General features: G+C 72.3%; 51 protein-coding genes and 1 pseudogene. 31 read left to right on the forward strand and 21 right to left on the reverse strand.

The window, feature by feature from the left end; genetic code table 11:
* The first annotated feature begins 184 nt into the window (after positions 1-184).
* The 4 genes from ACWDVW_RS12565 to ACWDVW_RS12580 all read left to right on the forward strand — a co-directional run bounded on the left by ACWDVW_RS12565 (position 185) and on the right by ACWDVW_RS12580 (position 2695).
* Positions 185-1153, forward strand: coding sequence for a hypothetical protein (locus ACWDVW_RS12565; RefSeq protein WP_449947454.1), 969 nt, complete (start codon positions 185-187; stop codon positions 1151-1153).
* A gap of 62 nt (positions 1154-1215) precedes the next feature.
* The gene (locus ACWDVW_RS12570) at positions 1216-1653 is read left to right on the forward strand and encodes a nitroreductase family deazaflavin-dependent oxidoreductase (protein WP_449947457.1); all 438 of its coding nucleotides are present in this window, start codon (positions 1216-1218) and stop codon (positions 1651-1653) included.
* A 104-nt stretch (positions 1654-1757) separates the two neighbouring features.
* The gene (locus tag ACWDVW_RS12575) at positions 1758-2087 is read left to right on the forward strand and encodes a hypothetical protein (protein WP_396740221.1); all 330 of its coding nucleotides are present in this window, start codon (positions 1758-1760) and stop codon (positions 2085-2087) included.
* A 326-nt stretch (positions 2088-2413) separates the two neighbouring features.
* Positions 2414-2695 (forward strand): adhesin, encoded by a 282-nt coding sequence (locus ACWDVW_RS12580; protein ID WP_396740220.1) that lies wholly within the window; start codon positions 2414-2416, stop codon positions 2693-2695.
* Positions 2696-2698: 3 nt separating this feature from the next.
* Here the strand turns inward: ACWDVW_RS12580 and ACWDVW_RS12585 are convergent, their stop codons facing one another.
* The 4 genes from ACWDVW_RS12585 to ACWDVW_RS12600 all read right to left on the reverse strand — a co-directional run bounded on the left by ACWDVW_RS12585 (position 2699) and on the right by ACWDVW_RS12600 (position 6555).
* Positions 2699-3772: a beta family protein gene (locus tag ACWDVW_RS12585; RefSeq protein ID WP_449947459.1), complete on the reverse strand. Its 1074-nt coding sequence runs from the start codon at positions 3770-3772 to the stop codon at positions 2699-2701.
* Positions 3773-3949: 177 nt separating this feature from the next.
* Positions 3950-4495, reverse strand: a complete 546-nt coding sequence (locus ACWDVW_RS12590) for a PepSY domain-containing protein (RefSeq protein WP_449947462.1) — start codon at positions 4493-4495, stop codon at positions 3950-3952.
* Positions 4496-4576: 81 nt separating this feature from the next.
* A complete protein-coding gene (locus ACWDVW_RS12595) occupies positions 4577-5863 on the reverse strand; it encodes a sensor histidine kinase (protein ID WP_449947465.1) in 1287 nt (428 codons plus the stop codon).
* Positions 5860-6555 (reverse strand): response regulator transcription factor, encoded by a 696-nt coding sequence (locus tag ACWDVW_RS12600; protein WP_396740213.1) that lies wholly within the window; start codon positions 6553-6555, stop codon positions 5860-5862. Before ACWDVW_RS12600 ends, ACWDVW_RS12595 begins: the two co-directional genes overlap by 4 nt.
* A 103-nt stretch (positions 6556-6658) precedes the next feature.
* Here ACWDVW_RS12600 and ACWDVW_RS12605 point away from each other — a divergent pair, with 103 nt between their 5' ends.
* The 4 genes from ACWDVW_RS12605 to ACWDVW_RS12620 all read left to right on the forward strand — a co-directional run bounded on the left by ACWDVW_RS12605 (position 6659) and on the right by ACWDVW_RS12620 (position 10313).
* The gene (locus ACWDVW_RS12605; protein ID WP_449947469.1) at positions 6659-7159 is read left to right on the forward strand and encodes a septum formation initiator; all 501 of its coding nucleotides are present in this window, start codon (positions 6659-6661) and stop codon (positions 7157-7159) included.
* A gap of 208 nt (positions 7160-7367) precedes the next feature.
* On the forward strand, positions 7368-7775 hold the full coding sequence (locus ACWDVW_RS12610) for a hypothetical protein (protein ID WP_449947472.1): 408 nt from the start codon (positions 7368-7370) through the stop codon (positions 7773-7775).
* A gap of 282 nt (positions 7776-8057) precedes the next feature.
* Positions 8058-8450, forward strand: coding sequence for a cupin domain-containing protein (locus ACWDVW_RS12615; RefSeq protein ID WP_117228987.1), 393 nt, complete (start codon positions 8058-8060; stop codon positions 8448-8450).
* Positions 8451-8516: 66 nt separating this feature from the next.
* The gene (locus tag ACWDVW_RS12620) at positions 8517-10313 is read left to right on the forward strand and encodes a glycoside hydrolase family 15 protein (protein ID WP_449947474.1); all 1797 of its coding nucleotides are present in this window, start codon (positions 8517-8519) and stop codon (positions 10311-10313) included.
* 12 nt (positions 10314-10325) lie between these two features.
* Here the strand turns inward: ACWDVW_RS12620 and ACWDVW_RS12625 are convergent, their stop codons facing one another.
* Positions 10326-11519 (reverse strand): threonine synthase, encoded by a 1194-nt coding sequence (locus tag ACWDVW_RS12625; RefSeq protein ID WP_449947477.1) that lies wholly within the window; start codon positions 11517-11519, stop codon positions 10326-10328.
* Positions 11520-11530: 11 nt separating this feature from the next.
* A complete protein-coding gene (locus tag ACWDVW_RS12630) occupies positions 11531-12574 on the reverse strand; it encodes a DNA polymerase ligase N-terminal domain-containing protein (RefSeq protein WP_449947479.1) in 1044 nt (347 codons plus the stop codon).
* Positions 12575-12652: 78 nt separating this feature from the next.
* Here ACWDVW_RS12630 and ACWDVW_RS12635 point away from each other — a divergent pair, with 78 nt between their 5' ends.
* Complete coding sequence (locus ACWDVW_RS12635) at positions 12653-13438, forward strand: aldo/keto reductase (protein ID WP_449947482.1); 786 nt, start codon at positions 12653-12655, stop codon at positions 13436-13438.
* Between the two features lie 59 nt (positions 13439-13497).
* Here the strand turns inward: ACWDVW_RS12635 and ACWDVW_RS12640 are convergent, their stop codons facing one another.
* Both ACWDVW_RS12640 and ACWDVW_RS12645 read right to left on the reverse strand, forming a co-directional pair.
* Positions 13498-14007, reverse strand: coding sequence for a GNAT family N-acetyltransferase (locus ACWDVW_RS12640; RefSeq protein WP_449947485.1), 510 nt, complete (start codon positions 14005-14007; stop codon positions 13498-13500).
* Positions 14008-14094: 87 nt separating this feature from the next.
* A complete protein-coding gene (locus ACWDVW_RS12645) occupies positions 14095-15228 on the reverse strand; it encodes a GH12 family glycosyl hydrolase domain-containing protein (RefSeq protein WP_449947488.1) in 1134 nt (377 codons plus the stop codon).
* A gap of 361 nt (positions 15229-15589) precedes the next feature.
* Here ACWDVW_RS12645 and ACWDVW_RS12650 point away from each other — a divergent pair, with 361 nt between their 5' ends.
* Positions 15590-16696: an FAD-dependent monooxygenase gene (locus ACWDVW_RS12650; protein ID WP_449947767.1), complete on the forward strand. Its 1107-nt coding sequence runs from the start codon at positions 15590-15592 to the stop codon at positions 16694-16696.
* Between the two features lie 117 nt (positions 16697-16813).
* On the forward strand, positions 16814-18571 hold the full coding sequence (gene ctaD / locus ACWDVW_RS12655; protein WP_449947491.1) for an aa3-type cytochrome oxidase subunit I: 1758 nt from the start codon (positions 16814-16816) through the stop codon (positions 18569-18571).
* A gap of 1120 nt (positions 18572-19691) precedes the next feature.
* On the opposite strand, the pseudogene ACWDVW_RS12660 reads toward ctaD, so the two are convergent.
* From ACWDVW_RS12660 to ACWDVW_RS12675, 4 genes and pseudogenes are all read right to left on the reverse strand, one after another.
* Positions 19692-20900: pseudogene (locus tag ACWDVW_RS12660) on the reverse strand (MFS transporter); the annotation flags it as partial.
* Between the two features lie 71 nt (positions 20901-20971).
* Positions 20972-21553 carry an isochorismatase family protein gene (locus tag ACWDVW_RS12665; RefSeq protein ID WP_396740193.1) on the reverse strand — a complete coding sequence of 194 codons (582 nt, stop codon included), beginning with the start codon at positions 21551-21553 and terminating at the stop codon, positions 20972-20974.
* A 13-nt stretch (positions 21554-21566) separates the two neighbouring features.
* Positions 21567-22853: a nicotinate phosphoribosyltransferase gene (locus ACWDVW_RS12670; protein WP_449947494.1), complete on the reverse strand. Its 1287-nt coding sequence runs from the start codon at positions 22851-22853 to the stop codon at positions 21567-21569.
* A gap of 16 nt (positions 22854-22869) precedes the next feature.
* The gene (locus ACWDVW_RS12675) at positions 22870-25551 is read right to left on the reverse strand and encodes a LuxR C-terminal-related transcriptional regulator (RefSeq protein ID WP_449947497.1); all 2682 of its coding nucleotides are present in this window, start codon (positions 25549-25551) and stop codon (positions 22870-22872) included.
* Positions 25552-25751: 200 nt separating this feature from the next.
* On the opposite strand from ACWDVW_RS12675, the gene ACWDVW_RS12680 reads away from it, so the two are divergent.
* From ACWDVW_RS12680 to rdgB, 10 genes are all read left to right on the forward strand, one after another.
* Positions 25752-27248: a hypothetical protein gene (locus ACWDVW_RS12680; protein WP_449947500.1), complete on the forward strand. Its 1497-nt coding sequence runs from the start codon at positions 25752-25754 to the stop codon at positions 27246-27248.
* Between the two features lie 157 nt (positions 27249-27405).
* A complete protein-coding gene (gene clpS, locus ACWDVW_RS12685; RefSeq protein WP_131052082.1) occupies positions 27406-27696 on the forward strand; it encodes an ATP-dependent Clp protease adapter ClpS in 291 nt (96 codons plus the stop codon).
* A gap of 2 nt (positions 27697-27698) precedes the next feature.
* On the forward strand, positions 27699-28202 hold the full coding sequence (locus ACWDVW_RS12690) for a DUF2017 domain-containing protein (RefSeq protein ID WP_449947770.1): 504 nt from the start codon (positions 27699-27701) through the stop codon (positions 28200-28202).
* 54 nt (positions 28203-28256) lie between these two features.
* Positions 28257-28745 carry a Mov34/MPN/PAD-1 family protein gene (locus ACWDVW_RS12695; RefSeq protein WP_093401918.1) on the forward strand — a complete coding sequence of 163 codons (489 nt, stop codon included), beginning with the start codon at positions 28257-28259 and terminating at the stop codon, positions 28743-28745.
* Positions 28746-28808: 63 nt separating this feature from the next.
* Complete coding sequence (locus ACWDVW_RS12700) at positions 28809-29213, forward strand: MoaD family protein (RefSeq protein ID WP_449947504.1); 405 nt, start codon at positions 28809-28811, stop codon at positions 29211-29213.
* A 10-nt stretch (positions 29214-29223) separates the two neighbouring features.
* Positions 29224-30189, forward strand: coding sequence for a PLP-dependent cysteine synthase family protein (locus ACWDVW_RS12705; protein WP_449947507.1), 966 nt, complete (start codon positions 29224-29226; stop codon positions 30187-30189).
* 260 nt (positions 30190-30449) lie between these two features.
* The gene (locus tag ACWDVW_RS12710; protein ID WP_449947509.1) at positions 30450-31196 is read left to right on the forward strand and encodes an MBL fold metallo-hydrolase; all 747 of its coding nucleotides are present in this window, start codon (positions 30450-30452) and stop codon (positions 31194-31196) included.
* Between the two features lie 276 nt (positions 31197-31472).
* Positions 31473-31919, forward strand: a complete 447-nt coding sequence (locus ACWDVW_RS12715; protein WP_449947512.1) for a hypothetical protein — start codon at positions 31473-31475, stop codon at positions 31917-31919.
* A 56-nt stretch (positions 31920-31975) separates the two neighbouring features.
* Complete coding sequence (gene rph, locus ACWDVW_RS12720; RefSeq protein WP_449947514.1) at positions 31976-32701, forward strand: ribonuclease PH; 726 nt, start codon at positions 31976-31978, stop codon at positions 32699-32701.
* Positions 32702-32728: 27 nt separating this feature from the next.
* Positions 32729-33346, forward strand: a complete 618-nt coding sequence (gene rdgB / locus ACWDVW_RS12725; protein ID WP_350693380.1) for an RdgB/HAM1 family non-canonical purine NTP pyrophosphatase — start codon at positions 32729-32731, stop codon at positions 33344-33346.
* An 18-nt stretch (positions 33347-33364) separates the two neighbouring features.
* On the opposite strand, the gene hutH is transcribed toward rdgB, so the two are convergent.
* From hutH to ACWDVW_RS12755, 6 genes are read right to left on the reverse strand one after another with little or no spacing between them, the layout of a single operon-like run.
* The gene (gene hutH, locus ACWDVW_RS12730) at positions 33365-34900 is read right to left on the reverse strand and encodes a histidine ammonia-lyase (RefSeq protein ID WP_449947518.1); all 1536 of its coding nucleotides are present in this window, start codon (positions 34898-34900) and stop codon (positions 33365-33367) included.
* Entirely contained in the window at positions 34897-36078 is a 1182-nt protein-coding gene (gene hutI, locus ACWDVW_RS12735) for an imidazolonepropionase (protein WP_449947773.1), read from the reverse strand. Before hutI ends, hutH begins: the two co-directional genes overlap by 4 nt.
* Positions 36079-36085: 7 nt before the next feature.
* Entirely contained in the window at positions 36086-37450 is a 1365-nt protein-coding gene (locus ACWDVW_RS12740; RefSeq protein WP_449947521.1) for a formimidoylglutamate deiminase, read from the reverse strand.
* Positions 37450-38694, reverse strand: coding sequence for an allantoate amidohydrolase (locus ACWDVW_RS12745; protein WP_449947524.1), 1245 nt, complete (start codon positions 38692-38694; stop codon positions 37450-37452). The genes ACWDVW_RS12740 and ACWDVW_RS12745 overlap by 1 nt, the downstream gene beginning before the upstream one ends.
* 11 nt (positions 38695-38705) lie before the next feature.
* The gene (gene hutU, locus ACWDVW_RS12750; RefSeq protein ID WP_449947528.1) at positions 38706-40379 is read right to left on the reverse strand and encodes a urocanate hydratase; all 1674 of its coding nucleotides are present in this window, start codon (positions 40377-40379) and stop codon (positions 38706-38708) included.
* A gap of 13 nt (positions 40380-40392) precedes the next feature.
* Complete coding sequence (locus tag ACWDVW_RS12755; protein ID WP_350693387.1) at positions 40393-41241, reverse strand: MurR/RpiR family transcriptional regulator; 849 nt, start codon at positions 41239-41241, stop codon at positions 40393-40395.
* Positions 41242-41405: 164 nt separating this feature from the next.
* Between ACWDVW_RS12755 and ACWDVW_RS12760 the strand changes: the two genes are divergently transcribed.
* Positions 41406-43349, forward strand: coding sequence for a trypsin-like peptidase domain-containing protein (locus tag ACWDVW_RS12760; protein ID WP_449947531.1), 1944 nt, complete (start codon positions 41406-41408; stop codon positions 43347-43349).
* A gap of 25 nt (positions 43350-43374) precedes the next feature.
* Here the strand turns inward: ACWDVW_RS12760 and ACWDVW_RS12765 are convergent, their stop codons facing one another.
* Positions 43375-44217, reverse strand: a complete 843-nt coding sequence (locus ACWDVW_RS12765; RefSeq protein WP_449947534.1) for a glycosyltransferase — start codon at positions 44215-44217, stop codon at positions 43375-43377.
* Positions 44218-44540: 323 nt separating this feature from the next.
* Between ACWDVW_RS12765 and ACWDVW_RS12770 the strand changes: the two genes are divergently transcribed.
* The 6 genes from ACWDVW_RS12770 (at position 44541) to ACWDVW_RS12795 (ending at position 52238) form a co-directional block, all read left to right on the forward strand.
* Entirely contained in the window at positions 44541-45971 is a 1431-nt protein-coding gene (locus ACWDVW_RS12770; protein WP_449947537.1) for a hypothetical protein, read from the forward strand.
* 95 nt (positions 45972-46066) lie between these two features.
* Positions 46067-46864 (forward strand): glycosyltransferase, encoded by a 798-nt coding sequence (locus ACWDVW_RS12775; RefSeq protein WP_449947540.1) that lies wholly within the window; start codon positions 46067-46069, stop codon positions 46862-46864.
* Positions 46854-48233: a lipopolysaccharide biosynthesis protein gene (locus ACWDVW_RS12780; RefSeq protein WP_449947542.1), complete on the forward strand. Its 1380-nt coding sequence runs from the start codon at positions 46854-46856 to the stop codon at positions 48231-48233. Before ACWDVW_RS12775 ends, ACWDVW_RS12780 begins: the two co-directional genes overlap by 11 nt.
* Positions 48223-49389 (forward strand): polysaccharide pyruvyl transferase family protein, encoded by a 1167-nt coding sequence (locus ACWDVW_RS12785; RefSeq protein ID WP_449947545.1) that lies wholly within the window; start codon positions 48223-48225, stop codon positions 49387-49389. Before ACWDVW_RS12780 ends, ACWDVW_RS12785 begins: the two co-directional genes overlap by 11 nt.
* The gene (locus tag ACWDVW_RS12790) at positions 49386-50600 is read left to right on the forward strand and encodes an endo-1,4-beta-xylanase (RefSeq protein ID WP_449947548.1); all 1215 of its coding nucleotides are present in this window, start codon (positions 49386-49388) and stop codon (positions 50598-50600) included. Before ACWDVW_RS12785 ends, ACWDVW_RS12790 begins: the two co-directional genes overlap by 4 nt.
* 180 nt (positions 50601-50780) lie before the next feature.
* Positions 50781-52238, forward strand: a complete 1458-nt coding sequence (locus ACWDVW_RS12795) for a sugar transferase (RefSeq protein WP_449947776.1) — start codon at positions 50781-50783, stop codon at positions 52236-52238.
* Positions 52239-52290: 52 nt separating this feature from the next.
* On the opposite strand, the gene ACWDVW_RS12800 is transcribed toward ACWDVW_RS12795, so the two are convergent.
* Positions 52291-53358 (reverse strand): LCP family protein, encoded by a 1068-nt coding sequence (locus tag ACWDVW_RS12800; RefSeq protein WP_449947551.1) that lies wholly within the window; start codon positions 53356-53358, stop codon positions 52291-52293.
* Between the two features lie 114 nt (positions 53359-53472).
* Here ACWDVW_RS12800 and ACWDVW_RS12805 point away from each other — a divergent pair, with 114 nt between their 5' ends.
* The 3 genes from ACWDVW_RS12805 to ACWDVW_RS12815 all read left to right on the forward strand — a co-directional run bounded on the left by ACWDVW_RS12805 (position 53473) and on the right by ACWDVW_RS12815 (position 56226).
* The gene (locus tag ACWDVW_RS12805; RefSeq protein ID WP_449947553.1) at positions 53473-54306 is read left to right on the forward strand and encodes an O-methyltransferase; all 834 of its coding nucleotides are present in this window, start codon (positions 53473-53475) and stop codon (positions 54304-54306) included.
* A 4-nt stretch (positions 54307-54310) separates the two neighbouring features.
* Positions 54311-55129 carry an MOSC domain-containing protein gene (locus ACWDVW_RS12810; RefSeq protein ID WP_396740153.1) on the forward strand — a complete coding sequence of 273 codons (819 nt, stop codon included), beginning with the start codon at positions 54311-54313 and terminating at the stop codon, positions 55127-55129.
* A gap of 89 nt (positions 55130-55218) precedes the next feature.
* On the forward strand, positions 55219-56226 hold the full coding sequence (locus ACWDVW_RS12815) for an expansin EXLX1 family cellulose-binding protein (protein WP_449947556.1): 1008 nt from the start codon (positions 55219-55221) through the stop codon (positions 56224-56226).
* Between the two features lie 21 nt (positions 56227-56247).
* Here ACWDVW_RS12815 and ACWDVW_RS12820 read toward each other — a convergent pair whose 3' ends face one another.
* Positions 56248-56781, reverse strand: a complete 534-nt coding sequence (locus tag ACWDVW_RS12820) for an N-acetyltransferase family protein (protein ID WP_449947779.1) — start codon at positions 56779-56781, stop codon at positions 56248-56250.
* Between the last annotated feature and the right edge of the window lie 65 nt (positions 56782-56846).

The following is a 56846-nucleotide window of genomic DNA, read 5'->3' on the forward strand; positions in this document are numbered from 1 at the left end:
ATACAACACCGGTATCCAGGCCCGACTCCGCCTTGCCGGACCGCCGCCTGGACCTCGCCGCGACACCGCCAACGTTCCTGGACACCGCACTAGCGCGTCGGGGGTCGGTGATGCGAATGTGAGTCGGCCCCGCGTCCGGGTCGAGCGTGCCGGCGCGAGTCCGGTCCGGCAGAAGTGGAGAGTCGTGGCGGAGGAGAAGCCCGCGCGGCCGGTCGATCCGGCGTCACACCGCACCCGGTCGGGCCGCCGCCGTGCGGAGTCGGCCCGGTCGTCGACACCGGCACCGACCTCGCCGCCGTCGGCGCAGGGGGCGACCCGGGCCGCCGCCCGCCGACTCGCCCGCGCCCGGCGGCGTCGACGTACCACGGTGGAGGCCGTCGCCGCCCTCGCCGGCCTGCTGGCCCTCGTCGGTTACGTCAACTGGTGGTCGGAACCGGCGCCGGACGACCAGCCGGACCCGGACGGCCTGCCGGCGGTGGTCGGACGACCGGCACTGCCCAGCGGCAGCGCCACCGCCGACGCCGTGCCGGGCCTGCGCCCTCGGGAACGCAGCCCGAGCCCCTCGCCGAGCGCCAGCGTGGTGTCCACCCCCGACTCGCCGACCGCGCCACCCACGCTCGTGGTCAGCCGGTCCGACATCCCGGGGACGGTGGACCTGACCGAGGCGGGCCGCCGCGACTGGCTGCACTGGGGCCTCGACGGCGCCACCAGCCCGACACGCAAGCGCGACGGCTCCGCCGACCTGCGGGACCTGGGTGGCCGGGGCGACCGGGACACCTGGGACGGCAACCAGGAGCTGTTCCGGTGGCGCGACGGCGCGCCGGTGGACTCGGCCGGGGACGTCGCGGACGGGGTCTACACCTGCGGTGCCGGCAACGGCTTCCGGCTCGCCGTCGTGTCCGACGGGCAGCCGCGCACCGCCACCGTCTACCTCGGCGTCTGGATGGCCCGGGGTCGACTCGACGTGCGGGTGGGCGACGACGGGCCACGCCAGACGCTGCGCCTGGAGGAGCGGCACACCAGCCTCTCCTCGGGTGTGACGGTCCGCTTCCAGGCGCCGCAGGGCACCCGCGTACTGCTCACCTGGACGGTGGAGGAGGCGTTCACGCCGCACTGCGGCAACGTCGGTCTGCAGGCCGTCGCACTGCGCTGACCTGCCGGCGGCCCGGCTCTCCAGTAGCGTGGTCGGTGACCGATCATGATCGAGGAGGACCGATGACCTCGGGCGAGAAGGTAATGGACAGCCCCACCGACTGGGTGGCCGAACACATCGACCGGTACGTCGAGACCGACGGTGCCGAGGGGCACGAGTGGCAGCCGGGCGTGTTCACGCTGCTGCTGACCACCCGGGGGCGACGCAGCGGCGCACTCCGGCGGACCGCGTTGATCTACGGCCGGCACGGCGACGCGTACGTGGTGGTCGCCTCCCAGGGCGGCGCTCCCCAGCACCCGGCCTGGTATCTGAACCTGCTCGCGGACCCGGAGGCCCAGGTCCAGGTCGCGGCCGAGCGGTTCACCGCACGGGCCCGCACCGCCACGCCCGAGGAGAAGGCCCGGCTGTGGCCGGACATGGTCGCCGTCTGGCCGGCGTACGACGACTACCAGACCAAGACCGACCGGGACATCCCGGTGGTGGTGCTGGAACGCGTCTGACGGCAGCCGTACCCGCCGTCGGGCAGTTTGTCCGTCGGGCCGCCTCCACCGGACCGTACCGTCCTGCTGTCCGGGTTCGACTGTCCTGTGTGGAGGCCAGGCCGATGAGCAGTAGCAGTACCCTCCGTCCGTCCCCGCCCACCGGCGAGCCGGCCGGAACGGCGTTGCGGGAGATCCCGCTGCCGCCGTACGTGACCGCCGAGGATGCCCAGTTCGCCGTCCGTGCCGTCGTGGTGCACGCGCCCCGAAGATGGTCCGGGGGCACGGTCTGCCGCAACGACGCCAGTCCGCACCCGTGCCGGCTGCACCGCTGGGGCACCCGCGTCCTGGCGCTGCGCGGCCTGCGCGACTCCGAGATCGCCGCACTGATCGAACGTGGCGACCCCGCCGCGCTCGTCCCCGCGCCCAAGGTGCAAGGAAGGGCCCCCTGCTAACGCCTGGTGTATAGGAAGGGTCCCTTCCTTACATCAGGGGAACCTCGTGGGGTACCCGTTTCCGGGGCCGTCACACCTGACGGACCGATCGACTGCCGTCTACTTGACGGATCCCTCGGCAGCGGGCACCGTGGGCAGTGGAGGGGCCTTGAGCTGCCCCGATGCGGTGGTGGGCGACCGCTGCCCGGCGAGCCGCGCCGGGCGTGGTCGACCTCGAAGGCCGCCACATCCGTACCCGGTGTGCGGGCCGATTGCCGGTCCGCCCACGGACTGGCCGGCAGTGTGCCTCCGGCACCGGGAGTCGAGAACCCACGAGGAGTCCCACCATGCTCACGATGACCGACAACGCCGTCCTGGTGATCCGTGACCTCGCCAACCAGCAGGACGTGGCCGAGGGCGGTGGGGTACGCATCGCCGCGGACACCACCGCCGGTTCGCTCACCGTCGAGCTGGTCGCCGCACCGGTCGAGGGTGATCAGGTGGTGGACAACCAGGGTGCCCGGATCTTCCTCGACTCCGACGCCGCCGACCTGCTCGGTGACGCCGCGGTCGACGCGACCGTCGACGACGAGGGCGTGATCCAGTTCGGCTTCACCGACCAGCAGTAGCCCTCAGCCCGCGCGACGGTTCTCCCCGCCCCGGGGCCGCTGGGGCGGGACGCTGCCCGGGGGCCGGGCTCCACCACCGCTGGTACGCCCCAGCGTGGCCAGCACGTGTGCCAGGTGGTGCGAGGTGCTCCAGGCCACCCAGTTGGTCGCCGATCCGGCTCCGGCGACCCGACGCGCCCGGCGCACGATCTCGTGGTCGCCCCAGGAGAAGCCGGCACCCGTCGACGGCCAGTGCGGTGCCGACACCAGTTCGCGGCACAGGTCGGCGACCCGATCCTCCCCGCGCCGACCCCGACGCGACCACCGGTAGAGCCACCACACGTCGGCGTCGGTGTACCGGACCGTCGGCAACCGGTCGGTCGGCTCCGCGCCGGGTGCGGCGGAGGCGACACCGTAGTCGCCGAATCCCACCCCGAGGTCGGCCAGCCGCTGCCAGAGCAGCCAGTCCCAGCGGTCCAGCCGGACCGGTTCGTCGGTGGGCAGCCGGGCCAGCGCCGGTGGCATCCCGCCGGCCACCACGCTGACCGAGCGCCAGGCGTGCCGCCGGGCCCAGTCCCGCGCCCGGCGTACCCGGGGCTCGGTCGTGCGGACGTCCGCCGGACAGCACACGTCGCCGCAGTCGAGCACCAGGTCACACTGCTCGGGGGCCAGTCGCGCGTACCGCCAGATCCGTTCCACGGCGGTGGTGGCGGCGTCGGGTCCGGCCCGGTCCAGGCGGATCCGCAGCCGCACCACCGCCCGGCCGAAGTACGCCCGCGCGGTGACGCCGTGCGCCGCGAGCCGCTCCGCGTCGTCGGAGAGACCGATCACCGGCACCAGCGGTACGCCCCACCGCAGCGGCTCGGCGCCGGCCGGATCGGGCAGGGCGCCCACGTCGACGGCCGGTACCAACCCCGGCGGCAGCCGGTTCACGGCTTCCACGACGGATCTGTCGAGTTCGGACACGTGCAGGATCGGGGCGATCAGCGGGGCGAGGGCGTCGTCGAGGTGGCCGAGCGCGTCCAGCTCTCCCCGCCGCGCGGGGAGGACGGGACGGTAGACCGGTTCCGTCGCCCAGCCTGAGTGGGCGGGCACCATAATTAAATGTAGCCAGGTGATTACCCAGCTCACAGGGCATGCAGCCGGAAATTCGGCGGAACGCTGTCAGCTCCGCGACTGTCATCGCGGGGTGCCGGGGCACCGACAGCGCGACACCCCGGGCGGCAGGTGCCGCTCCGGGGTGTCGACGGCCGTCACCGGCCGACTGTCGACCGGTCAGTCGTCGTCCCGGTCGTCATCGTCGTCGTCGTCGCGGTCGTCGTCGTCATCGCCGTCGTACCGCTCCTGCTCGGCCTTGAGCACCTGGCCGGTCTCCCGGTCGACGTCGATCTCGTGCTCGACGTCGCCCTTGACGATCTCGACCTCCCAGACCGGGCGCTTGTTCTCCCGGTCGCGGTCGATCTCGGTGATCCGGCCGCCGCCCGCGTGCGCCAGGGCGATCTCGCCGGCCCGCTCGCGGCTGATCTCGTCGGTGGCGTCCGGCGAGCCGGTGCCGGCCGGCGGGGTGGCCGTGGTCGGGTCGGTCGGTGGGGCCACGCTGCTCGGGTCGGTCGGCGGGGCGACCGTGCCGGGGTCGGTCGGCGGCGTGACCGTGCCGGGAGCGGCCGGGGTGGTCTCCCCCGGCGCGCCGGTCGCCGCGGTCAGCGTGGTCTGCCGCGCGCGGTCGGTGTCGGCCGCCGTGACGCCCAGGAAGATCCCGGCCGCCGCGAGGACCGCCGCGGCGCCGCCGACCGACGCCAGGATCAGGGGGTTGCGCTTCATTGGTGCCACCTCTCCTCGGTTGATGCACACAGCATCGGTCGGGGCGGGATAGCGCCGCGCTGTCCGAACACTAAGGCCGGGTTAAGGTCGGCCGCTGGAGATCTTCGGCGTGCCCAGGTGGAGCATGACCTCGGCCCCGCCGCCGGGACGTTCGCCCAGTTCCAGCCGGCCGCCGCTGGCCTGGGCGGCCCGGCGGGCGATGTCCAGCCCCAGGCCGGTCGACCCGGCCTGGCTGGCCCCGCGACGGACCGACTCGGCGGCGATGCCGGGGCCCTCGTCGGCCACCGTCAGCACCACCTGGTCGCCGTCGGGCGCCAGCCGGACGGCGAAGGCGGTGCCGTCCGGGGTGTGCGCGAAGACGTTGCCGAGCAGCGCGTCCACCGCAGCCGCCAGCTCGTCGGCGGGGACACCGACCGGCAGCGGGCCGGGTGCCAGGTCGAGGTCGACCGCCCGGCCGGTGTCCTCGGCCAGCACCGACCAGAAGGCCACCCGGTCGGTCACCGTGGCCACCGCGTCGGTGACCACCGCGCCCTCGGCCGGGGTACGCCAGCGGGCCTGCCGGATCAGCCCGGTCACCGCCCGTTCCAGCCCGTCCACCGCACCGGCGATCCGGGCGGCGTCCTGCGGGTCGGCCAGCGACTCGGCCTCCAACCGCAGCGCGGTCAGCGGGGTCCGCAAGCGGTGGGACAGGTCGGCCACCTGCTCGCGTTCCTGCACCAGCAGTTCCTGGATCCGCCCGGCCAGATGGTTGAGGGCACCGCCCACCTCGCGCAGCTCCGCCGGCCCGGACGGCTCGACGCGCGCGTCGAGTTCGGCGTTGGCCAGCCGGTGCGACACCGCCGACAGCTCACCGATCGGGCGGACCAGGGTGCGGGCCAGCCGGTCGGCCACCGCGAGACCGATCAGCACCAGCAGCAGTCCGAGCAGGGAGAGCACCAGCCAGGCCCGGTCCACCCCGTGGGTCAGTTCGGCGTCGGACACGAAGGTGCGGATGACCGCGGTGCCGTCCGTACGGCCCTGGACCGCGATCACCACCTCGCGGCCCTCAGGCGTCTCGGCGGTCAGGCTCTGCCCCCGGGCGGCCAGCTCGACGGCGGGCGTACGGGGAGCCGGTGCGCCGAGTTGGTCGCCGTCGGGGAGGAAGACGCTGACCGGCCGGCCGGACTGGACGAGTTGGTCGACGGTCAGCCGGACGGTCTCGGAGTCGGCGGTGCCGACCACCGGGGCGAGACCCTGCACGTCGGCGGTGGCCCGTGCGGTCGCCCGGTCCTCGGCGGAGGTGCGCAGCAGCAGCGCCAGCGGCACCAGGAAGGCGATCACGATGAGCACGCTGACGGCGGTCACCAGCAGTGCCAGTCGCGCCCTCATCGCTGTGCCTCGGGCGAGACCAGCCGGACCCCCACCCCGCGTACGGTGTGCAGGTAACGCGGCTGCTGGGCGCTCTCGCCGAGTTTGCGGCGCAGCCAGGACAGGTGCACGTCGACCGTCTTGTCCGCCCCGCCGTACGGGATCTGCCACACCTCGGTGAGCAGTTCCCGCTTGGTCACCACCTCGCCGACCCGGGTGGCCAGGTGTCGCAGCAGGTCGAACTCGCGCGGCGTCAGCTCGACCGGCGCGCCGTCCAGGCTGACCTGCCGCGCCCGGGGGTCGATCCGCAGCCCGCCGACGACCACGGTCGGGTCCTCCTCGGCCGGTCCACCCGGCCCGCGTCGCAGCACCGCGCGGACCCGCGCGTCGAGTTGGGCGGCGGTGAACGGCTTGACCACGTAGTCGTCGGCCCCGGCGTCGAGGACCCGGACGATCTCCGTCTCGTCGTCGCGGGCGGTGGCGACGATGACCGGCACCGCGCTGACCGCGCGCAGCATCCGGAGCAGCTCGCGGCCGTCCAGGTCGGGCAGCCCGAGGTCGAGCACGACGAGGTCGGGGCGGTCGTCGAGCGCGTCGCGGAGCCCGGCCATCGCGGTCGACGCCGCCGCCACCGCGTGTCCCCGTTCGCGCAGCGCCCGCACCAGCGGGGTGCGGATGGTCAGGTCGTCCTCGATGAGCAGCAGGCGGGCCACAGCAGGCAGGGTATATCCGCCCGGGCGCGACGGCGGCGTCCGTTAACCCTCCCTTAGCCTTCCCCGAAGGTCGCCCCAACCCGCGATCAGGGATAGTCGGGTGATGGGACGTCGCACGCTCCTCGCCGTCGCCGGGTGGCTGGCCACCGCGGTGGTCGCCACGCTGATCGGAGTCGCCGCCATCCGGCTGGTGGGGGAGAGCCTCACCAGTACGCCGGGCGGTGTCCGCAGCCAGGAGGAGATCGCCCGCGAGTTGGCCGCGCCGCCCCGGACGACCGGACCGACGACCGGTACGCCGGGCCCGACCGGTTCGCCGGACCCGGCGGCCACGGCTCCGGTGAGCCCGACCGCCTCCGCGAGTCCCACTCCGGAGGCATCCCACCGGCGCAGCTTCTCCAACCAGGGCGGCAGCGTGGTGGCCGAGTGCGTGCCGGGCGGGGTGTGGCTGGCGTCCTGGTCGCCGAAGCAGGGTTACTCGGTCGAGGACGTGGACCGGGGCCCGGACGACGACGCCGAGGTGAAGTTCGTCGGCCCGAGCGGCGAGCACGAGCTGTCGGTGCGGTGCCAGGCCGGCGTACCGGTGCTGGACCTGGACGACGACTGACCACACCCCCGCTGCCGAGGCTCCACCGCAGGTCAGAGGCATGATCGACATCTCGACTGTCCGTGATCGGACAACCTGTCGTGTGGCTACCGACGGGGAACACGACATACGTTCGATGCACAAAGGGTGCTGATCGGTGCTGATCCTTCTTAGCCGCCCTAATCAACTCAACACGCCTCGGCCCCCCGGCCGGCTGGAGAGGAGAGCAATGTCCAGCGCGAGAGCCAGGAGCAGGCGGGCGGCCCAGCCGGAGCCGGGAGAGGAGATCACGGCCCGCGCCGACGCCGCGCACACCACCTGCGGCGGCGCCGGCATGCCGTCCACGTCGAGGGTGCTGTTCGCCGTGGTCAGCGCGAACGGCGTCCTGGTCCGGGGGATGGGCGCCGCGACGGCCGACCGGCTGAGCACCGGGATGTACCAGGTGGTCTTCGACCAGGACGTGACCGCGGCCGGGTGTGTCGGCACGGTGGGGCTGTCGGGCAGCGCGGGGCTGGCGCCGTCCGGTCAGATCGCCGTCGCCGGGCGTACCGGCATCCCGAACGCGGTCTTCGTGACCACCTTCGACAGCACCGGGGCCTCCGCCGACCGGCCGTTCCACCTGGCCGTCCTGGCGTAGCCGACCGTCCTGGCCTAACCGCACGGGCGGGCACCGACCGGGCCCCGGACACGAGCGCACGGCGCCGTTCGATCCCCGAGGACCCGAACGTCGCCGCGCTCAGCCGTCTCCCGCCACCGCAGCCCGTACGGCGGTACGTCGGCGGGGACCTGGCATGGCCGACCAGTGCCGGCTGGTCCTGTCGATCCCCGTTCGGCGTGCCGCCAAACCCTCATATCGTGCGCAATTCCACTATCTGCAAGTCCCGGCGTGGGGCGGGTCGTAACGGGGTATGTGCCGGGCATGGAGCACTTCACTATCGCCACGGTCGCCGAGAAGAGCCCGGACTTCCGGCGCGTGCTGTGGACCGGGAAGCACACCCAATTGGTGATCATGACGATCCCGGCGGGCGGTGAGATCGGCGAGGAGGTCCACGAGGACATCGACCAGATCCTCACCTTCGTCAGCGGCACCGGCGAGGCCCGGGTGGCCGGCGAGAAGCGCGAGGTCGTGCAGGGCGACCTCGTGGTGGTGCCGGCCGGGACGAAGCACAACTTCGTCAACACCGGACCGAACCCGCTGGTGCTCTACACCGTCTACGGGCCGCCGGAGCACGCCGACCAGGCGGTGCACAAGACCAAGGAGGAGGCCGACGCGGCCGAGGCCGCTGGCGAGGACGAGCCGCCGACCTCCTGACCCGTCCCGCCGGCCCGGGCGTCCGGGCCGGCGTGATGTGGTCGAGGATCCGGGTACGCGCACCGGATGGTGCAGCCGCCGATCTCCGACTACGCGTTCCTCTCCGACTGTCGATCGGGGGCGCTGGTCGGGCGGGACGGCTCCGTCGACTGGTGGTGCCCGAACAGGTTCGACTCACCCGCCGTCTTCGCGCGGCTGCTCGACTCCGACGGCGGTCACTGGCGGCTCGCGCCGGTCGCCGCCGGACGCGCCGGGCACCGGGTGCAGCGGGCGTACCGACCGGACACCCTGGTGCTGCGGACCGTGCACCAGACCCCGGAGGGCAGCGTCGCGGTCACCGACGCGCTCGCCGCCGAGGCCGGTGCCCGGGGCCACGAACTCGGCCTGCGGTCGCCGGCCGTGCTGCTGCGCGTCGTGGAAGGGCTCTCCGGCCGGGTACGGATGGCGCTCGACTTCCGGCCCCGCCCGGAGTACGGCCTGCTCACGCCCTACCTGCACGAGTTGGACGACGGCGGGGTGCGGGCCGTCGCCGGGCCGGCCGAGTTGACGCTGCGGTGTGCCGGGATGCGGCTCACGGCCGACCACGACCGGGTGCACCACGTCTTCGAGGTCGACGAGGGGCAGGTGCTCGGCTTCGAGGTCGCGTACGCCCCCGCCTACGGCGACCGGCCGCCCGCGTCGGACCCGGTCCGACGGCTGACGGACACCGTGCAGACCTGGCGCTCCTTCCGCGACACCCACCACTACGACGGCCGGTACCCGGACGTGGTCCGGCAGAGTGCGACGGTGCTCATCGGCCTCACGTACGCCCGCAGTGGTGCGGTCGTCGCGGCGCCCACCACGTCGTTGCCGGAACGGATCGGCGGCGACCGCAACTACGACTACCGCTTCTCCTGGCTGCGCGACTTCGCGATGACGATGCGCGCGCTCTGGGTGGCGGCCTGCCCCACCGAGGCGTCCCGCCTGTTCGACTGGGCGGCCCGCTCGATCGGCCGGATCGGTGCCGATCCGGTGCCGGTGCTGTTCGGTCTCGAAGGGGAGCGGGACGTCTCCGAGCACCGCTGCCCCGGCCTGGCCGGCTACGCGGGCAGCGCCCCGGTCCGCATCGGCAACGACGCCTGGCGGCAGCGCCAACTCGACGTGCCCGGCGAGATGGTGTCGGCGGTGTGGCGTCTGCGCGACTACCTCGGCGAGCCGTTCGGCACCGAGGTGCGGGAGATGGTGCTCGGCCTGACCGAACAGGTGGCCGCCACCTGGCACCTGCCGGACCGGGGCATGTGGGAGACCCGGGACGCCGACCGGCACTACGTGGCCTCGAAGGCGCTCTGCTGGGCGGCGATGGACAAGGCGGTACGCCTGGCACCGCACCTCGGCGAGCGGGCCGACCCCCGGCGCTGGGCGGGCGTCCGGGACGAGATCCGCGCCACCGTGCTCCGCGAGGGCTTCAGCCGGGAGCGGGGCGTCTTCACCGGCGCGTTCGGCTCACCCGACCTCGACGCCGCCGTGCTGTACCTGCCGGTGGTGGGCTTCCTACCGGCCACCGACCCCCGGATGCGCGCGACCATCGCCGCCGTCGAGCGGGAACTCGGTGGCGAGGGTGGCCTGATCCGCCGCTGGGACACCGACCCGGCCGGCTTCCTGCTCTGCTCGTTCTGGCTGGTGGAGTGCCTGGCGATGGCCGGCGAGCAGGAGCGGGCCGCCCGGCTGTTCACACGGGTGGCCGGGCACGCCAACGACGTCGGCCTGCTCAGCGAACAGATCGACCTGACCACCGGCGCGCAGCTCGGCAACACCCCGCAGGCGCTGTCGCACATCGGCCTGGTCAACGCCGCCTGGCGATTGACCGACCCGGCCGCCGAGTGACCGTACGGGTCGTCAGGCGGGCAGCAGCGGTACGCCGCTCACGTCCACCGTCTCCGGGTACTTCAGGCCCGCCCCGGTGTTGAGCACCACCACCCGCTCACCCGCGCGGATCCAGCCCCCGGCACGCAACCTGCGCACGGCGGTCAGGCAGGCCGCGCCCTCCGGGCAGAGCAGCAGCCCTTCACGCGCCGCGAAGTCCCGCAGGTCGGCGAGGATCTCGGCGTCGTCCACCGCGATCGCGGTCCCGGCGGTGGCCCGCAACGCGGCCAGGATCAACTCGTCGCCGAGCGGCGCCGGCACGGTGATGCCGAACGCCACCGTGTGCGCGTCCGCCCACGGCTGCGCCCGGTCCTCGCCGGCCGCGAACGCCCGCACGATCGGGGCGCAGCCGGTGGACTGCACCGCCACCAGCCGGGGCAGCTTGTCCTCGACCCAGCCCAGCTCGCGCAGCTCACCGAGCGCCTTGTGGATGCCGATCAGCCCCACTCCGCCGCCGGTCGGATAGACGATCACGTCGGGCACCTGCCACCCCAACTGCTCGACGATCTCGTACCCCATCGTCTTCTTGCCTTCGAGGCGGTACGGCTCGCGCAGCGTACCGGCGTCGAAGATCGAACCGCCCGAGGCCGCGACGAGCGCGGCGACCTGCCGCCCGGCGTCGCCGATCAGCCCGTCGACCAGGCGCAGGTCCGCCCCGGCGGCCACGCACTCGCGGCGGCAGATGGTCGGCGCGGACAGCGGCATGGCGATGGTCGCGCCCATCCCGGCGCGGGCCGCGTAGGTGGCCCAGGCGGCGCCCGCGTTGCCGTTGGTCGGCATGGCGATCCGCCGCACCCCCAGCTCCCGGGCCCGGCTCACCCCCACCGCCGCGCCACGTGCCTTGAACGAGCCGGTCGGGGTCAACCCCTCGTCCTTGACCAGCAAGTCGTCCACACCGATCTCCGCGCCGTACGCCAGGGCACGCAGCATCGGCGTCCAGCCCTCACCGAGCGTGGTGACGAACGCCGGGTCCGCCACCGGCAGCAGCTCCCGGTAACGCCACAGGTCGGCCGGGCGCAGCCCGAACCGTTCCGGCTCGACCGTCCGCCGCACCGCCGCCAGGTCGTAGCGGGCCAGCAGCGGCGAGCCGCACGCGCAGAGATTCTGCGGTACGCCGGCGTCGTGCTCGGTGCCGCAGCGCGGGCACTCCAGGTGGGTCAGGTGCACGAGAGGTCCCCTCAGCTCGCGTCGACGCTGCGCCACGCCGGGCTGCGTCGTCCGGGCTCGTAGCCGGAGTCCAGCCGCTTCGCCACGACCCCGGGCAACCCCTGCTCACGGGCGGTGCGCAGAGCCTCGGCGCCGGTGCCGGGGAACCACGGCGGAGTCTGCCAGTGCGGCCCGGCCAGCGCCAGACCGTCGAGCAACTCCCGGCGTTGCGGATAGGGCAGGTCGAGGCTGCTCACGCCCTCCAGCCAGAGCAGGTCGACCAGCAGATACTGGGCGTCGGCGGTGCTCCGGCCACCCCGGGCGGGTCGGACCCGGCCGGTCCTGTCGATGCGGACCAGGATGCCGTCGAGCACCGCCTCGGTCGGCGCCAGCGCCTCGGCCATCGCGCGCAGCCAGGGGTACCCGCCGGTGATCTCCGTACCGTCCTCGGCGAGCAGTCGTAACCGCCCGCCCGAGAGGTACGCCGTCGCGCGTACCCCGTCCCAGCGCAGCTCGTACCCCCAGTCGGCCTGGTCGGCGGGAAGCCGGCGGGCCGGTGTGGGGCGCATCGGCGCGACCTGCTCGGGCATGCTGGTCCAGCCGGGCGGCGGCGGGTCGGTGCGCCGCACCATCCAGTCCCGTCCGTCGCGACCACCGGCGGCGAACAGCACGTACCGCCCGGTGGTGCGCCGCCCGCGCAGCTCCACCACCACCTCGCGCTCCTGCCACTTCTCGCAGCGGTAGGTGCCCCGATCGTGAATGATCATGCGTCCGCCGCCGTACTCGCCCGCCGGGATCTCACCGGCGAAGTCCAGGTACTCCATCGGGTGGTCCTCGGTGTGCACGGCGAGATGGTTGCGGCCCGGCTCGCGGGGCAGCCCGCGCGGCACCGCCCAGGAGGCGAGCACCCCGTCGTGCTCCAGCCGCAGATCCCAGTGCAGGCTGCGGGCGTGATGCTGCTGGATGACGAAGCGGCCCCGGTCCGCGCCGACCCGGCCGGTCCGGGTCGCCGGCACCGGTTCCGGGGTACGCGCCGCATCGCGCTTGCGCCGGTACTCCTCCAGCCGGTCAGCCACGATGACATTCTCCGGCAAACCGGGCCGGCGTGCCCGGGTCCGGGAATGGCGGCGACGATCAGGGGTAGAACGGTCGGTATGGACCACGTTGACCAGCCCACCGCCGTCCTTCCCGGTGACGTCCGAATCCCCCTGCTCGGCTTCGGCACCTGGCAGGCCACCGGCGAGGCCGGCTACCAGGCCGTGCTCGCCGCGCTGGACGCGGGCTACCGGCACATCGACACCGCCACCATGTACGGCAACGAGGAGGAGGTCGGCCGGGCCGTCCGGGAGAGCGGGCTGCGTCGCGAGGACGTCTTCATCACCACCAAGCTGCCGCCCGACCAGGTCGGCCGGGAACGCGAGACGATCGAGGCGAGCCTGCGCGCGCTCGGCCTCGACTACGTCGACCTGTGGCTGCTGCACTGGCCGCCGAGCGATCCCGGCGACCTGATCCCCGCCTGGCGGGAGATGCTCGCCGCGCGGGACGAGAACCTGGCCCGCGCGGTCGGCGTCAGCAACTTCAGCACCCCGCAGATCGACGAGCTGATCCAGGCCACCGAGGAGAACCCGGCGGTCAACCAGATCAAGTGGGGCCCCCGGCTGTACGACCGGCAGCGGCACACCGAGCACCGCGACCGGGGAGTGGTGCTGGAGGGGTACAGCCCCTTCAAGACCAGCGACCTGTCGGACCCGGTGCTGACCCGGATCGCCGGCGCGCACAACGTCTCGCCCGCCCAGGTGGTGCTGCGCTGGCACCTCGACCACGAGATCGTCGCGATCCCCAAGTCGGTGACCCCGGACCGGATCCGGGCCAACGCCGACGTCTTCGGCTTCTCCCTGAACGCCGAGGAGATGCGCGACATCGACGCCCTCGGCTTGTGAAAGGAAGGGTCCCCTGCTAACGCCTCGTGCATAGCAGGGGACCCCTTTTAACATCAGGATCAGGGCGTGCCCGGGCTGCCGCGTTCCCAGCGGTGCAGCACGAGCCGGCGTCGTCCCTCGTCGACGACGACCGGCTCACCACCGGTCGGTCGATAACCCACCGCTCGGGCGGTGGCCGTACTCGCCGCGTTGTCCGCCTCGATCTCCAGGTACGTCGTGGGCAGGCCCGGGAGCGAGTCGGCGTACGCGGTCACCAGTCGCAGCGCCCGGGCGGCCAGTCGCTCGCCCCGATAGGGCGGCCCGACCGCGTACCCGATGCCGCCGGTGACCAGGTTGAGCATCACCTCACCCCGGGCCAGGTCGTCGGCGCCGGTGACGGCCAGGTACAGCCGTTCCGGCGAAGCGCGCGTCCTCGCCAGGTACGCCTCGGCCGCTGCCCGGTCGAACGGTGTGGCCACCGGCAGCCGGTGGGCCATCTCCGGATGATCGAAGATCACGACGAGCTGGGGCAGGTCGCGTTCCGCCCACGGGCGCAGCACGAGCCCGTCACTGTCGAGGCGTATCTGCACAGTCGGTCCTCCCGCCGGCCTGATGATGTTAGGAAGGGTCCCCTCCTATGCACGAGGCGTTAGGAGGGGACCCTTCCTTTCACGAAATCAGGAGCGGGTGCAGGTGGCGCCGTTGAGGGTGAAGTTGGTGGGGGAGGAGTACGACCCGCTCAGTGAGCCCTGGTAGCCGAAGCTGGCCGTGGCGCCGGGCGCGAGCGTGCCGTTCCAGTTGATGTTCCGGGCGGTCACCGAGGAGCCGCTCTGGCTCACCGTGGCGTTCCAGGAGCTGGTGATCTGCTGTCCGGAGGGCAGCGAGTACGCCAGCGTCCAGCCGTTGACGGTGCTCGACCCGGTGTTGGTGATCTGCACGTCGGCGGTGAAGCCGTTGTTCCACGAGTTGGCGGTGTACTTCACCGCGCACGCGCCGCTGCCCGAGGGCGGCGGGGTGGTCGGCGGGTTGGTGGTGGGCGGCGGGTTGTTGCCGCCGCCGTTGACCGAGGCCGAGAAGTTGGTCACGGCCAGGCCGGCGCCGCCCTGCCAGGGCTCGAAGCCAGCCTGGATGCTGGTCAGGTACCACGAGTTGGTGATCGCGCCCCGGTTGCGGGTGTCGTTGATGAAGGCCAGCAGGTTGAGGTTCGCGCTGCTGATCGCCGACGGCGACAGGTACGAGATGACGTTGTTGGAGCCGTTGCTGCCGCGCCAGACCTCCCAGTTCCGGCCGTCGATGTTCGCGTTGCCGACGGGGGAGCCGATGGGCTGGATGGAGCCCTGGCGGTTGAGCCAGATCATGATCTCCATCTGGTTCACGCCGTCGCGCTTGGGCGACGGGTCGAGCCAGATGTCGTACGAGGCGTTGTAGGTGGCCCCGCTGACGTACCGGTAGTTGATGCTGCTGCTCGCGCTGCTGATCTGGCTGACCTGGATCGGCAGGTTGGTGCCGGGGGAGCAGTTGGTGTAGTGGCAACCGACGAAGACCGACGGGTACGCGGTGGGAGCGCCATTGGTCGGGCTGCTGCCGTTCTGGGTTCTGATCTCGAAGCCGCTGCTGGTCACGTTGATGCACTGCTCGGCGGTGGTGCCCCAACGGTTGTTCTGCACCACGTAGCGGTTCTGGATCACCGTGCTGCCGTACTGCTCGCAGATCAGGGTGTCGGCGGAGGCGGTGCCGCCGAGGGCCACGGCGACGGTGGAGCCGGCGGCGAGCAGGCCGACGGCCGTGATGGCCCGCAGGATACGTCTCATGATGCTCCTTGCGCTGCGGCGTCAGGGACGCCGGGACGGTGTGCGAGTGGAGCGGTGGGAAGGTGCTCGCCGCCGGGGGTGGGTGGCTCCGGGAGCGCTCCCATGTGCTCATCGTCACATTTACATACATGAAACAACGGGCGCAACTGGCCGGGGTTATTGAGGTGAATTATGACGTGGGTCACGTACGCGCCGATCGGCCACCCGGAGATCCCCGGCCGGGCGGTGGCCAGCACCGACGGGAGGTGTCCCGACGCCGAGGGATGTCCGTCGTGGGCTAATTGCCTCTGGCGTGCACCGATTGCGCCGAGTAGTGTCTTGCCTCCAACGCGTGCCGACCCCTCCGGAGGCGTACAACCCCATGCGTGGCTCCCCCCTGCGCATTCTCGTCGTCGGCGCGGGCATCGCCGGTCTGGCCGTGGCCCGGGCGCTGCGCCTGGCGGGCTTCCGGCCCGACGTGACCGACAAGGCACCCCCGGGCGAACTCGCCGACGCCGGTCTCTACCTGCCGGGCAACGCCGCCCGCGCGCTGCGCCGCCTCGACCTCGACGACCCGGTACGCCCCTACGGGCAGGTCATCCACCGTCAGCGCTTCCTGGACGCAGGCGGCGTACCGCTGTGCGAGGTCGACCTCGACACACTCTGGGCCGGCGTCGGCGAGTGCCGTGCCATGCCCCGCGCCGACCTGCACCGGGTCCTGCTCAGCGGAGCCGGTGGCGCGGTCCGGCACGGTGCCGAGGTCCGCACCATCGACCTGCTGACCAACACCGTCGGCGTCACCTTCATCGACGGCACCCAGACCGAGTACGACCTGGTCATCGGCGCCGACGGTCCGCGTTCCTCGATCCGGGCGCTGGCCGCGCTCGGCGGACCGCCCCGCCCCGCCGGCCAGGTGGTCTATCGGGGCGTGGTGCGCGACGGGCCGGCGGTGCGGGACTGGACCGCGCTGCTCGGTCAGCGCAGCGGGATCCTGGTGGTGCCGATCGGCGCCGGCCGGCTGCACTGCTACGCGGACGAGGCCGGCTCCGCGCCGCCGGCCGACCCGAGGGCCCGGTTGCGTGAGCTGTTCGGCGACTACGGCGGCCCGGTGCCCGAAGTGCTCGACGCGCTCGGCACGGTGCACGCCAGCGTCACCGACGAGGTCGAACTCGGGCGCTGGCACCGGGGCCGGGTGCTGCTGGTCGGTGACGCCGCCCACGCCACCGCGCCGACGCTCTCGCAGGGTGCCGCGATGGCGCTGGAGGACGCGGTGGTGCTCGCCGAGTCGTTGCGCGCCGCCGGGAGCGTCGAGGCGGCGCTGACCGCGTACGAGAGCCGCCGCCGCCCGCGTACCCGGTGGGTGCGGGACCGGACCCGGGACCGCAACCGGACCCGCGACGTGCCGCCGGCGCTCCGCGACCCGCTGCTGCGCGGACGCGGCGACCGCATCTTCGGCGAGCATTACCGGTTGCTCCTCGGCCCGCTGTGATCCACGCCCGGTGACCCCACGCGGCGCTCTCACCTGCCGGGGACTATCCTCCTTGCGGATGACGGCCCGCAGAGACACGCGTGCCGAGCGGGACAACCCAGGAACCGGAGGCCACTCGTGACCACCGTCGCACCGAAGCCGGTCGTGACCCGGCCCTGGCCGGTCCGGGAGCCGGTCAAGGGGTCGGCCATCGCGCGGCTGTTGCGGTCCACGGACGCGAAGCAAATCGGGATCATGTACATGGTCACCGCGTTCGTGTTCTTCATGATCGGTGGTCTGATGGCCCTGATCATGCGGGCCGAGCTGGCCCGGCCCGGGCTGCAGTTCCTCTCGCCCGAGCAGTACAACCAGCTGTTCACGATGCACGGCACGATCATGTTGCTGTTCTTCGCGACGCCGATCGTGTTCGCCTTCGGCAACTACATCGTGCCGATCCAGATCGGTGCGCCGGACGTCTCGTTCCCGCGGCTGAACAGCTTCGCGTACTGGCTGTACCTGTTCGGTGGCACCATGGCCACCGCCGGTTTCCTGACCCCGGGTGGCGCGGCGGACTTCGGCTGGACGGCCTACACCCCGCTGAGCACCGTCGAACACGCCCCCGGCGTCGGCGCCAACATGTGGGTGGTCGGTCTGGCCATCTCCGGTCTGGGCACCATCCTCGGCGCGGTCAACCTGATCACCACGATCCTGACCCTGCGCGCGCCCGGCATGACCATGTTCCGGATGCCGATCTTCACCTGGAACATGCTGGTCACCAGCCTCCTGGTGATCCTGGTCTTCCCGCTGCTTGCCGCCGCGCTCTTCGCGCTCGCCGCCGACCGCATCCTCGGTGCCCACGTCTACAGCCCGGACACCGGCGGCCCGATGCTGTGGCAGCACCTGTTCTGGTTCTTCGGGCACCCCGAGGTGTACATCATCGCGCTGCCGTTCTTCGGCATCATCAGCGAGATCATCCCGGTCTTCTCCCGCAAGCCGATCTTCGGCTACAAGGGTCTGGTCGCCGCCACCATCGCGATCGCCGGCCTGTCGATGAGCGTCTGGGCGCACCACATGTTCGCCACCGGCCAGGTGCTGCTGCCCTTCTTCAGCTTCCTGAGCTACCTGATCGCCGTGCCGACCGGTATGAAGTTCTTCAACTGGATCGGCACCATGTGGCGCGGCCAGATCAGCTTCGAGACGCCGATGCTCTGGTCCGTCGGCTTCCTGGTCACCTTCCTCTTCGGTGGCCTGACCGGCGTGCTGCTGGCCGCCCCGCCGCTCGACTTCCACATGCACGACTCGTACTTCGTGGTGGCGCACTTCCACTACGTGCTCTTCGGCACGATCGTGTTCGCGGTCTTCGCCGGCATCTACTTCTGGTTCCCGAAGATGTTCGGCCGGATGCTGGACGAGCGGCTCGGCAAGATTCACTTCTGGCTGACCATGATCGGTTTCCACACCACGTTCCTGGTGCAGCACTGGCTCGGCAACGAGGGCATGCCCCGGCGGTACGCCGACTACCAGGCCATCGACGGCTTCACCACGCTGAACATGATCTCCACGATCGGCGCGTTCATCACCGGTATCTCCACGCTGCCGTTCATCTACAACTGCTGGAAGGCGTACAAGGCCGGTCCGGTGGTCGAGGTCGACGACCCGTGGGGCCACGGCAACTCGCTGGAGTGGGCGACCACCTCCCCGCCACCGCTGCGCAACTTCGACCGGATGCCCCGGATCCGCTCCGAGCGTCCCGCCTTCGACGCCAAGTTCCCCGAGCTGGCCGCCGGGCAGAGCCTTGCCGGCCCGCCCGAGGGTGGTTCCAAGCCGCTCACCAGCGAGTCCGACGGCGGTGCCAGCTACCAGGAGGACACCTCCAGCGACATCGATCGCCGCTGACACCACCGCACACACCACGACGGGCGCCACCCCACACCCGGGGTCGGCGCCCGTCGCCCTTTCTCCCCACGGGTCGCACGTCGTGTTGATCCCTGCCGTGGCCTGAGAGGGTGTTGATCGATGCGGGCGAGCCGGTGGCCGCGCAGATGTCTCGCGGGAGCTGACTCGGCCCCGGTGCCCGTCCGGGCAAGCCGACAGCGCCCGCAAGCTCCGCGCTGGCCTGCTAGCTCCGCGCTGGCCCGCCTTGCGTTGGCCCGCAAGCCCGCGCTGGCCCGCAAGCCCGCGCTGGCCCGCAAGCCCGCGCTGGCCCGCAAGCCCGCGCTGGCCCGCAAGCCCGCGCTGGCCCGCAAGCCCGCGCTGGCTCGCCTTGCACTCGCGCGCAAGTTCCGTGCTGGCCCGCAAGTTCCGCGCTGGCCTGCCTTGCGCTGCTCCGCGCTGGCTCGCCTTGCACTCGCCCGCAAGCTCCGCGCTCGGCGCTGGCCCGCCTTGTGCTGGCCCTCCTTTGGGCTGGCCTGCTCCGCCGGAAATGATCGGCGCTGCCGGGCCCCGCTGCTGTGAGGCAGCAACTTCATGGTTGTTGCTGTCTCAGCGCGAGACGAGGCAGCAACAACCATGAAGTTGTTGTCTCGGCTAGGGGCCCTCGGCCACGGGCCAGGGGCCGTCGGCTCGGTCAGGGCCAGTGCGAGGGGCAAGGGGTGACGGGCAAGGGCGGGGGGCGTGGGCCGCGAGGTCGGGGCGAGGGGTGGGGAGCCAGGGACGCGGCGGGTGCGGGGGTGACGCGGCGGCGGTGTCAGGAGGTGGTCGTGGAGAAGGCCGCTGCCGGTTCGTGGTCCGGGCCTGATCGGACCACGGCGATGGGCCTCGGTGCAGACCCGGCGACGGTGACCTGTGTACCGGTCACAGGCGCGACGGAGAACCCTGCTGGCGTCGTGTCGGCTGCGGCCGTGACGGCGACGGGCATGGTCGTGGCGTCGACGGGCTCGCGGAGGGGACTGGTCGTGGCGTCGGCGGGCATGGAGGCAGGTGTCGCGGGCATGGAGGCAGGCGTCGCGGGCACGAGGGGATTCGGCGTGGCGTCGGTTGCAGGCGTTGCGGGCGCGGGGAGGGGAGTCGTCGTGGTTGCGGCAGGGACCGTGGGCGGTGGGGTGTCGAGGGCGGCGCGGTCGGCGCGGCGGTGGCGTAGCTCGATCGGGAGGACCGCGAGGGCCACCAGGGTGCCGATCGCGCCGGTGACGACGAATCCCCACAGCGGGGTGGAGGCGTCGATGACCGCTCCGGCCAGTGGGGCGCCGACGGCGATGCCGACGGTGACGGCCGAGCCGTGCAGACCCATCGCCTCGCCGCGTACCCCGGCGGGGGCGAGGCGGCTCACCGCGTCGGAGGTGGCGGCGATGGTGGGCGCGCAGAGGGCTCCGGCCGGGATCAGGGCCAGGCAGAGCAGCCACCAGTGTGAGCCGCCCAGCCCGACGGGGATGGTGCACAGGCTCAGCGTGCCCAGCAACGCCACGGTGGAGAAGGAGCGGCGGGCGGCGCCGTACGCGAAGCCGCCGGCCAGCGACGCCACCGCCCAGACGGCGAGGACCACGCCGGTGAACCCGGCGTCGCCGTTCTCGCGCAGGACCGCGATGACCGCCACGTCGGTGCCACCGAGTACGAGGGTCGCCGCGGTGCTGACGGCGAAGACGGCGGTCAGTCGGGAGGTGAGCCACTGGCGTCGGGCGATCGTCGGCTGCGGACCGGCGGCTGCCTCACCGGCGCTGCGGACCGGCGGGTCGAGCAGCCACAGCGCGATACCGGCGGTGACGATTCCGGCGCCGACCAGGTAGAGCGTGAGGCGCGCGGAGATGGTGGTGACCCCGACCGTGGCGAGCGCCGGGCCGATCATGAACGACAGCTCGACGGACATCGAGTCGAGCGCGTACGCCGGGCGGCGCTTCTCCGGCGGCACCAGCGCGGCGACGGACTGCCGGATCACCGAGAAGATGGGCAGCGCGAGCAGGCCGGCCAGGAAGGCGGCCGGCAGCAGCAGTGGGTACGACAACTGTGGCGCGGTGGACCAGAAGACGGCTTCGGCGACGGTGGTGAGGACCAGGACGGGACGCAGCCCGTGGCGGTCCACCAGCCGGCCGAGCAGTGGGGCGCCGATCGCGGCACCGACGGTGATCGCGGCACCGGCCAGTCCGGCGGCGCCGTAGCCGCGCTCGAGATCCTGCACGACATAGAAGGTCAACGTGACCCCGGTCGCCGTCAGCGGGATACGGGCCAGCACCGCCACCAGCAGCAACGACCGGAGACCGGGCAGGGCGAGCGCCTCCCGGTAAGGCTTCATGTTCACGTCGGTCCGTACCTCCGCCGGACATCCTCGACGGAGGGTGGTGTTGACGCCAGCGAATTAGTGGGTCATGCGTCCCTGATCACAGGGGCACCGTGCACGGTGATCCCGGCACCGTCGAAGGCACGCAACGCGACGTCGGTGGTGTCCGGCGCGACGGCTGCGGTCAGGTCCAGCAGCACGGTGGTGGCGAAGCCCTCGCGGGCGGCGTCCAGGGCGGTCGCGCGGACGCAGTGGTCGGTGGCGATGCCGACCACGTCGACCCGGTCCACCCCGCGTCGACGCAGCCAGTCGGCCAGTCCCTCGCCGTCGGGGCCCTGCCCTTCGAAGCCGGAGTACGCGGCGGCGTACTCGCCCTTGTGGAAGACGGCCTCGATCCGGTCGGTGGCCAGCTCGGGGTGGAACTCGGAGCCCGGAGTGCCGACCACGCAGTGCCGGGGCCAGGTGCTGACGAAGTCGGGTGCGTCGGCGAAGTGGTTGCCCGGGTCGACGTGGTAGTCCTTCGTCGCCACCACGTGGTCCCAGCGGTCCGGCTCGCCGGCCAGCAGTCGGGAGATCCCGGCCGCGACACCGGCACCGCCCGCGACGGCCAGCGAACCGCCCTCGCAGAAGTCCTTCTGCACGTCGACGATGATCAGCGCGTTGCTCACCGACGCGCTCCTTTCACTCGGCGGGTACGACGGTGACCGGGATGGCCGGGTCGCCCGCGGAGAGCTTGAGGCCCTCCCACGGGATGGAGATCAGGCACTGGCGCAGGTGCTCGCGCGACTCGTCCAGCGTCGGCAGCTCCACCGGCTCGCCGTCGGCCACGTACGACCGTTGCAGCAGCCGGTCGTTGGGGCGGCGGTCCGGCACGCCCTGCGGGACGACGATCTCCTCGGTGGCGGTGCCGGTGGGCTTGTGTCGGCGGACCGCGACCTTGCGTCCGCCGATGGTGGCCTTGTGCTCGGAGCGCTTGACGACCGGGCGCCCCTCGACCTCGACCAGTTTGTAGACCAGGCCGGCGGTGGGCGCGCCGGAGCCGGTGACCACGGCGGTGCCGGCGCCGTACATGTCCACCGGCTCGGCGGCGAGCGAGGCGATGGCGTACTCGTCGAGGTCGCCGGAGACGATGATCTTCGTCTCGGTGGCACCGAGCGAGTCCAGCAGCTCGCGGGACTGCTGGGCGATCACCGCCAGATCGCCGGAGTCGATCCGGACCGCCCGCAGCTCCGGCCCGGCCACCTCGATCGCGTTCCGGATGCCCTGGCTGATGTCGTACGTGTCGACCAGCAGCGTGGTGTCCTTGCCCAGCGTGGCGACCTGCGAGGCGAAGGCGGCCCGCTCGTCGTCGTGCAGCAGGGTGAACGCGTGCGCGGCGGTGCCCGCGGTGGGGATGCCGTAGCGCTGGCCGGCGGCGAGGTTGGAGGTGAACCGGAACCCGGCCAGGTACGCGGCGCGGGCCGCGGCGACGGCGGCCTCCTCGTGCGCCCGCCGGGAGCCCATCTCGATCAGGGCCCGGCCCCGGGCGGCGGTCACCATCCGGGCTGCCGCGGCGGCCACCGCGCAGTCGTGGTTGAGCACCGACAGCACCAGCGTCTCCAGCACCACGCACTCGGCGAAGCCGCCGGAGACGGTGAGGATGGGGGAGCCGGGGAAGAAGAGGTCGCCCTCGGGGTAGCCGTCGATGTCGCCGGTGAACCGGTAGTCGGCGAGCCAGGCGGCGCCCTGCTCGTCGACCACGCCGGTGCGGCGCAGGAAGTCCAGGTCGGCCTGGTCGAAGCGGAACTCGCGGAGCATCTCCACCAGCCGGGTGGTGCCGGCGACCACGCCGTACCGGCGGCCGATCGGCAGCCGCCGACTGAACACCTCGAAGACGCAGCGGCGGTCCGCCGTGCCGTCGCGCAGGGCGGCACTGACCATGGTCAGCTCGTAGTGGTCCGTCAGCAGGGCGGGACGAAGGCTGTGCACAGCCCCAGCCTAGGGTTCAGGCGGTAGCCGTGCCGTCGTGGCCCGGGATCGTCCGCAACGCCGCCCTCAGTTCGACGCGCCCGGTCACCCCGAGCTTGGTGTAGATCCGCTGGAGGTGGTTCTCCACCGTCCGTGCGGAGAGAAAGAGCTGCTCAGCGATGGCGCGGCTGGTCTCACCGTGGGCCGCCAGCCGGGCCACCTGCCACTCCCGGTCGCTCAGTGTCGGGGTGGCCGCGCGCAGCGCCGGAGTGTGCACCATGTCACAGCAGCCGAGCATCACCGCGAGTCGCTCGCCGGCACTGGCGAGCTGCGGCGAGCGACGCTGGCGCAGCAGGTGCACCGCCTCGGCGGCGGCCTCCGCAGCCGGTAGCGCCAACCCCAGGTCCAGGAAACCGTCGGCGGCGGCGAGCAGCTGCTCGGGGGAACTCTCCGCCGCGGCGCGGGCGTGCCGGGCCAGAAGCGGAGGCAGGTTGCCGTCGACCTGCTCGGAAAGTTCCGTCAGCCGCTGGGCGACCGTGCGGCGGCTGCCGTCGGAGCAGGTCGGGCCGGTCGGCGCGGTGGCCTCGCCGAGGCGTACCAGATCGTGCAGCACCAGGGTCTCGTGTCCGGCGAAGCCGTCCACCCGCAGCCGGTCGACCAGCCCGTGCAGGTGCGCCGTCGCGCCGGCCAGGTCACCGCCGGCCGCGAACGTCGCCGCCCGGGCCTGTTCCAGCCACGGGTACAGCACCGCCATGCTCGGCGCGTGGGTGCGGTCCGCCTCGGCCATCGCCTCGGCCGCCTGCCGGGCGTCGCCGCGCAACGCGGCGGCCTGCGCGCGTTCGGCCTGGGCGAGACCGGCGTAGACCCGGCTGGTCGCCAGCACCGCGCAGGCACCGAGCGCGGCCTGCAACGCCGCGTCGCTGCGCCCACGCAGCCGGGCCGCGTACGCGCGCAGGATCGCCAGGTACCCGCTGCCCAGCCGGAAGTCGCCCGCGTCGGCCAGGTCGGCGAACTCGTCGGCGACCAGCGCGTCGATGCCGGACAGGTCGCCGGAGAGCGCCAACCGGGTGCCCCGGGCCAGCTCGACGGCGAGTTGGAGGTACGGCATGTCCGCCCGCCAACTGGCCACCTTCGCCTGCACGAGGTCGACCGCGGTGGCGCTGCGGCACAGCTGGCCCTGCACCGCCTGGAGGTGGGCGATGGCGCATCGGGCCAGCTCCCGCGCGGCGATGCTGGCGGCCGGCCGGTCCAGCACGTTCTGGGCGAGCCGCAGCGCGGTCGGCGCGTCCAGCCGGTGCAGACGCATGATCGCCTCGAAGGAGCGCACCCGGGCCTGGGCGGCGTGGTCCTTCAGGTCGCCGCCGCGCTTGGCGATCTCCTCCACCGTCGAGTGCTGACTGAGTCCCCAGTAGCTGACCATGCCACGGACCGTGAGCCACCGGCTGAGCCGTTCCTCGTCACCGGTGTCGGTGGCGACGGCGTCGAGCACGCCGAGCGCCTCGGCCGGGCGGTCGGCGAACATCAGGATGGTGGCCAGCAGCTCGGCCGCGTCGAACCCGCCGTCGGCGTCGAGCGCGGCCCGCGCCAGCCGGGTCGCCAGCGGTACGTCGTAGCGCGCGAACGCCTGACCGGCCGCGTCGACGAGCATCGCCGGATCCTGCGCGGTGCCGGAGTCCAGCCGCCACACGGCGACCCGCAGCAGGTCCTCCCGGCGTCGCTTGCCCACGCCCTCCAACAGTTCGGCGAGGTGTGCCTGCAACCGGCGGGTCCGGCTGACCGGGCACTGCCGGCGCACCACCTCGCCGTAGAGCGGGTGGGCCAGGCGTACGTCGACCCGCCGGTCGGAGGGGGCCACGGTGATCAGGCCGCGTTCCTCGGCGGTCTCCACATCGGCCTGTTCCGCCGCTCGATAGAGCAGCCGCAGACCGAGCGGCTCGCCGAACGCGACCAGCTCGACGACGGTGCGTACGCCGGGGGTGAGCTGGTTGATCCGGATGTCGATCAGCTCGGTCAGGTTGGGCGCCAGCTCCAGCCGCCCGGTCCAGGTCCAGACGCCGTACTTCGTGCTGGACTCGCCGCTGTTGGTGACGGCGTGCACCAGCTCGCGCAGCAGCAGCGGGTTGCCGGAGCTGAGTCGGCCGAGCCGCTCGGACGAGGCGTGATCGACCTGGCAGCCCAGGATCTCCCGGAGCAGTCGGGCGGTCTCCGCCGGTGGCAGCGGGCTCACCTCGGCGTGGTCGACCAGTCCGTCCGTCCACAGTGCCCGGATCGGCAGCGGGATCTGCTCGCCGTCGCGCAGGGTGCCCACCACGGAGGCGTTCTCGGAGCGGGCGACCAGGTGCACGAGCGCGGCCGACGGCGGGTCGAGCAGGTGCGCGTCGTCGACGGCGAGCACGATCCGCCGGCCCGCGGCCTGCTGCTGCAACACGTCCACGGCCCAGCGCAGGATGCCGGCCGGGGAGAGCCCCTGTGGTTGTTCGACGGGGAGCACCTGCACCAGGCCGCCGAACTGCACCGCCTGGGTGGTGGCGCTGGCCGCGATCCACCAGACCGCGTACTCCTCGACGGGAAGCGCGTCGACGCCTTCCCGGAGCAGACGGCTCTTGCCGATACCCGGGCTTCCGGCGAAGAATATGCCTCGCCGGCCCTCGGCACCGGTCACCGCCGCCTGCAGACGGTCGAGTTCCGCCGTGCGGCCCACGAACTTCCACCGACTCATTCGCGCAGCATATCGATGGAACTGTGCCCCGGCCGGTAGCCCGAGCGGATGAAGTTGAGTAGTCGCGGAGTTACCCCAGAGTACTTTCGTTTGTCCCATTCCCGACGCCCACGCCCGTACTCTTCCGAAATCCGGGTGCGTCGCCGGATGTTCACCGCGACCGGCTCTGCCGGCCGCCCAGCCTCGGAGGCTGCCGCCTGATGAAGCCGGGCCCTCTCCACGACCTCGGTACGCCCGACGATGCGACCGGGCCGCCGGGCCACCGCCCGTTCCCCGATCGGCTCGGCGTGACCGTCGATCCGCGTGAGCCCCTCGGCGTGGTCGCCGTGGGTCCGGCCGGTGCCGGCCGGGCGAACGTGTTGGCCGCCCTGCTGGACCTCGATGCCGGGATGTTCACCGTGCCGGCCGGAAGTTGGTTGGTGGTACGCCACGCGACCGAGGCGAGCCGGTCCGCCTACGTGCCCGGCTTCCGGGCGCCGTTCGGGTACCGGACGGACCTGCCGGAGGTCGGGCCGGCGCTGGCCCGACCGCCCCGCCGGGTCGAGTTGAGCCTGCCCGAGCCGCTGCTCAAGCACTACCGCCTCGTCGACACGCCGGACCTCTCGTCGCTCGGGCGGGCCGGCACCGGGGTCGTGCTCGACGCCGCCGGCCGGGCCGGCGCGCTGCTGTTCGTGATCGCCGCGGACCAGTCCTTCAGCGCCGCCGAGTTGCACCTGCTCGCCGAGGTCGTGGACAGCCCGGTCCAGGTCTTCTTCGCGGTCACGCCGGGCGCGAGCGGCTGGACGTCGCCGGAGCCGGCCGAGGCGCCCGACGGCACGGTGGTGGATCCGATCACGGTCATCGTCGAGGCGCACCGGGCCGCGTTGCTCGCCGCCGTCCCCGGGCTGGCCGGGGCCCGCTGGTTCCCGATCGTCGAGGGCGACGCGCTGGCTCTGCGGCGGGCGCTGGTCGGGTGGGCCTCCGACGAGGGACTGGAACGCTCCAGCCTCGACCCGCCGGACGTGCCCGGCCTGCACGGCCGGGTGCCGGTGCTGCCGGAGCCGGGCGAGTGGTCCGAACGACTCGACCGCCAGGTGGGGTCCGCAGCCCGGCGCATCCGCCAACATCTGGCGCTGGAACTGGCGAACCTGCACCTGCGGGTGGTGCAGGAGATCGTCTTCGGCACCGGTTGCGCCGGTCTGCCGCAGTTGCTCGACCGGGAGATGGAGGCGCTGTCCCTGCTCGCCACCGTGCAGTGCGACCACGCGGTGCGGGAACTTGTCGAGGACATCGGCGGTCGACTCTTCGGCGCGCCGCTGCCGGAAGGGGTCCGTCGCCGCATCGCCAAGGCGGTCCGGTGGGGGATGCCCGACCACGTCACCGGCCCGGAGCTGGAGCGGGTGTTGTTGGTCACCAGCACCGCGGGCGTGGCGTCGCTGACCGGGCCCGCCGCGATCGACGCGCTGGCGGCGTACCCCACCGTGCCGCGGACCGAGATCCTGCCGCCGGTCGCGGTGTCGCTGGCGGGTGGCTGCTGGCAACACTGGCGTACGCCCGCCAACGCCGACCAGAGCGCCGCGCGGGCCTGGTCCCAGCGGGCGCTGCGGGAGATCGAGCTGGAGTTGTCCCGGGAGATCTCGCGCCGGTTCGAGGTGGTCCGTCTCTCGCTCGGCATGGTGCTGTCCGATGCAGCCGAACACGGCATCCTGCTCGCCTGACCGTCACGCGGCGTACCCCGGCGGTCCGGCCACCGGGGTGCCCGCGTGCGCGCTCAGGACGACCAGCCGTGGTCATCGGGCGGCGGTCGGTGGCGATCCCACCCGGTCCGGCGTTCCGGTTCCTCGGTTCCGCCGAACCGGTGGCACGATGGGGGGCATGGCGGCTCCGCAGGTTGCACCGGCGCAGACCCCGGACACCGATGAGGTGCCGGCCTCCGATCGGCCGTGGGTGACGATCGTGTGGGACGACCCGGTCAACCTCATGACGTATGTGACCTGGGTCTTCCAGAAGCTCTTCGGCTACAGCCGGGAGAAGGCCGAGCAGTTGATGCTGGACGTGCACCACAAGGGCAAGGCGGTGGTCTCCAGCGGGGCCCGCGAGCGCATGGAGCACGACGCCTCACAACTGCACGCCTACGGGCTGTGGGCGACGGTGGACCGCTCGTGAGCATGTTCCGCCGCCGGGGTGACCGGTATGTCGCCACGTTCGCCGTCGACGAGGTACGCGTCCTGCGCAAGGTCGCCTCCGAGGTGGTCGGGCTGCTGACCGACGGGTTCGACCACTCCGACCCGGTGGTGTGCCGGCTCTTCCCCGAGGTCTATCCGGAGGACGCGGCGGGGACGGCGGAGTTCCGCCGCTACACCGAGGGTGACCTGAAGACCGCCAAGATCGATCAGGCCGGGGCGATCCTGGCCGCGCTGCCCGACGACGCCGACGGCGGCGGCGGAGAGGTGCGCCTGGACGCCGAGGCGGCCGAGGCGTGGCTGCGGGCGCTGAACGACGCCCGGTTGGCGATGGGCGTCCGGCTGGAGATCAAGGACGGCACCGATCTGGGGGCGGAACTGGACGATGCGGTCGCCGAGGACCCGTCCTCCAGCCGGGTGTTCCAGCTTTCGGTCTACGCGTATCTCGGTTATCTCCAGGAGTCCCTGCTCAACGCCTTGATCGAGTGACTGTGACCGGCGCGACCTCGCGGTCGTGGGCCGCCGGGCGCTAGTCTTGGCGGCGTGCTGAGCATCGACCGGTCGATCGTCGACGCGATCGTCGCCCACGCTCGTCGGGACCACCCCGACGAGGCCTGCGGCGTGGTCGCCGGCCCGGTCGGCAGTGACACCCCGACCCGGCACATCCCCATGGAGAACGCCGCCCGCTCGATGACGTTCTACGAGTTCGACTCGATGGAGCACCTGCGCGTGTGGCGCGAGATGGACGACCGCGACGAGGAACCGGTCGTGATCTACCACTCGCACACCGCCACCGAGGCGTACCCGTCGCGGACGGACATCTCCTTCGCCGGTGAGCCCGGCGCCCACTATCTGCTCGTCTCCACCCGCGAACCCGACACGGAGGAGATCCGTTCCTTCCGCATCGTGGACGGGGTGGTCACCGAGGAGCCGGTGCGGATCCTCGACGCCGGGGTGGATCCGCACGCCGTGCAGTCGTACATGTTCGGGCAGAGCCCGGCGACGGTCGACTACGAGTGTTCGGGTCGCTGATCCCCGTCAGCACCCGCACACCCTTTCCCGTCACCGAGCACACCCGATCGAGGAGTACGACACATGGCCATCGAGGTTCGCATCCCCACCATCCTGCGCAGCTACACCGGCGGCGCGAAGGTCGTCGAGGGCAGCGGTGACACGCTGGACGACCTGCTCAACGACCTGGACTCCCGGCACTCCGGGCTGCGGGGCCGGCTGGTCACCGAGGCCGGCGCGCTGCACCGGTTCGTCAACGTCTATGTCAACGACGAGGACGTGCGCTTCCTGGGCGCGCTGGACGCCAAGCTGAACGACGGCGACAGCGTCACCATCCTGCCCGCCGTGGCCGGTGGCGCGTTCGGCTTCGCCGCGGCTGCGGCGATCAGCCAGCACAGTGCCGCTGCTGCGGCGATCAGCCAGCACAGCGCCGTCGCCGGGCGCAACGCGTCCGCCGCCGGGCGTCGCGTGCCCGTCGCCGCGAGCTGAGGCGGCCGCGATGACGCGGTACGACAGCCTGCTGGACGCCTGTGGTGGCACGCCCCTGGTGGGGCTGCCCCGACTGTCGCCGACGGTGCCCGACGGGGCGCCGCCGGTGCGGCTGTGGGCCAAGCTCGAGGACCGCAACCCGACCGGCAGCGTCAAGGACCGGGCCGCGCTGTTCATGGTGCGGGCCGCCGAGGAGTCCGGCAAACTCCGGCCCGGCGACACGATCCTTGAGCCGACCAGCGGCAACACCGGCATCTCGCTGGCCATGGTGGCCAAGCTGCGCGGCTACCGGTTGGTCTGCGTGATGCCGGAGAACGTCTCCACCGAGCGGGTGCAGCTCCTCCGGATGTACGGCGCGGAGATCATCTTCTCGCCGGCGGCGGGCGGCTCCAACCAGGCGGTGGCCACCGCGAAGCAGATCGCCGCCGAGCACCCGGACTGGGTCATGCTGTTCCAGTACGGCAACGAGGCGAACGCCCGGGCGCACTACGAGACGACCGGCCCCGAGCTGCTGCACGACCTGCCCACGATCACCCACTTCGTGGCCGGGCTGGGCACCACCGGCACGCTGATGGGGACCGGGCGCTACCTACGCGAGAAGGTCGAGGGCATCCAGATCGTCGCGGCCGAGCCGCGCTACGGCGAGCTGGTCTACGGCCTGCGCAACATCGACGAGGGGTACGTCCCGGAGCTCTACGACGCGACCGTGCTCAACCGACGGTTCTCCGTCGGCACCCGCGACGCGGTGCTGCGTACCCGGCAGTTGGTGGAGGTGGAGGGTCTGTTCGTCGGCTTCTCCACCGGGGCGGTGCTGCACGCCGCCCTGGCCGTGGCGCACGAGGCGGTGCGGGACGGCCGCCGCGCCGACGTGGCGTTCGTGGTCAGCGACGGCGGCTGGAAGTACCTCAGCACCGGGGCGTACGGCGGCACGCTCGCCGACGCGGAGGACGCCCTGGAGGGGCAGCTCTGGGCCTGAGCCCAGCGACATCGACGAGGGTCATCGGCGTGATGCCGGTGGCCCTCGTCGCGTCGGACGGCCCGGATCGGCCGGTCCGGTAATCCGGCCTCGATCGGATGGGCGGAACGGGTGTCACGTTGGTGACAACTTCCAGCGGATCATTCTTGCGTTCAGGTGGGCGGGCGTAGGCTGCGCAGCGTGGCGTACGCGTCGGTATTGATCATCTCCGGAGCGGCGACCGGCTCGATCGCTACCTATCGTGACAGCGAGACAACTCGATGCGACTGACCGTCCTGGGCTGTGCGGGCAGCTTCCCCGGACCCGAGTCCCCCTGCTCGGCCTATCTGGTCGAGGCCGAGGACTTCCGGCTCCTGGTGGACTTCGGCCCGGGCTCGTTGTCCACCCTCCAGCGCTACGCCGGGCTGCACGCCCCGGACGCCATCCTCCTGACCCACCTGCACTGCGACCACATCCTCGACGCCGCGTCGTACGTGGTGGTCCGGCGGTACGCCCCGGACGGCCCGTACCCGCCGCTGCCGGTGTACGCCCCGGCCGGTGCGCCGGACCGGCTCGCCTCCGCGTACGGGCAGGAGGACAGCACGGTCGAGGACGTGTACCAGTTCTATGCGTTGCAACCGGGCACCTTTCCGATCGGCCCGTTCACCGTCACCGTCGACCGGGTGCTGCATCCGGTGGAGACGTACGGCGTGCGGTTGGAACACGGTGGCCGGACGCTCTGCTACTCGTCGGACACCGCCCCCTGTGAGGCGTTGCTGCGGCTGGCCCAGAACGCGGACGCCTTCCTCTGCGAGGCCAGCTACCTGGACGGCGTGGACAATCCGCCCGACCTGCACCTCACCGGCCGGGAGGCGGGCGAGGCGGCGGCCAAGGCCAACGTGGGGCGCCTGCTGCTGACCCACCTGGTGGCCGCCTGGGGCAGCGAGGCGCACACCGTGACGTCGGCGGCGGCGGCGTACAGCGGCCCGCTGGACGTGGTCCGGCCGGGCGCCAGCTACGACATCTGACCCACCGTCGGGAGCGGACAGCGGCGTTGCCGCCCAGACCCTAGGATCGCGCGGGTGAGCGACCCCTCCGCCGGCCCCGACCCGCGCCCTGCCGACCGGCCGGCATCTCCCGCGCCGGGCCGGCCACCGGCCGGGCCGTACCCTCCGACGTTCGCGCCGCATGCGTCGGGAGCTTGGCCACCCCCGCCGGCCCCCGGGCCGTACGGTCCTCCGCCGCGTCCGGGACCGTTCCCGCCGGTACCGGCACCGCGCAAGCGGTCCCGCACCGGCCTGGTGGTGGGTCTCCTGATCGGTGTCGGCGCGTTGCTGCTCCTGCTCTGCTGCTGCGGCGTGTTCACCTACAACGGCTGGTACAAGCCACGCCAACTCCAGGAGCAGCGCGAGGAGATGGTCGAGACGGCCGGCGTACCCGCCGGTTTTCACCGCGTCGGCACCTCGGCGGGCGACCGGTCGGTCGGCGCGAGGTACCGGCTCGACTGCCGACGCACCACATGCCCGGTCGACGTGGCCCAGAGCGTGCAGGCGTTCCTGAGCGACGCCGGCCTGCGCATCACCGTGGACCGGATGCGGGAGTGCCTCGCCGATCCGAACGCCCCCTCCTGCCTGGTGCACACCTGGATCCGGGACGGCTTCGAGATGACCGCAACCATCCTCAACGCGCCGGGCAACCGGTCCGTCGACGGGTACGTCGAGGTGACCCTGGCCGTCGGTGGGCACGACTGAGCCGAGTCGACGGCACCCGGGGACGCTCCGGTCGGGGCACCGCATAGGGTGCAGGCATGGCGCGACCTGACGGGCGGGAGCCCGACCGACTCCGACCGGTGACCCTGACCCGTGGCTGGAGCAGCCACCCGGAAGGCTCCGTGCTGGTGGAGTTCGGTGCGACCCGGGTGCTCTGCACGGCGAGCGTCACCGAGGGCGTGCCCCGCTGGCGTCGGGGCTCCGGGCTCGGCTGGGTCACCGCCGAGTACGCGATGCTGCCCCGGGCCACCAACACCCGTTCCGACCGGGAGAGCGTCAAGGGGCGGGTCGGTGGGCGTACCCACGAGATCTCCCGGCTGATCGGTCGGAGCCTGCGCGCCGCCATCGACCTCAAGGCCCTCGGCGAGAACTCGATCGTGCTGGACTGCGACGTCCTGCAGGCCGACGGCGGCACCCGGACCGCCGCGATCACCGGCGCGTACGTGGCGCTGCACGACGCGGTGAGCTGGCTCGCCGATCGCAAGGCGCTGGCCGGCAAGCCGGAGAAGGTGATGCACCGGTCGGTGGCGGCGGTCAGCGTCGGCGTGGTGTCCGGCGAGCCGCGCCTGGACCTGTGCTACGACGAGGACGTGGCCGCCGAGGTCGACATGAACGTGGTCTGCACCGGCACCGGGGACTTCGTCGAGGTGCAGGGCACCGGTGAGGCCGGCGTCTTCGCCCGCGAGCAACTGGACGCACTGCTCGACCTGGCCGTCGCCGGCTGTCGGGACCTGGCCGAAGCCCAGCGCGCGGCTCTCCTGTGAGGGCCGCCGCGAACGAAAGGTGACACCGTGAACAAGGTTCTGCTCGCCACCCGGAACCGCAAGAAGCTCGTCGAGCTGCAGCGGATCCTGGACGGGGCGCTCGGTGCACATCGGGTCGCCCTGGTCGGGCTCGACGACGTCGAGGCGTACCCGGAGTTGCCGGAGACCGGGCTGACCTTCGGTGAGAACGCGCTGATCAAGGCGCGGGAGGGCTGTCGGCGTACCGGCCTGCCCACCGTCGCCGACGACTCCGGGCTGGCCGTGGACGCGCTCAACGGCATGCCGGGCGTGTTCAGCGCCCGCTGGGCCGGGCGGCACGGCGAGGACCAGGCGAACCTCCAGCTCGTGCTGGACCAGATCGCCGACGTGCCGGACGAGCACCGGGGCGGTTCCTTCGTCTGCACGATCGCGTTGGTGCTGCCCGGCGGCAAGGAGCACCTCGTGGACGGCCGTCAGGCGGGCCGGGTGCTGCGTGCCCCGCGTGGCGAGGGCGGTTTCGGTTACGACCCGATCTTCCTTGGTGACGGTCAGGACCGCACCAACGCCGAGCTGACCCCGCAGGAGAAGGACGCGGTCAGCCACCGGGGCAAGGCCCTGCGCGAACTGGCCACCCTGATGGCGAAGGTGCTCCCCGCGACCTCCTGACCCACCCCGGTAGCCGCGTCAGGGGAGAGGACCGATCTCGGCCTCGATGGCGGTGCGCAGCTCGGGGCCGGACACCACGGACCGGGCCGCCTCCATCAGCGGGGCGAGGAAGACGTCCGGGCCGGGCGGGCCGACTACTGCGCCGAGGGCGGCGATCGCCGCCCGTCCGGCCGGGGACGGCGTCAGCGGGGCCCGGAGCTGGAGTCCGCGTACGGCGGCGAGCAACTCCACCGCGAGCAGGCTGGTCAGGTTGTCCAGGACGGTCCGCAGTTTCTTGGTCGCGGCCCAGCCCATCGAGACGTGGTCCTCCTGCATGCCGCTGGTGGGCAGCGAGTCCACCGAGGCGGGCGCCGCCAGCCGTCGGTTCTCCGCCACGATCCCGGCCGCCGTGTACTGGGCGATCATCAGCCCCGAGTTGACGCCCGCGTCGGGGGAGAGGAAGGCGGGCAGCTCCCGCGACCGGGTCACGTCGAGCAGGCGGTCCACCCGACGTTCGGAGATCGCGCCCACCTCGGACGCGGCGATGGCCAGGTAGTCCGCCGCGAAGCCCAGCGGGGCGCCGTGGAAGTTCCCGGTCGACTCGACCCGCCCGTCCGGCAGCACCACCGGGTTGTCCACCACGGAGACCAGTTCCCGGTCGGCGACCGTCCGGACGAAGTCCAGGGTGTCCCGGGCCGCTCCGGCGACCTGGGGTGCGCAGCGCATCGAGTAGGCGTCCTGGACCGCGTGGGCCAGGTCGTCGCGGTGCGAGTCCATCACCGCCGAGTCCTGCAACAGTCGGTGGATGTTCGCCGCCGATACGCCCTGCCCGGGATGCGGGCGGATGGCGTGCAGCTCCGGCCGGAACGGCCGTTCCGAGCCGAGCATCGCCTCGATCGCCAGGGCGGCGGTCACGTCGGCCATGGTGAACAGGTGCGCCGCGTCGCGGACGGCCAGCAGCAGCATGCCGAGCATGCCGTCGGTGCCGTTGATCAGTGCGAGGCCCTCCTTGGCGGCCAGCTCCACCGGAGCGAGACCGGCCTGCCGCAGCGCGTCGGCGGCGGGCCGCCGCTCACCGGCGGGGCCGAGCACCCACCCCTCGCCGAGCAGCACCAGCGCGCAGTGCGCCAGCGGTGCCAGGTCGCCGGAGGCACCCAGCGAGCCGTGCTCCGGCACCCATGGCGTCACGTCGTGGTTGAGCAGGTCGACCAGGGCCTCGGCGACCAGCGGCCGTACCCCGGAGTGGCCCAGCGCCAGCGAACGGACCCGCAGCAGCATCATCGCCCGCACCACCTCGCGGGGCATCGCCGCGCCCACCCCCGCCGCGTGCGAGCGGATCAGCGCGTGCTGGAGTTCGGCCCGCCGCTCGGGAGCGACGAACGTGTTGGCGAGCGCGCCGAAACCGGTGGAGACGCCGTACACCGGACGACCGGCGGCCTCGATACCGTCCACGATGGACCTGCTGGTGGCCATCGCGGCGAGGGTGGCCGGGGCGAGCACGACGGTGGCGGCACCGCGTGCCACGGCGAGCACGTCGGCGGGGGTGACCCCGGTGGGTTCGATGGTGACGGTCATCGTGGCACTCCGTTGCGCAGGACCTGGCGGATGAGGGGTACGCCCGGCCGGTAGGCCAGGTGCAGGTGGGACGGGGCGTCGAGGATCATCAGGTCGGCCCGTGCACCGGGCCGCAGCACGCCGACGTCGGTGCGGCGCAACGCCCGCGCGCCGCCCGCGGTGGCCGCCCACACCGCCTCCGCCGGGGTCATCCGCATCTCGCGGACGGCCAACGCGACACAGAACGGCATCGACGACGTGTACGACGAACCGGGGTTGCAGTCGGTGGCGAGGGCCACGGTGACACCGGCGTCGAGCAGCCGACGCGCGTCGGGATACGGCGACCGGGTGGAGAACTCGGCGCCCGGCAGCAGCGTGGCGACGGTGCCGCCCCCGGTGGCCGCCAGCGCGTCGACGTCGGCGTCGTCCAGGTGGGTGCAGTGGTCCACACTGGCCGCACCGAGTTCCACCCCGAGGCGTACCCCCGGGCCGGGGCCGAGCTGGTTGGCGTGCACCCGGACGCCGAGACCGGCCGCCTGTCCGCAGGTCAGGATCGCCCGCGCGTGGTCGGCGTCGAACGCGCCCCGCTCACAGAACACGTCGATCCACCGGGCGTACGGCGCGGCGGCGGCCAGCATCGGCCCGCAGACCAATCCCACGTACTCGTCGGGCCGGTCGGCGTACTCGGTCGGCACCACGTGCGCGCCGAGGAACGTGGTCTCCTCGGTCACCTCGGCGGCGATCCGCACCGAGCGGGCCTCGTCGGCGACGGTGAGGCCGTACCCACTCTTGATCTCGATCGTGGTGGTGCCCTGCCGCAACGCCTCGTCGTGCAGTCGGCGCACGGTGGCGCGGAGCTGCCCGTCGGTGGCCGACCGGGTGGCGCCCACGGTGGTCCGGATGCCGCCACCGGTGTACGGCTGCCCGGCCATCCGGGCGGCGAACTCCGCCGCCCGGTCCCCGGCGAAGACCAGGTGCGCGTGACTGTCCACGAACCCGGGCAGCACCGCCGCGCCGTCGGCGTCGATCCGCCGGTCCGCGGCCGGGGCGTCGGCGGACGGACCGACCCAGACCACCTCGCCCGCCTCGACCAGCAGGGCGACCCGCCGACGGATGCCCAACGGCCCGCCCTCGCCCGCACCGGGCTCGTTGGTGACCAGCTCGCCGATGTCGTCCACCAGCAGGCTGCCCGCCCGCACGTTCGGCTCACCGGGCACCGGTCACCTCCGCGATGGCCGTGGCCAGCTCGCGGGGGACGTCGACGCGGACGTGCCGCCCGTCGCGGACCAGCACCCGGCCGTCGACCACCACCTGGGTCACGTCGGCGGCGCTCGCCGCGAACCAGACGCCCGCCGGGACCACCCCGGCCGTGCGTACGCTGTCCAGCCGCACCGTGACCAGGTCGGCCCTCTCACCCACCGCGAGCCGACCGGCGTCGGTCCAGCCCAGCGCCGCGTGCCCGGCCTCGGTGGCGGCGGTGAGCAGCTCGGCCGGGGCGAAGTGGCCGCGCCGACGGGTCCGCAGCCGCTCGTCCAGTTCCATCGCGCGCGCCTCCTCGAACGGGTCGATCACGGCGTGACTGTCGCTGCCCAGGCTCAGCGGGATCCCCGCGTCGGCCATCCGGCGGGCCGGTCCGAGACCGTCGGCGAGGTCGCGTTCGGTGGTCGGGCAGAGACACACCCCGGTCCGGCTCTCCCCGAGCAGGGCCACGTCGGCGCTGGTCGGATGAGTGGCGTGCACCGCCGTGGTGGCCGGTCCCAGCACACCGTGCTCGGCCAGCAACCCGGTCGGGGTCAGCCCGTGCACGGCCCGGCAGGCGTCGTTCTCGGCGGGCTGCTCCGACAGGTGCACGTGCAGTGGCGCGTCCCGCTGTCGTGCCCAGTCGGCCACCGTGGCGAGTTGGTCGGCCGGGACGGCCCGGACCGAGTGCACGGCCGCGCCGACGCGGGCGCGGTCCCGGTCGGTGGTGAGCGCGGCGGCCCGTTCCGCCCACCGCCGCGCGTCACCGTCGCCGAAGCGCTGCTGCGGCCCGACCAGCGGCGCACCGTCCACACCGGCGGTCAGGTAGCAGGTGTCCAGCAGCGTCAGCCGGATGCCGGCCTGCGCCGCCGCCTCGACCAGCGCCGCGCCCATCGCGTTCGGGTCGGCGTACGGGGTGCCGCCCGGACCGTGGTGCAGGTAGTGGAACTCGCCGACACAGGTGATCCCGGCCAGCGCCATCTCGGCGTACACCGCGCGGGCCAGCGTGAGGTACGTGTCCGGGTCCAGGCGACCGGTCACCGCGTACATCTGGTCGCGCCAGCTCCAGAAGTCGCCGCGCCCGCCGTGGGTCCGGCCGCGCAGCGCCCGGTGGAACGCGTGCGAGTGGGCGTTCGCCAACCCGGGCAGCGTCAACCCGGGCAGCCGCACCGCGTCGGCGAGCACGTCCACGCCCGCGTCCGGGTCGCCGCCGGGCGTCAACGGCGTCACGCCGGTGATCCGGCCGTTGACCGTCTCGATCAGCACGTCCGGGGTCGGCTCGGCGTGTGCGGGCAGCCACGCGTACTCGGCGAGCCAGCGGGTGGCGGTCATCAGGCACGCTCCGCGTCGGGCCGGACCGCCTGCGTCAGTTCCGCCAGCACCGTGGCCAGGGCGGTCACGCCGGCCGCGCAGTCCGCGTCGGTCGCCGACTCGGCGGGGGAGTGCGACACCCCGGTCGGGTTGCGGACGAAGAGCATCGCCGTCGGTACGTGTCCCGCGAGCACCCCTGCGTCGTGTCCGGCCCCGGTCGGCAGCACCGGCGCGGCCAGCAGCCCGGCCAGCCGGTCGGCGAGCCCGCCGTCGAAGGCCACCAGTGGCGTCGCCGACTCCTCGGTCAGGGTCACCTCGGTGCCGTCGCGTCGGGCCCGTTCGGTGGCCTTGGCGCGTACCGCCTCGACCAGCCCGGCCAGCGTCTCCGGCTGGGCGGCCCGGGCGTCCAGCCACCCGGTCACCCGGGACGGGATCGCGTTGGTGGCGTTGGGCTCCACGGCCACCCGACCCACGGTGGCGTGCGCGTCGCGCAGCCGGGCCTCCTTGTTCGCCGCGAGCACCGTGAACGCGTACGTCAACATGGGGTCGCGGCGGTCGGCCATCCGGGTCGTACCGGCGTGGTTGCCCTCGCCCGTGACGTCGAAGCGCCAACGGCCGTGCGGCCAGATGGCGCTGGCCACCGCGACCGGCGCGTCCCGGTCGACGAGCGCGCGGCCCTGCTCGACGTGCAGCTCCACGAAGGCCGCGAACCGGCCCAGCAACGCCGGATCGGCGCCCGCCGGGCGGTGTCCCAGCGCCTCGGCGAAGCTCACCCCGGACGCGTCCCGCAACGCGCCCGCCCGCTCGGCGCTGATCTGCCCGGTGAGCAGCCGCGAGCCCAGGCAGGGTACGCCGAAGCGGGCACCCTCCTCCTCGACGAAGGCGGCGACGACCAGGGGCCGGGCCGGGGTGACCCCGGCCGCCCGCAGCTCGTCCACGGCCAGCCAGGCGCTGACGATGCCCAGCGGCCCGTCGTACGCCCCGCCGTGCGGCACCGAGTCGAAGTGGCTGCCGGTCAGCACCGCGCCACCGGCGTCCGGGTCGCCCCACCAGGCGAAGAGGTTGCCGTTGCCGTCCTGGGCCACCGGCATGCCCCGGGCGTCGGCCTGCTCCCGGAACCACGCCCGCAGCCGCAGTTCCGGCGCGGTGAGCGCGTACCGCAGATAACCGCCGCTGTCCGCGTCCCGCCCGACCGGCGCGATCTCGTCCCACAGTTCCCGGAACCTGAAAGGAAGGGACCCTTCCTCTACCGTATGCGTTAGCAAGGGACCCTTCCTCACTCGGAACCGGACATCGGCACGCGGACGCCGGTACGTTCGGCGACCTCGCGGGCCGCGTCGTAGCCGGCGTCGACATGCCGGATCACACCCATCGCCGGATCGTTGGTGAGCACCCGCTCGATCTTCTGCCCGGCCAGCGCGGTGCCGTCGGCCACGCATACCTGACCGGCGTGAATGGACCGTCCGATGCCCACCCCGCCGCCGTGGTGGATGGAGACCCAGGACGCCCCGCTGGCGGTGTTGACCAGCGCGTTCAACAGCGGCCAGTCGGCGATCGCGTCGGAGCCGTCGGCCATCGCCTCGGTCTCCCGGTACGGGCTGGCCACGCTGCCGCAGTCCAGGTGGTCCCGCCCGATCACCACCGGGGCGCTCAGCTCACCGGCGGCGACCATCTCGTTGAACCGTACGCCCGCCTTGTCCCGTTCGCCGTAGCCGAGCCAGCAGATCCGTGCCGGCAGGCCCTGGAAGGCGACCCGCTCACCGGCCATCCGGATCCACCGGGCCAGCGGCTCGTTCTCCGGGAACAGCTCCAGGATCGCCCGGTCGGTGGCCGCGATGTCGGCCGGGTCGCCGGAGAGCGCCGCCCACCGGAACGGCCCCTTGCCCTCACAGAACAACGGCCGGATGTACGCGGGCACGAACCCGGGGAAGTCGAAGGCGCGCTGGTACCCGCCGAGCTGCGCCTCGCCCCGGATCGAGTTGCCGTAGTCGAAGACCTCCGCACCGGCGTCCAGGAAGCCCACCATCGCCTCGACGTGCTTCGCCATCGACGCCCGGGCCCGGTCGGTGAACTCGGCCGGCTTGGCCGCCGCGTAGTCCCGGGCGTCGTCCGGCTCCACCCCCTCCGGCAGGTACGACAGCGGATCGTGGGCGCTGGTCTGGTCGGTGACCACGTCGACCGGTACGCCCCGGCGCAGCAGCTCGGGGAAGACCGTGGCGGCGTTGCCGACCACGCCGACGCTGAGCGCACGACGGTCCCGCTTCGCCGCCAGCACCCGCTCGACCGCGTCGTCCAGGTCGTCGCCGATCTCGTCCAGGTACCGGTCGTGCACCCGCCGTTCCAGCCGGGTGCGGTCCACGTCCACGATCAGGCAAGCGCCGCCGTTCATGGTGACCGCCAGGGGCTGGGCCCCGCCCATCCCGCCGCATCCGCCGGTCAGCGTCAGGGTGCCCGCGAGGGTGCCGCCGAACCGTTTCTCGGCCACCGCCGCGAAGGTCTCGTACGTGCCCTGGAGGATGCCCTGGGTGCCGATGTAGATCCACGAACCGGCGGTCATCTGCCCGTACATGGTCAGGCCGAGCTGCTCCAGCCGACGGAACTCCGGCCAGGTCGCCCAGTCACCGACGAGGTTGGAGTTGGCCAGCAGCACCCGGGGCGCCCACTCGTGGGTCCGCAGCACCCCGACCGGCCGACCCGACTGCACCAGCATCGTCTCGTCGTCGCGCAGGTCGGTCAGCGTACGCACCAGGGCGTGGTATGACGGCCAGTCCCGGGCGGCCTTCCCGGTGCCGCCGTAGACGACCAGGTCGTCGGGGCGCTCGGCCACCTCCGGGTCGAGGTTGTTCATCAGCATCCGCAGCGCGGCCTCCTGCGGCCAGCCACGGGCGGTGCGCTCGGTGCCGCGCGCGGCCCGGATGTGTCCGGGCGTGGTCGACGTGGATCGCGTCATAGCGGAACTCCTCCTAACCGAGGAACAACTGACGACGGGTGGCCGAGGCTTCGAACGCCTCCAGCCGCCGCTGGGTCTCGGCCGGCGCGGCGTCGCAGATCGCCTGGAGCAGCACCATGGCCAGGGTCATCGGAGCGGTGTGCAGGTCGAACACGAGCTGCGCGCCGACCGCTGCGGCCAGCACCACGTCGGCGTGCTCGGTCGCCGGGCTGACCGGCGAGTCGGTGATCGCGACCACGGTCAGCCCGGCGGCCCGGGCCTCGCCCAGCGCGTCCAGGGTCTCCCGGGGATAACGAGGCAGCACGAACGCCAGCAGCGCGCCGGCACCGGCCTCGGCGGCCTGTTCCAGCCGGTCGGCGAGCAGGCTGCCCCCGTCGTCGAGGACCCGCACGTCCGGGTGCACCTTGGCGGCGAAGTACGCGAAGTACGCGGCCAGCGGCGCGGCGGCGCGCAGGCCGAGCACGGGCAGCGGTCGACTGGCGGCGAGCAGCCGCCCGGTCTCGGCGACGCGCTCCCGGTCCGCGAGTTGCTCGGCCAGCCGGTCGAGGTTGCCGATCTCGGCGCGTACCGCCTGCTGGAGCTCGTTGCCGGCGGTGGTCGGACCGGGCGCGGCGGCGGTCAGCTCGCGCAGCCGACGACGCAGCGCCGGATAACCGTCGTGCCCGAGCGCCACCGCGAACCGGGTCACCGACGGCTGGCTGACCCCGGCCAATTCGGCGACCTCGGCGGCGGAGAGGTAGCCGACGGAGGGCGCGTGCTGCACCAGGCAGTGCGCGATGCGCCGCTGCGTCGGGGTCAGCCGCACCCCGTCGAAGAGGCCGACCATCCGCTCGGTCGACGCGACGGTGGCTCCGTCATTCATTCGCTGACTCTATGCATGAAAACTTTCACGAAGCAACCCGTCCGTTCCCGCAACCGGTCGTGACCTGCGGGTTCGAGTCGGGCGAGGATGGCTCACGACCGGCGGGCAGGGCGAGGTGCGGCGGGTCGATAGGATCCGCACGGCGGTCGACTAGAGGAGTTGTCATGCAGCCGGACGGCCCCTACCGGTACACCCATCTGCTCGGCGGGTCACCGGTCGGCAAAGCATGGGCGGCCGTGGACGGGCAGGGACGCTTCGTGACGGTGGCGGTGCTGGACACCGCGGTGGCAGCCAGCCCGGGTTGGCGCGAGGCGTTCGCCGGGATCGCTAACAACCTCGCGCAGACCCCCGGCGGTGCGCCCTTCACCTACGCGGACTTCTCGGCCGCCGCGCCCTGGGTCGCCTACTCGGCCGAGGCGGGCCCGGCTGCGGAGAAGCTGTTCCGGGCACTCGGCGTCGACTATCAACCCGTGCCCACCCCAGCCGCACCCGTCTCCGGTCCTCCCCAGCCGGTCTCCGGCGGGCCTCAGCAGGTCTCCGGCCCGCCTCAGCCCGTCTCGGGTGCTCCGCAATCGGTCTCCGGCCCGCCGCAACCGACCTCTGGTGCTCCGCACCCTGTTTCGGGTGCTCCCCAACCGACCTCCGGTGCGCCGCAGCCGCCGACCAGCCCGATCCCAAGCCAGCCGGGGTACGCGGACCCGGTCTCGGGCGCGCCGACGTCGCCCGGCTTCGGATCGTCCTTCGAGGAGCCGGCGCGCGACCCGTTCACCGCCCCGGCCCGTCGCATCCAGCCCTCCGCGCCACCGAAGCGGCGAACCGGGCTCTGGGTGTCGCTGGCCGCGCTCGTGGTGGTGGCGGCGCTCGGCTCCGGTGTGACCGTCTGGGCGCTCACCGGCGACGATCCGGAAGGTCCGCAGGCCCCGCCCACTCTCGGGGCGCCCTCCGGATCCGTCGCCACCGCTGCTCCGGTGAACCCGGGGATGCGGCCGTGGGCGCAGGTCGCGCCGTACAGCGCCGAGGAACGCGCGCTGGCGATCGCCGCGCCCTCTCTCGTCTTCGTCGAGACCGTCGTCACGGGCGTGCTGCGGGAGACGAAGTCCAACACCCCGCTCAGCGCCACGCCGGTGACGTTCAAGCGCCGATGCAGTGGATTCGTGGTGAATCCCGACGGGCACGTGGTGACCAACGGACAGTGCGTGCAACCGACGGCCGATGCGGCACGGGAACGCGCGCTCTACACATTGGGTCGCATCCTCGTCGAGCAGAAGCAACTGGCCGGCGGCGAACTCGACCAGTACGTCCGCAGCCGGATGGCGACCACCGTCTTCACCGGCGACGAGCCGGGCAGCGAGCCCACCACCCAGCTCTACGGGCAGCTCAACGTGGCACGCGGCGACCTGACCGCGAGCCCGGCGGTGCCCGGACAGGTGGTACGCGTACTCCCGGCGGACGACGGCAACCTTGCCCTCGTCAAGCTCGCGGAGGGTGGCCTGCCCGCCGTGCAACTGAGCGAGGCGGCGGCACCCGAGCAGGGATCCACTCTGCTGGTGCTGGGCTACCGCACCACCGACACGGACTTCCGAGCCGCGACGTACACGGCCGAGGCTCGGGCCGTCCAGGTGTCCGGCACCGCCAGGCAGGGCGGCGTCACGGCTGCCCGGATCAACGACGACCTCGGTATCTACTCGCACGGCGGCATCGGGGTGGACACCAACGGGCACGTCGTGGGTGTGTTGGACAACGATCGGGCGGCCAACGGTGGTGCGAACCGCGCGTTGTTGCCGGTGTCCGTGGTGACCGACCTGCTCAGCGCGGCAGGGACCTCGAACGAACTCGGTGCGGCCGACCGAACGTACCGGAGCGGGCTCGACGCCTTCTTCGGTGGTCGCAACAGCGAGGCGATCGCCCGGTTCGACGAGGTCGCGCAGTCGTCGCCGAGCAACCTGGTGGCACAGGCGTACCGGCAGAACGCCATCGACCGGAGCCGGCTGGAAGGCGGCTCGTCGGAGTCGTCGAACTGGCCGACCATCCTGCTGGCGGGGCTGGCCGGAGCGGTGCTGGTCGGGCTGGCGGTCGGGGCGGTCGCGCTGCTGCGCCGACGACGCTGACCGGCGCAGTGATCGCCGGGCGCGGTCAGCGCGTGGAGGTGTCGCGTCCCCATCCGTCGGCGGGGTGGCGACGGGCCCGTACCGCAGCGGTCAGTGTGATCGTGACGTAGGCGACGGCGGCCGGGGCGAGCCATGGCCGGGTCAGCACCACGTCCCGCAGCCACGAGGACGGCACCGATGCCCGGACACCGTCATGGCTCGCGCGCAGCAGGTTGTTGCCGGCGCGTACCCGGGCCAGCGTCCGGACCAGGTCCCGAGTACGCCGAGGTGCCTGCACGAAGCTGGTCGCCGTCGTCACCTCGCGCTTCTCCGCCGACGTGAAGTGCGAGTCAAGATAGAGGTCGTCGGCGATCTGTGCCGGGAATCGGTCGAAGCGTCGACGGCCCGCCTCCGACAGTGCGATCGCGCCACGACCGAACAGGGCGTCGGAGAAGATCGGCAGCCGGGTGTTGATCGCGTAGTAGGCGCGTACCGCGACCGGCCGGCTGGTGGTGACCATCGCGCGCCGAGGCATCACCGCGAGCGGGGGTCGTTCGCCGGTGGTGAGCACGGCGGCCATCTCGCGGAGCGCGCCCGGGGTCAGCACGACGTCCGCGTCGAGATATACCCGGGGGAAGCAGCGGGCCAGACTGTCGCCCACGTTCAGGGCGTTGGCCTTGCCGGCCTCGGCGACCTCGACCACCCGGATACCGGGGCGCTCGCCCGCCACGCGGGCGGTGTCGTCGGTGCAGCCGTTGGCGACCACCACGATGTCGAGGTCGCCAGCGGTGTCGTCGGCGAGCAGCGCGTCCAGGCATCCGCCGATGACACGGGCCTCGTTGTGGGCGGCGATGACCACGCTGATGGTCGGCGCTTCACAGGCTGTCACACCAGTTCCGTCCTTGCTGGCTGGCCGGGCAGGGGGCCGGTGGCGAGCCCTGCCCTGGTCGGGCGGGTCGGTGTCGGCGATCGACGATCGGCCACCCGGCGCTACAGCTTGCCGCAGGCGGAAGACCGGACGCAAGGCCGTGATCGCCGTTCCGGGCCACCCCGTCCAGGTGATGGCGTTCGGGACACCGCCCGGGACGTCTGCGCTGATATCGTCCTCGTGTTTTCCGGGGCCGGGGGCGGCGACTGACCAGAGTGGGACGTCGACGGGGCAGTTTTCCGTCTCACTGCCGCGGGCGGGAACTGATGGGAGACGCACCCGCGATGGAAACAGTGACCACCTCGGCCCGAAGGTCGTGGTTCGGGCAGCCCGGGCAGGAATCGGCGACGCGCGGCCCGCAGCGGATCGCACGTCATCTGGTGACCGCCGCTCTGGTGCTGCTCGCGGTGAAGCCGCTGCTCGACATCGGTGAGGGCGGCGGTGACGGGCTGGACGTCGGTGTCCTGCTGACCGCTCTCGGCGCCGGGTTGATGATCGGCGCACTCTGCCTCTTCCTGCTCGGCGCCCGACGGCTGCCGCCGCGTCCGTTACTGCTGATGGCGGCGGGTCTGGTCGTGCTGCTGATCCTCTCGGCGATCAGCTACCTGGCGGTGCCGGCCCGATCGGATCTCCTGGAGTTGTTCGACGTCCGGCGTCATGCCATCTACGGGCCGGGCCAGGACCCGGCCTCGGCCATCCCGGCCGAGGCGATGCGGATGGTGGTCGGCTTCGCCCCACTCGCCCTCATCGCCCTGATGGTGTTGCGGAAGGACTGGTTTTCGGTACGCCGCCTCGGCCTCGTCGCGGGCGTCGTGGTGCTCGGTGCGATCGTCCACTCCGTACTCGCCTGGCTCCAGGTCGCCGGTGTGATGCCGTACTCCTTCTTCTTCGAGCTGGCGGACTACCAGAAGATCGGCCGGGCCTCCGGTGGCTACTTCCATCCGATGTCGCTCGGCCGGCTGCTGATGTTCGCGGTCTTCCTCGTCTACGTCCTCGGCCGGCGGATGCGGGTGCCGACCGCCGTGCAGTACGCCTTGATCGGGCTGTTCGTCGCGACCGGGGTCGTCTCGCTGCACCGTTTCACAATCCTCTGCCTGGGGCTGATCGTCGCCGCGTTCGAGGTCCAGCGGCTCCGTAGGCTGTTGGCCGCGCGCAGGCGCGGACACCGGGTCGACCGGCGTGCGGTGGCGGGAGTCGGTGGTGCGGCGATCGCCGCTGCGGCGGTGGTCGCGGTGTTGTGGGGGGAGACCGTCTGGCACCGGGCCGAGGTCGTGCTCACCGAGGTCGGCTCGCTCGACGTACGGTCCGACACCTTCATGCACGGCCGGGGCGCGATCTGGAACGACACGGTGGGGATCCTCGGACGCGCCGGGTGGGACGTCTGGCTCGCCGGATTCGGCTACGAGCCCTGGGACATGCACAACGACGTCCTGCGACTCCTCGTGGTCTGGGGCGTCGTCGGCGTGGTGGTGACCGCCGCACTGCTGGTGGGGCTCTACCGTTTCGTCGGGGCGCGCGTCCAGCGGTCGCACCGACTGGCGTTGGCGGTGCTGTTCGGTGCTCTCGTCGTCTTCGGGCTCACCCAGAAGCCCCTGGCCTATCCGTACTTCCTCTGGTTGTTCCTCTTCGGGCAGATGGTCCTGCTCGCCGCCGCCGACGAGCCGACGGAGCCAGCCGATCGGCACGACGAGACATCCGGGGTGGGTCTGCGGTGACCTCGTCGTCCCCGGCGCCGATACGCCGCACGGATGCCAGCCACTCCCGCCAGACGGCCGTGCCACGGCAAGGGAGGCAGGAGACGCTCGATCGGGTGGACGAATCGACGGTGTGTCCCACCTTCACCGTCTGCATCGTGGTGCGCGACCGGGCGGACCTTCTGGTCAAGGCGATACGCAGTGTCCTGGCGAACACCTACCGGGAGTTCGAGCTGATCGTCGTCGACGACGGTTCGCAGGTGCCGGTCACCGAGGTGCTGGCCGAGGCAGACCTGACCACGGACGAGCGGGTACGCGTGGTGACCCAGCCGCCTTCAGGTATCGCCGAGGCCCGCAACCACGGCCTGCGCATCGCCACCGGCCGGTATCTCACCGTGCTCGACTCCGACGACGAGTTGACCGAGGATGCGCTCGACCGGTTGTACCACCTGCTCTCCGGCACCGACAGCAGGTGGGTGTACGCCGACTACACCGAGTTCGACCGCGGCTCGTCCCGACTGATCCGGCTACCCGAGTACGCCTCGCCCCGGCGGATGCTGCTCGGTGTGCTCACCCGTCCACGACTGCCGTTCAAGCACTCCGGCACCACCATCGACCGGCGACTTCTGGAGCAGATCGGTGGCTACGACGAGAGCTTCCGCCTCTTCGAGGACATCGAGCTGGTGCTGCGTGCCCTCAAGTCCGGGGTGCATCCCCGTCACCTGAGTCACCCCATCGTGCGATTCCACCGACACGACGGCAACGTGACCCGGGGCCGGTTGAGCGGCCTGGTCTTCTGGTTCCGGCTGATCGACATGTACCGGCCGGTGCGGTGGCCCGGCGTGGCGCTGTCGATCAAGACGCTGCGGACCATGAGCGAGACGGGCAAGTGGCTTGTCACCCGTGGCCGCTGAGCAGCGTACCGACGGTCCGGAGCGCCCGGCGGGCGGAGGTAACCGGCTGACCCGGATGCTCCTCCAGCTCGGCATGCTGGGACTGAGCCAGGTCGGTGTCACCCTGGCCGCGTTCGGCACCCAGGTACTACTGGCCCGGAGTCTGCCGCAGGCCGACTTCGGCACGTTCAGCGCGGCGTTGGCGACGATGTCCCTGGCCGCACCGCTGGTGGTGTTCGGCGTCTCGGAACTGTGGTTGCAACGGTTCGGCCGTGAGGGCCTACGCGCCCGGCGTTGGCTGCGTCCGTCGCTGCGTCTGGTAGGCGCCGGCACGGCCGTAGCCGTTGCCGTCACCGGGGTGTGGAGCGTCGCCGAGTGGCCCGACACCACGGCGGCTTCGGTGCGCGCCCTGCTGGTGAGCGTGCTGGTCGCGCAGGCCGGCCTGATGCTGGTCGCCTCGGTCCAACAGTTGGGCGGTGACTATCGGGGGCTCTCGCTGCTCCAGGTCGCGCCGCATCTCGGACGGCTCGCCGTGGTGCTCGTCGTCGGCGCGGCGGGACTGTCCGTGGTCGCGGTGGCCCTCGGCTACGCGGTCGTGGCGGTACTCACCGTCGCGGCCTGTGTCGTCGTGATGCGTCCCTTCCTGAGCGGCGCCATGCCGCTCGAAGGTCACGCGGCCACCGACGACGACCGGACTGTCGCGGAGGTGCCGACGAAACGGGTGGCCACTGCCGCCACCCCCTTCGTCCTCGGCAACGTCTTCTATCTGATGGGCATCTACCTCGGAACGATCGTCGCCGCCGAGGCGCTGGGACCGGAGGCGGCTGCCGTGCTGAGCGTGCCGATGGCGGTGCTGACGGCCGCCTATCTGGTGCCGAGGGTCGTCTACCAGCAGTACTTTCTGGCGAAACTGCACCGCTGGTCGCACGGGGACCGCGACGCGATGCTGTTGGCGTACCGTTTCGGCGTGCCCGGCATGGTCGCGCTCGGCCTGCTGGTGGCCGGGGTGGTCGGTCTCGGTGGGCAGGCGCTGCCACGCCTGCTCGGGCCCGGGTACGGCGAGGCGGCGGTGGTACTCGCGCTGCTCGCCGTGGCCATTCCCTTCCGATTTGGCGGGGCTGCCGCCGCAGCCCTGCTCACCAGCGGCGGCCTGCTCCGACGCAAGGTCATTCTTCAGGGCATGGGGGCGCTCGTGCTGGTGGCCGGTCTCGCCGTCGCCACCCCCCTGTGGGGGGTACGCGGTACCGCCCTCGCCACGGTCGTGGCCGAAGTCGTCCTGGCCGTGCTGTTCTGGGTGGCGGTCCGCCGCACAGTGGTTGCCGGGGCGACGTTGCCGTCGTGGCACGATCTGAGGCAGCGGCTGACGAGGGGAGGCCCGCGTGAGTCCTGAGCCGAACGCCGTCGCCGGAAGCCCGTTGGTGGTGGGCTACTACGGCATGGAGAACGTCGGTGACAACGCCTTCTGTGTGGTGACGGAGTGGGCCACCCGGACCTACTGGGGCAGTAGAAGCCCGGTCTTCGCCGCGCCGCCCATGGTCGACCTACCGGCCACGAGCACCGGCATGAACCCCCGCTGGTACCGGTCGCGCAGTGTGCCGGACCGGGTGGGCTGGGTAGTGAACAAGGCGGTGTTGCTGCGTCGTTCGTCGATGGTCGTCTTCGGTGGTGGATCGGTCTTCCGGGACATGGGTCCGTTCAGCGAGAAGCGACTCTTCTCGCTGTTCTCTCGACTCTCGGGGCATCCGATGGCAGCGGTCGGAGTGTCCGTCGGGCCGTTCCTCTCCCCGGCAGCCGAACGGCGGCTGATCGAGGTTCTCCGGCAGGTCGACTTCATCGGTGTGCGGGACCACGCCTCCGCGCAGATCCTTGAACGCGCCGGCTATCCGGGTGTGCTGGTGACCGCGGGCGATCTCGCCGGCCTTCTGCCCGAGGCACTCGGCGAGCCGATGCCGTCCCGCTCGCCCGGTTGGTCGGGTGCCCGCGCCCGGCTCGGTGTCACGCTGCTCGGCGTCGACTACGAGGCCGCTGCCACGGAGGTACGCCGCAGGGAGGACGCCCTCGTCGGCGGCGTGGTCGACCTGGTACGCAAGGAGCCGGTGGACGTCACCGTCTTCGCCTTCAACACCCATCCGGAGCACGGTGACGAGCGAGTCAGCGAACGGCTGCGAGCCGCCCTCGACGGGCTGTGCGACGTCCGTGTGGTGACTGCCCGCGACGGGGTACGGGCCTGCTGGGACGAGATGAAGCGCTGCGACCTCGGCCTGCACATGCGGCTGCACGGTGCGGTCTTCGCGTACCTCGCCGGAGTCCCGTTCACGCTGGTGCCGTACCAACAGAAGTGTGACGACTTCCTGGACGAGATCGGTCAACCGGCGTCGTTCCGGCTTGACCGGGTGCCACAGGACCCGACCGAGGTGACCCGGATGCTGGCCAGGCTGCTGCACGACGACGCGGTGCCGCGACTGTCCCAGGAGGAGTTCGCGGAGCGGGCCCGGCAGAACTTCACACGAGCACCCTGGGCACTCCCCGGACCGGATCGTCCATGACCGACCTGCTCTCGGGCAGACGACACGTCGTCACGGCGGACCGGACGGCAGTGCCGTCCGGCGTCCGTGGTGGCGCGCTCCGTCGAAGGCGTTTCGGCCTGGTGGTCGCCGCCGTCCTGATGGTCCTGCTCGTGGTGACCGGCTTGGCGGTCGTCACCGGCACCGGCGACGGTGTCGAGGACGAGCCGAGGGCCGGGGCACCCCCGCCGTCTGCCCCGGCCGCGCCCGATCGCCCGACACTTCGTGAACTGATGCCGTCCGGAGTACGAATCGGTTCGGCGGTCGACGGTCGGCCGCTGAGCCTCGATCCGGCCTACCGGGCCCTGCTCGGCGCCGAGTTCAACGCGGTCACCACCGAGAACGCGATGAAGTGGCGCAGCTTGGAGCCGTCCGAGGGGGTGTACGTCTGGGCCGGCGCCGACCAACTCGTCGAGTTCGCCGAGCAGCACGATCAGGAGGTGTACGGCCACACCCTGGTCTGGCACAGCGACGTGCCGACGTGGGTGTCGCCGCAGTGGCCGGCCGAACGCGTCCGGTCCGCCCTCAAGGACCACGTGACCGAGGTCGTGTCGCGGTATCGGGGGCGGGTCTGGGCGTGGGACGTGGTCAACGAGGTACTGGACGAGGACGGTTCCCTGCGCGACACGCTGTGGCTGCGCAAGCTCGGGCCCGGTTACATCGCGGACGCCTTCCGGTGGGCGCACGCGGCGGATCCGGGTGCCCGCCTGTTCATCAACGACTACGGTGTCGAGGGCCGATCCCGGAAGGCCGACGCGTTGCTGAAGTTGGTCGGGGAGCTACGACGGGACGGCGTACCGGTGGACGGCGTGGGGTTCCAGAGCCACCTGCCGTGGGACGCGCCGCCGCCAGATCTCACCGCGAACCTGCGACGTTTCGCTGACCTGGGCCTGTCGGTGGCGATCACCGAACTCGACGTGCGGATCGAACTGCCGGTAACCCCGGCCAAGTTGAAGCGGCAGGCCGAGACCTATCGGGACGTGTTGCGGTCCTGTCTGGCCCTCTCCGCCTGCGTCTCCTTCACCGTGTGGGGCTTCACCGACGCGCGGAGCTGGATTCCCGGCTACCACCGGGGCTACGGGGCGGCCTGCCTGTTCGACGAGGACCTGCGACCCAAACCGGCGTACTCGGCGTTGGCCGACGAGCTCGGTCGGCTGACCGGGCCGACAGCGGCCCCTGCCGAGACACCGTGAACCTTCGTCCACCGTGCACCGTACGGTGGGGCACTCGTGGCATTCGTTATCGTCACGGCTGACGAGGCTGGTGAAAGGAAAGTCGTGTCCGCGCACACCCAGTTCCTCAAGACGGTGGGACCGTTACCGACCCCGCGCTTCGACCCCGACCTCGGCGTGATCACACCTCCGTCCAACGGCATGCCCCGGTCGGTCTTCGGCCGTCCGGTCGCGCCCCGGGCGAAGTGGCGGCGGCGCTACATGGCCTGGCTGATCGCGCTCGACTTCCTCGCCGCCTGGGCGGCCAGCCAGACGGTCGTCACAGTGTTCGAGGAGGCGGACGCCGGCTTCTGGGACGAACGGCTGCTCGGCGTCAGCACGTTCGCGCTGGTGGCCCACGTGATCGTGCCGCTGATGTGGTTGACCATCCTCGCCGGTGCCGGCGCGTACGACCGGCGGGCGCTCGGCCGGGGCACCGAGGAACTCAAGCGGGTGGTCCGGGCCAACGTGGCGATGGCCGCCGCCGTCTCCTTCCTGGCCCTGGGCTTCAAGAAGGACCTGTCCCGGGCCACCGTCGCCGCGATCATCATCGGTCTGTTGGTGTACACCGTCTTCGTCCGCTTCGTGGCCCGGGTGGTGCTCCGCCGGATCCGCCGCAGCAGTCAGCGGGCCTCGCAGAAGGTGCTGCTGGTGGGGCGGCTCTCCGACGCCCTGGCGGTGCACGAGGTGGTGACCCGCAACGCCGGTGCCGGCCTGCGTCCGGTCGCCATCCACCTGCCTCAGTTCCCCCGCGCCGGTGAGCGGGTGGAGGCGCCGGTGCCGGTCTATGTGGGCTGGGACCTGGTGCCGCTGGTCCAGCAGTTGGGGGCGGACACCATCGCGGTCTGCGGCCCGGCCAGCCTGGAGTCGTACGAGCTGCGCAAGCTGGCGTGGCAGTTGGAGGGCACCGGCCTCGACCTGGTCGTGGTGCCGCAGGTCACCGACATCACCGGGCCCCGGATCCACGTCCGCCCGATCGAGGGTCTGCCGCTGCTGAACGTCGAGGAACCGACGATCTCCGGCCTGTCCCTGCTGGCCAAGAGCGTGATGGACCGGCTCTCGGCGCTCGCCGGGCTGATCGTGCTGAGCCCGGTGCTGATCGGGATCGCGGTGGCGATCAGGCTGACCGACCCCGGTCCGGTGATGTTCCGGCAGAGCCGGATCGGTCATCAGGGCAAGGCGTTCAAGGTGTGGAAGTTCCGGACCATGTACACCGACGCCGAACAGCGGTTGGAGGCCCTGCGGGACCGCAACGAGAGCGACGGCCTGCTCTTCAAAATCAAGAACGATCCGCGGGTCACGCCGATCGGTCGGCACCTGCGTGCCCTGTCGCTCGACGAGCTGCCACAGTTGATCAACGTGTTGGTGGGGCAGATGTCCCTGGTGGGTCCGCGCCCGTTGCCGACCGAGGACGACGACTACCGGGGCGACGTCCGGCGTCGGCTCCTGGTCCGTCCGGGCATCACCGGCCTCTGGCAGATCTCCGGCCGGTCCGACCTGACCTGGGAGGACGCCGTACGGCTGGACCTGCACTACGTCGACAACTGGTCGCTGGTCTACGACCTCGGCATCCTCTGGCGTACGGTCCGGGTGGTGCTGGCCCGGCGCGGGGCCTACTGAGCGCGGACACCGGTGGTGCGGCGCCCCGACCGGAGCGCCGCACCATCCCCGGTCACTTCTTGTCGGCCCCGTCGATGATGTCCCGGACGGCGTCCCGGCGGACCGCCGCATAGAACGTGTCGACCCGCTTGTCGTCGGCGAAGACCACGCTCTCCGAGCCCACCCGTCCGGTGCCCCGGGTCGGGCTGGTCACGAACGTGAGGCTCCGGCCGCGCAGGTTGCGGTTCTCGGTGGCCATGTCGACCAGGGACAGGTCCTTGTCCATCGAGAGCGAACCGGAGGTGGCCTGGAGGAAGGAGTTCAGCCGCGCCGGGTTGGTGAGTAACCCGCCGGAGGTGGCCTTGTCCAGGATCGCCTTGATCACCTGCTGCTGGTGCCGGATCCGGGCGAAGTCGCCGTCGGCGAACTGCTTGCGCTGACGGGAGTAGTCGAGGGCCGCCTCGCCGTCTATCTTCTGTGGACCGGCCTGGAACGTGCGGAACGGCGGATGGATCGAGGTGAACTGCTTCTCCGAGTCCACCTCGATGCCGCCGAGCGCGTCGATGATCTCTTTGAAGCCGGCGAAGTCGACCATCACCACGTGGTCGATGCGGACCTTGGTGAACTGCTCCACGGTCTGCACCATCAGCGGCACACCGCCCCAGGCGTACGCGGCGTTGATCTTCGCGTCGCGGCCACCGCGCCCGTCCTTGCTTCGCGGCACGGCGACCCAGGTGTCGCGGGGGATGGAGATGAGTTGGGCGCTGGACCGGTCCTTCGGCAGGTGCGCCAGGATGATGGTGTCCGTCCGCGAACCGCCGGTGCTCTCCGGATCGCGCGAGTCGCTGCCCAGCACGAGGATGTTGAGCGCGTCCCCGGCGACCACCTCGGGCCGGGTCTCCGCGGGTACGCCGTCGAAGGCGTCGACCCGCTCGATGTCCGACTCGACCGACTTCAGATAGAAGCCTGCGGCCACCACACCGCCGACACCGACCAACGCCAGCACCAGCACGCTGATCAGCGTGATCCGCAGCCATCGGCGGCGCGGCCTGCCTGCGGCCGTCGGCTCGGCTCCGTCGGTGCCCCCCGCCGGCAGGTTCTCTCCCGGGGAGGTGGTCCCGGCCTGCTCTCCACTCGACATGGCGGAGATGCTACTGATTTCACGTTCTCGGGGAATCCCCGCCCGGTGCCGACTTTCGCCTGACCGTCCCGTCGTATCCCCCACGAGTTTCCGTCAGTCTGGTACAACCCTGCCGTGGACGCCGTAAAGCTGCGTCGGGCCATCGCCCGGACCCGCCTCGCCCCCGTTGCCGCCTTTCCGAAACGACTGGTCGCGGTCGCCCGCCACGACGCCCGGGTGTTCCGTAAGTCCGCCCGCTGGTTGGTGGCCTCGCGGGAGCACCACAACTACACGTACGAGCTGACCAAGCTCAGCCGTAGCCATCTCGCCTGGTTCGTCAGCGTGGTCTGCGACCTGCCGGTCAAGCAGGTGCGTGGCTACCTGAAGGAGATCGAGTCGGACGATGCGCTGCGCCGGCACATCGCCTCGGCCACCGCCGGTGCGGCCCGACGTGGGCTGGCCGACAAGCAGGTCCGGTACGCCCGCCGGGTCGGCTGGTACGCCATCGTCCGGGCCCGCAGGCCGAAACACATCGTGGAGACCGGTGTGGACAAGGGGCTGGGCAGTTGCGTGCTGGCCGCCGCCCTGCTGCGCAACGCCGCCGAGGGCCACCCCGGCCGGCTCAGCTCGATCGACATCAACCCGGAGGCCGGCTACCTGGCCCGGGTCGCGCCCTGGTCGGAGGTGATCGACCTGGTCGTCGGCGACTCGGTCGAGTCGATCCGTGCCCTGGACCGGCCGGTCGACCTGTTCCTGCACGACAGCGACCACAGCCGCGTCTACGAGAAGCGCGAGTTCGACGCCGTCGAGCCGAAGCTGGCGCCGGGGGCGATGCTGCTCACCGACAACGTCACGCACACCAACGTGCTGGCCGACCACGCCGAGCGGACCGACCGCCGGTTCCTCGCCTACCGGGAGACGCCGGCCGACCACTGGTACCCCGGCGACGGCATCGGGGTGGCATGGTGACCGGGTGCGGTTGACCGAGATCAGCACCTATCCGATCAAGGGCTGCCACCGGATCGGCCACACCGAGGTCGGGGTGGCGCCGTGGGGTCTCGACGGGGACCGGCGCTGGATGGTCGTCGACGCCGAGGGCGTCGGCGTCACCCAGCGCGAGGTCACCGCGCTGGTCCGGGTGCACGCCCGGCCCGGCCCCGGCGGGCTGCTGCTGCGCGCCGACGGGCAGCCCGACCTGCCGGTGCCCGAGCCGGTCGACGTCGACCCGGTGCCGGTACGCACCTTCCGCCGACGGCTGTTGCGGGTCGACGCACTGCCCGCCGGCCCGGCCGCTGACGCCTGGCTCGGCACGGTACTGGACCGGCCGGTCCGGCTGGTCTGGCTCGCCACGCCGGCCCGACACGTCGAACCGGGCCGCAAGAAGCACGACCCGGGCGACCGGGTGAGCTTCGCCGACGCGTACCCGGTGCTGCTGACCAGCACCGCGTCGCTGGCCGCGCTCGGCGACTGGCTCACCGCGGCGGGCGCGGAGCCGGTGCCGATGACCCGGTTCCGCCCCAACCTGGTCGTCGACGGGGCCCCGGCCTGGGCGGAGGACGGCTGGGAGGGCCGACCGCTGCGGATCGGCGGCGTGGCGTTCCGCGCTGCCGGCCCGTCGGCCCGCTGCCTGGTCACCACCACGGACCAGGAGACCGGGGTACGCGGCCGGGAACCGTTGCGCACCCTCGCCCGGCACCGCAACATCGGGCGTCAGTTGCTGTTCGGGCTGAACGTCGTGCCGCTGGAGTCCGGCCGCCTCACCGTCGGTGACCGGGTGGAACCGACCGGTTGAGGAGGGCCGACCGGACGCGCTGATCTTCGTCTTAGCTTTCGCTTAGGTGGCTTGTCCGATCCGTTGGCCGTCCGGCAGCATCGGTCCACGTGACCGACGGAACCGACGGCCCCGCCGACCGAGCCCGCACCCGGCGTCCGAAGCTGGGCCGCTGGCTGGCCGGCGGGGCCGTGGCGACACTCGCCACGGTCCTCGGCCTCACCCTCGCGCTGCGCTCGGGCGCCGCACCCGCCTGCGCCGCGCCGCCCCGGGCCGCCGCACCGGTCGCCGCCGCGCTGCTCGCCCCACCTGCCGCCGGCACCCTGAACAAGGGAAAGTCGACGTTCTACGACTCCAAGGGCGAGGGCGGCAACTGCTCCTACCCGTCCGCCCCCGCCGACCGTCTCTACGTCGCCCTCGGCCCCAGCGAGTACGCCGACGGCGCGGCCTGCGGCGGCTACCTCGACGTGACCGGGCCCAAGGGCAAGGTACACGTCATGATCATGGACCAGTGCCCGGAGTGCGCGCCCGGCCACATCGACCTGTCCCGGGAGGCGTTCGCCCGGATCGCCGACCCGGTGCAGGGCATCGTGAACGTCAGCTACCGCCTCGTGGTCGACCCGCCGCTGGCCGGTCCGCTCACCTTCCGGATCAAGGAAGGCGCGTCGCAGTACTGGTTCGCCGTGCTGGTCGCCGGACACGGCAACCCGCTGCGAGCGGTCGAGGTGCGCCAGGGCAGCTCGGGCAACTGGCGGGCGGCCACCCGGGAGAGCTACAACTACTGGCTGATCGACTCCGGCGCCGGTCCCGGGCCGTACCAGATCCGGGTGACCGACACGCGCGGACACCGGGTGACCGCCACCGGCATCCGGATGGCTCCCGGCCAGGTCCAGCGCTCCACGGTCCGGATGTACGGCGGCACCACGGGTGGCACGACCACCGCGTCCCGGTCACCGTCGGCCAGTCCGAAACCGCGCGCCAGCGCCACCGGAAGCCCGACCCCGTCCGTCTCGACCACCCCGTCGGCCGAGACGGCGACCCCGGCCGCGCCGACCAGCGACCCGGCCGACCTGCCGCCCGTACCGGTGGCCGCCACGTCGCCCGGCTGCGGTTCCTGACGTCCCGCTCGCCGTTCAGCGCTAGCCGGTCGGGTCGGGTGTCAACCCGAGCCACATGAGGATCTCGTCGCGGTCGTCGCCGGGGCCGACCCGCAGCGCGCCGGGCCACCGGCCCACCTCGCGGTATCCGAGCCGCCGATAGAACCGGTCCAGTCCCAGCCCGTCCCGCACCGTCACGTGCAGGGCCGCCAGCCCCAGGCCACGGGCCACCCGCTCGGCCTCGCGCATCAGCTCCTCGCCGAGCCCGCGCCCCTGCGTGTCCGGGTGCACCATCACGCGGGTGAGCACCCGCAGGTGCGTCTTGAGGTGGAACCGTGGGTCGGTGAAGATCGCCATGGCGACCAGCCGGTCACCGTCGTACCCCACCAGCAGGCGGTCCGGTCCGTCCGCGATGCCGGCCAGCGTCGGGTCGGCGATGGTGCGGACATGGTCGGCGGTGACCGGGGCGACGAAGCCGACCGCCCCGCCCGCGTTGGTGACGTCGACCCAGAGCGCGACGATCCGGGTACGCAGATCGGGGGTCAGCTCGGGATCCAGGACGAAGCGCAGACTCACGGTGCCCATCGTCATCGAACCGCACCCCGATCACCTGCGATCGTGACCAAGGCGACGGATCGGTC

It is taken from the genome of Micromonospora sp. NPDC003241 (genome assembly GCF_053589795.1).

Excerpts from the sequence above, each read along its gene's own strand:
- ACWDVW_RS12570 (WP_449947457.1), top strand. The coding sequence starts at position 1,216 with ATGACCTCGGGCGAGAAGGTAATGGACAGCCCCACCGACTGGGTGGCC.
- ACWDVW_RS12575 (WP_396740221.1), top strand. The coding sequence starts at position 1,758 with ATGAGCAGTAGCAGTACCCTCCGTCCGTCCCCGCCCACCGGCGAGCCG.
- ACWDVW_RS12580 (WP_396740220.1), top strand. The coding sequence starts at position 2,414 with ATGCTCACGATGACCGACAACGCCGTCCTGGTGATCCGTGACCTCGCC.
- ACWDVW_RS12585 (WP_449947459.1), bottom strand. The coding sequence starts at position 3,772 with ATGGTGCCCGCCCACTCAGGCTGGGCGACGGAACCGGTCTACCGTCCC.
- ACWDVW_RS12590 (WP_449947462.1), bottom strand. The coding sequence starts at position 4,495 with ATGAAGCGCAACCCCCTGATCCTGGCGTCGGTCGGCGGCGCCGCGGCG.
- ACWDVW_RS12595 (WP_449947465.1), bottom strand. The coding sequence starts at position 5,863 with ATGAGGGCGCGACTGGCACTGCTGGTGACCGCCGTCAGCGTGCTCATC.
- ACWDVW_RS12605 (WP_449947469.1), top strand. The coding sequence starts at position 6,659 with ATGGGACGTCGCACGCTCCTCGCCGTCGCCGGGTGGCTGGCCACCGCG.
- ACWDVW_RS12610 (WP_449947472.1), top strand. The coding sequence starts at position 7,368 with ATGTCCAGCGCGAGAGCCAGGAGCAGGCGGGCGGCCCAGCCGGAGCCG.
- ACWDVW_RS12615 (WP_117228987.1), top strand. The coding sequence starts at position 8,058 with ATGGAGCACTTCACTATCGCCACGGTCGCCGAGAAGAGCCCGGACTTC.
- ACWDVW_RS12620 (WP_449947474.1), top strand. The coding sequence starts at position 8,517 with ATGGTGCAGCCGCCGATCTCCGACTACGCGTTCCTCTCCGACTGTCGA.
- ACWDVW_RS12635 (WP_449947482.1), top strand. The coding sequence starts at position 12,653 with ATGGACCACGTTGACCAGCCCACCGCCGTCCTTCCCGGTGACGTCCGA.
- ACWDVW_RS12645 (WP_449947488.1), bottom strand. The coding sequence starts at position 15,228 with ATGAGACGTATCCTGCGGGCCATCACGGCCGTCGGCCTGCTCGCCGCC.
- ACWDVW_RS12650 (WP_449947767.1), top strand. The coding sequence starts at position 15,590 with ATGCGTGGCTCCCCCCTGCGCATTCTCGTCGTCGGCGCGGGCATCGCC.
- ACWDVW_RS12675 (WP_449947497.1), bottom strand. The coding sequence starts at position 25,551 with ATGAGTCGGTGGAAGTTCGTGGGCCGCACGGCGGAACTCGACCGTCTG.
- ACWDVW_RS12680 (WP_449947500.1), top strand. The coding sequence starts at position 25,752 with ATGAAGCCGGGCCCTCTCCACGACCTCGGTACGCCCGACGATGCGACC.
- clpS (WP_131052082.1), top strand. The coding sequence starts at position 27,406 with ATGGCGGCTCCGCAGGTTGCACCGGCGCAGACCCCGGACACCGATGAG.
- ACWDVW_RS12690 (WP_449947770.1), top strand. The coding sequence starts at position 27,699 with ATGTTCCGCCGCCGGGGTGACCGGTATGTCGCCACGTTCGCCGTCGAC.
- ACWDVW_RS12700 (WP_449947504.1), top strand. The coding sequence starts at position 28,809 with ATGGCCATCGAGGTTCGCATCCCCACCATCCTGCGCAGCTACACCGGC.
- ACWDVW_RS12705 (WP_449947507.1), top strand. The coding sequence starts at position 29,224 with ATGACGCGGTACGACAGCCTGCTGGACGCCTGTGGTGGCACGCCCCTG.
- ACWDVW_RS12710 (WP_449947509.1), top strand. The coding sequence starts at position 30,450 with ATGCGACTGACCGTCCTGGGCTGTGCGGGCAGCTTCCCCGGACCCGAG.
- rph (WP_449947514.1), top strand. The coding sequence starts at position 31,976 with ATGGCGCGACCTGACGGGCGGGAGCCCGACCGACTCCGACCGGTGACC.
- hutH (WP_449947518.1), bottom strand. The coding sequence starts at position 34,900 with ATGACCGTCACCATCGAACCCACCGGGGTCACCCCCGCCGACGTGCTC.
- ACWDVW_RS12740 (WP_449947521.1), bottom strand. The coding sequence starts at position 37,450 with ATGACCGCCACCCGCTGGCTCGCCGAGTACGCGTGGCTGCCCGCACAC.
- hutU (WP_449947528.1), bottom strand. The coding sequence starts at position 40,379 with ATGACGCGATCCACGTCGACCACGCCCGGACACATCCGGGCCGCGCGC.
- ACWDVW_RS12755 (WP_350693387.1), bottom strand. The coding sequence starts at position 41,241 with ATGAATGACGGAGCCACCGTCGCGTCGACCGAGCGGATGGTCGGCCTC.
- ACWDVW_RS12760 (WP_449947531.1), top strand. The coding sequence starts at position 41,406 with ATGCAGCCGGACGGCCCCTACCGGTACACCCATCTGCTCGGCGGGTCA.
- ACWDVW_RS12770 (WP_449947537.1), top strand. The coding sequence starts at position 44,541 with ATGGAAACAGTGACCACCTCGGCCCGAAGGTCGTGGTTCGGGCAGCCC.
- ACWDVW_RS12790 (WP_449947548.1), top strand. The coding sequence starts at position 49,386 with ATGACCGACCTGCTCTCGGGCAGACGACACGTCGTCACGGCGGACCGG.
- ACWDVW_RS12795 (WP_449947776.1), top strand. The coding sequence starts at position 50,781 with ATGCCCCGGTCGGTCTTCGGCCGTCCGGTCGCGCCCCGGGCGAAGTGG.
- ACWDVW_RS12800 (WP_449947551.1), bottom strand. The coding sequence starts at position 53,358 with ATGTCGAGTGGAGAGCAGGCCGGGACCACCTCCCCGGGAGAGAACCTG.